Origin of the sequence: Arthrobacter pigmenti (assembly GCF_011927905.1) — a bacterium.
In the GTDB taxonomy this organism is placed as follows: Bacteria; Actinomycetota; Actinomycetes; order Actinomycetales; family Micrococcaceae; genus Arthrobacter_D; species Arthrobacter_D pigmenti.
This window is the reverse complement of record NZ_JAATJL010000001.1, coordinates 55,038-111,653: the sequence shown is the minus strand read 5'-3', so window position 1 is coordinate 111,653 and position 56,616 is coordinate 55,038. Positions and strand designations below refer to the sequence as shown.

56 protein-coding genes (2 of these 56 running past the window's edge) are annotated in these 56,616 nt (G+C 64.1%); 21 read left to right on the top strand and 35 right to left on the bottom strand.

Annotated elements, in window-relative coordinates:
- Window positions 1–220: the start of a class I mannose-6-phosphate isomerase gene (locus BJ994_RS00565; protein WP_167990327.1), read on the bottom strand. 1,538 nt of this gene lie to the left of the window's left edge; only the first 220 of its 1,758 coding nucleotides appear in the window; the start codon lies at window positions 218–220; the stop codon falls past the left edge of the window.
- 49 nt (window positions 221–269) lie between these two features.
- Between BJ994_RS00565 and BJ994_RS00560 the strand changes: the two genes are divergently transcribed.
- The 3 genes from BJ994_RS00560 to BJ994_RS00550 all read left to right on the top strand — a co-directional run bounded on the left by BJ994_RS00560 (window position 270) and on the right by BJ994_RS00550 (window position 3,218).
- Window positions 270–872 carry a GDSL-type esterase/lipase family protein gene (locus BJ994_RS00560; RefSeq protein WP_167990325.1) on the top strand — a complete coding sequence of 201 codons (603 nt, stop codon included), beginning with the start codon at window positions 270–272 and terminating at the stop codon, window positions 870–872.
- A gap of 30 nt (window positions 873–902) precedes the next feature.
- Entirely contained in the window at window positions 903–1,175 is a 273-nt protein-coding gene (locus BJ994_RS18055; protein WP_245192216.1) for a P-loop NTPase family protein, read from the top strand.
- A gap of 357 nt (window positions 1,176–1,532) precedes the next feature.
- Entirely contained in the window at window positions 1,533–3,218 is a 1,686-nt protein-coding gene (locus BJ994_RS00550; RefSeq protein WP_167990323.1) for a thiamine pyrophosphate-binding protein, read from the top strand.
- 27 nt (window positions 3,219–3,245) lie between these two features.
- On the opposite strand, the gene BJ994_RS00545 is transcribed toward BJ994_RS00550, so the two are convergent.
- From BJ994_RS00545 to BJ994_RS00535, 3 genes are all read right to left on the bottom strand, one after another.
- Window positions 3,246–3,620 carry a cytotoxic translational repressor of toxin-antitoxin stability system gene (locus BJ994_RS00545; RefSeq protein ID WP_209066418.1) on the bottom strand — a complete coding sequence of 125 codons (375 nt, stop codon included), beginning with the start codon at window positions 3,618–3,620 and terminating at the stop codon, window positions 3,246–3,248.
- Window positions 3,621–3,691: 71 nt separating this feature from the next.
- Window positions 3,692–4,120 carry a prevent-host-death protein gene (locus BJ994_RS00540; protein WP_167990320.1) on the bottom strand — a complete coding sequence of 143 codons (429 nt, stop codon included), beginning with the start codon at window positions 4,118–4,120 and terminating at the stop codon, window positions 3,692–3,694.
- Window positions 4,121–4,176: 56 nt separating this feature from the next.
- Window positions 4,177–5,349, bottom strand: coding sequence for an ROK family transcriptional regulator (locus BJ994_RS00535; RefSeq protein WP_167990319.1), 1,173 nt, complete (start codon window positions 5,347–5,349; stop codon window positions 4,177–4,179).
- A gap of 302 nt (window positions 5,350–5,651) precedes the next feature.
- Between BJ994_RS00535 and BJ994_RS00530 the strand changes: the two genes are divergently transcribed.
- The 12 genes from BJ994_RS00530 to BJ994_RS00475 all read left to right on the top strand — a co-directional run bounded on the left by BJ994_RS00530 (window position 5,652) and on the right by BJ994_RS00475 (window position 17,276).
- Window positions 5,652–7,070 carry an ABC transporter substrate-binding protein gene (locus tag BJ994_RS00530; RefSeq protein ID WP_167990318.1) on the top strand — a complete coding sequence of 473 codons (1,419 nt, stop codon included), beginning with the start codon at window positions 5,652–5,654 and terminating at the stop codon, window positions 7,068–7,070.
- Window positions 7,067–8,071: a carbohydrate ABC transporter permease gene (locus BJ994_RS00525; protein ID WP_342450202.1), complete on the top strand. Its 1,005-nt coding sequence runs from the start codon at window positions 7,067–7,069 to the stop codon at window positions 8,069–8,071. Before BJ994_RS00530 ends, BJ994_RS00525 begins: the two co-directional genes overlap by 4 nt.
- On the top strand, window positions 8,071–8,994 hold the full coding sequence (locus BJ994_RS00520; RefSeq protein ID WP_167990317.1) for a carbohydrate ABC transporter permease: 924 nt from the start codon (window positions 8,071–8,073) through the stop codon (window positions 8,992–8,994). Before BJ994_RS00525 ends, BJ994_RS00520 begins: the two co-directional genes overlap by 1 nt.
- 14 nt (window positions 8,995–9,008) lie before the next feature.
- The gene (locus BJ994_RS00515; protein WP_167990316.1) at window positions 9,009–10,064 is read left to right on the top strand and encodes a zinc-dependent alcohol dehydrogenase; all 1,056 of its coding nucleotides are present in this window, start codon (window positions 9,009–9,011) and stop codon (window positions 10,062–10,064) included.
- Window positions 10,061–11,227 (top strand): MGH1-like glycoside hydrolase domain-containing protein, encoded by a 1,167-nt coding sequence (locus tag BJ994_RS00510; RefSeq protein ID WP_167990315.1) that lies wholly within the window; start codon window positions 10,061–10,063, stop codon window positions 11,225–11,227. Before BJ994_RS00515 ends, BJ994_RS00510 begins: the two co-directional genes overlap by 4 nt.
- A complete protein-coding gene (locus tag BJ994_RS00505) occupies window positions 11,224–12,273 on the top strand; it encodes a Gfo/Idh/MocA family protein (protein ID WP_167990312.1) in 1,050 nt (349 codons plus the stop codon). The genes BJ994_RS00510 and BJ994_RS00505 overlap by 4 nt, the downstream gene beginning before the upstream one ends.
- Before the next feature lie 15 nt (window positions 12,274–12,288).
- Window positions 12,289–13,617: a glycoside hydrolase family 36 protein gene (locus BJ994_RS00500; protein WP_167990310.1), complete on the top strand. Its 1,329-nt coding sequence runs from the start codon at window positions 12,289–12,291 to the stop codon at window positions 13,615–13,617.
- Complete coding sequence (locus BJ994_RS00495; protein WP_167990307.1) at window positions 13,614–14,918, top strand: amylo-alpha-1,6-glucosidase; 1,305 nt, start codon at window positions 13,614–13,616, stop codon at window positions 14,916–14,918. Before BJ994_RS00500 ends, BJ994_RS00495 begins: the two co-directional genes overlap by 4 nt.
- A gap of 245 nt (window positions 14,919–15,163) precedes the next feature.
- On the top strand, window positions 15,164–15,394 hold the full coding sequence (locus BJ994_RS00490; protein ID WP_167990304.1) for a hypothetical protein: 231 nt from the start codon (window positions 15,164–15,166) through the stop codon (window positions 15,392–15,394).
- A gap of 336 nt (window positions 15,395–15,730) precedes the next feature.
- Complete coding sequence (locus BJ994_RS00485; protein WP_167990302.1) at window positions 15,731–15,934, top strand: hypothetical protein; 204 nt, start codon at window positions 15,731–15,733, stop codon at window positions 15,932–15,934.
- 120 nt (window positions 15,935–16,054) lie between these two features.
- Entirely contained in the window at window positions 16,055–16,795 is a 741-nt protein-coding gene (locus tag BJ994_RS00480) for an ATP-binding cassette domain-containing protein (protein ID WP_167990299.1), read from the top strand.
- Window positions 16,796–16,883: 88 nt separating this feature from the next.
- Window positions 16,884–17,276: a hypothetical protein gene (locus BJ994_RS00475; RefSeq protein ID WP_167990296.1), complete on the top strand. Its 393-nt coding sequence runs from the start codon at window positions 16,884–16,886 to the stop codon at window positions 17,274–17,276.
- Here BJ994_RS00475 and BJ994_RS00470 read toward each other — a convergent pair.
- The 12 genes from BJ994_RS00470 to BJ994_RS00415 all read right to left on the bottom strand — a co-directional run bounded on the left by BJ994_RS00470 (window position 17,271) and on the right by BJ994_RS00415 (window position 29,735).
- Window positions 17,271–18,530: an FAD-binding protein gene (locus BJ994_RS00470; RefSeq protein ID WP_167990294.1), complete on the bottom strand. Its 1,260-nt coding sequence runs from the start codon at window positions 18,528–18,530 to the stop codon at window positions 17,271–17,273. The two genes, BJ994_RS00475 and BJ994_RS00470, sit on opposite strands and share 6 nt — an antisense overlap.
- 35 nt (window positions 18,531–18,565) lie before the next feature.
- The gene (gene mmsB / locus BJ994_RS00465) at window positions 18,566–19,801 is read right to left on the bottom strand and encodes a multiple monosaccharide ABC transporter permease (protein WP_167990291.1); all 1,236 of its coding nucleotides are present in this window, start codon (window positions 19,799–19,801) and stop codon (window positions 18,566–18,568) included.
- A gap of 4 nt (window positions 19,802–19,805) precedes the next feature.
- A complete protein-coding gene (gene mmsA, locus BJ994_RS00460) occupies window positions 19,806–21,335 on the bottom strand; it encodes a multiple monosaccharide ABC transporter ATP-binding protein (protein ID WP_167990289.1) in 1,530 nt (509 codons plus the stop codon).
- A gap of 92 nt (window positions 21,336–21,427) precedes the next feature.
- Window positions 21,428–22,546 carry a multiple monosaccharide ABC transporter substrate-binding protein gene (chvE, locus tag BJ994_RS00455; RefSeq protein ID WP_245192215.1) on the bottom strand — a complete coding sequence of 373 codons (1,119 nt, stop codon included), beginning with the start codon at window positions 22,544–22,546 and terminating at the stop codon, window positions 21,428–21,430.
- Window positions 22,547–22,731: 185 nt separating this feature from the next.
- Window positions 22,732–24,237: an L-arabinose isomerase gene (gene araA / locus BJ994_RS00450; RefSeq protein WP_167990287.1), complete on the bottom strand. Its 1,506-nt coding sequence runs from the start codon at window positions 24,235–24,237 to the stop codon at window positions 22,732–22,734.
- Window positions 24,234–24,953, bottom strand: a complete 720-nt coding sequence (locus tag BJ994_RS00445; protein WP_167990284.1) for an L-ribulose-5-phosphate 4-epimerase — start codon at window positions 24,951–24,953, stop codon at window positions 24,234–24,236. The genes araA and BJ994_RS00445 overlap by 4 nt, the downstream gene beginning before the upstream one ends.
- On the bottom strand, window positions 24,950–26,641 hold the full coding sequence (gene araB / locus BJ994_RS00440) for a ribulokinase (RefSeq protein ID WP_167990281.1): 1,692 nt from the start codon (window positions 26,639–26,641) through the stop codon (window positions 24,950–24,952). The genes BJ994_RS00445 and araB overlap by 4 nt, the downstream gene beginning before the upstream one ends.
- A 160-nt stretch (window positions 26,642–26,801) precedes the next feature.
- On the bottom strand, window positions 26,802–27,263 hold the full coding sequence (locus tag BJ994_RS00435) for a GNAT family N-acetyltransferase (protein ID WP_167990279.1): 462 nt from the start codon (window positions 27,261–27,263) through the stop codon (window positions 26,802–26,804).
- 72 nt (window positions 27,264–27,335) lie between these two features.
- Window positions 27,336–28,385: a LacI family DNA-binding transcriptional regulator gene (locus tag BJ994_RS00430; RefSeq protein WP_342450201.1), complete on the bottom strand. Its 1,050-nt coding sequence runs from the start codon at window positions 28,383–28,385 to the stop codon at window positions 27,336–27,338.
- Between the two features lie 24 nt (window positions 28,386–28,409).
- Window positions 28,410–29,027 carry a GyrI-like domain-containing protein gene (locus tag BJ994_RS00425; RefSeq protein ID WP_167990277.1) on the bottom strand — a complete coding sequence of 206 codons (618 nt, stop codon included), beginning with the start codon at window positions 29,025–29,027 and terminating at the stop codon, window positions 28,410–28,412.
- A gap of 13 nt (window positions 29,028–29,040) precedes the next feature.
- Entirely contained in the window at window positions 29,041–29,454 is a 414-nt protein-coding gene (locus BJ994_RS00420) for a VOC family protein (protein ID WP_167990274.1), read from the bottom strand.
- Window positions 29,451–29,735: an ArsR/SmtB family transcription factor gene (locus tag BJ994_RS00415; protein ID WP_209066404.1), complete on the bottom strand. Its 285-nt coding sequence runs from the start codon at window positions 29,733–29,735 to the stop codon at window positions 29,451–29,453. The genes BJ994_RS00420 and BJ994_RS00415 overlap by 4 nt, the downstream gene beginning before the upstream one ends.
- A 79-nt stretch (window positions 29,736–29,814) precedes the next feature.
- Between BJ994_RS00415 and BJ994_RS00410 the strand changes: the two genes are divergently transcribed.
- The gene (locus tag BJ994_RS00410; protein ID WP_167990271.1) at window positions 29,815–30,894 is read left to right on the top strand and encodes a GNAT family N-acetyltransferase; all 1,080 of its coding nucleotides are present in this window, start codon (window positions 29,815–29,817) and stop codon (window positions 30,892–30,894) included.
- Here BJ994_RS00410 and BJ994_RS00405 read toward each other — a convergent pair.
- The 6 genes from BJ994_RS00405 to BJ994_RS00380 form a co-directional block, all read right to left on the bottom strand.
- A complete protein-coding gene (locus BJ994_RS00405; protein WP_167990269.1) occupies window positions 30,891–31,148 on the bottom strand; it encodes a glutaredoxin domain-containing protein in 258 nt (85 codons plus the stop codon). The genes BJ994_RS00410 and BJ994_RS00405 overlap by 4 nt on opposite strands.
- A 198-nt stretch (window positions 31,149–31,346) precedes the next feature.
- Window positions 31,347–32,306, bottom strand: a complete 960-nt coding sequence (locus tag BJ994_RS00400; protein WP_167990267.1) for an AEC family transporter — start codon at window positions 32,304–32,306, stop codon at window positions 31,347–31,349.
- Between the two features lie 43 nt (window positions 32,307–32,349).
- On the bottom strand, window positions 32,350–33,678 hold the full coding sequence (locus BJ994_RS00395) for an enolase C-terminal domain-like protein (RefSeq protein WP_167990265.1): 1,329 nt from the start codon (window positions 33,676–33,678) through the stop codon (window positions 32,350–32,352).
- Window positions 33,675–35,318 carry an aldehyde dehydrogenase (NADP(+)) gene (locus BJ994_RS00390; RefSeq protein WP_167990262.1) on the bottom strand — a complete coding sequence of 548 codons (1,644 nt, stop codon included), beginning with the start codon at window positions 35,316–35,318 and terminating at the stop codon, window positions 33,675–33,677. Before BJ994_RS00390 ends, BJ994_RS00395 begins: the two co-directional genes overlap by 4 nt.
- A gap of 34 nt (window positions 35,319–35,352) precedes the next feature.
- Window positions 35,353–36,300 carry a 5-dehydro-4-deoxyglucarate dehydratase gene (gene kdgD, locus BJ994_RS00385; protein WP_167990260.1) on the bottom strand — a complete coding sequence of 316 codons (948 nt, stop codon included), beginning with the start codon at window positions 36,298–36,300 and terminating at the stop codon, window positions 35,353–35,355.
- Window positions 36,301–36,416: 116 nt separating this feature from the next.
- The gene (locus BJ994_RS00380) at window positions 36,417–37,301 is read right to left on the bottom strand and encodes a LysR family transcriptional regulator (RefSeq protein ID WP_167990257.1); all 885 of its coding nucleotides are present in this window, start codon (window positions 37,299–37,301) and stop codon (window positions 36,417–36,419) included.
- 167 nt (window positions 37,302–37,468) lie between these two features.
- Between BJ994_RS00380 and BJ994_RS00375 the strand changes: the two genes are divergently transcribed.
- From BJ994_RS00375 to BJ994_RS00360, 4 genes are read left to right on the top strand one after another with little or no spacing between them, the layout of a single operon-like run.
- Window positions 37,469–38,470, top strand: a complete 1,002-nt coding sequence (locus BJ994_RS00375; protein ID WP_167990254.1) for a tripartite tricarboxylate transporter substrate-binding protein — start codon at window positions 37,469–37,471, stop codon at window positions 38,468–38,470.
- A 39-nt stretch (window positions 38,471–38,509) separates the two neighbouring features.
- Window positions 38,510–39,079, top strand: coding sequence for a tripartite tricarboxylate transporter TctB family protein (locus BJ994_RS00370; RefSeq protein WP_245192214.1), 570 nt, complete (start codon window positions 38,510–38,512; stop codon window positions 39,077–39,079).
- Window positions 39,080–39,104: 25 nt separating this feature from the next.
- Window positions 39,105–40,622: a tripartite tricarboxylate transporter permease gene (locus BJ994_RS00365; RefSeq protein WP_167990251.1), complete on the top strand. Its 1,518-nt coding sequence runs from the start codon at window positions 39,105–39,107 to the stop codon at window positions 40,620–40,622.
- A 9-nt stretch (window positions 40,623–40,631) separates the two neighbouring features.
- A complete protein-coding gene (locus BJ994_RS00360) occupies window positions 40,632–41,033 on the top strand; it encodes a universal stress protein (RefSeq protein WP_167990249.1) in 402 nt (133 codons plus the stop codon).
- Between the two features lie 200 nt (window positions 41,034–41,233).
- Here the strand turns inward: BJ994_RS00360 and BJ994_RS00355 are convergent, their stop codons facing one another.
- The 7 genes from BJ994_RS00355 to BJ994_RS00325 all read right to left on the bottom strand — a co-directional run bounded on the left by BJ994_RS00355 (window position 41,234) and on the right by BJ994_RS00325 (window position 47,137).
- The gene (locus BJ994_RS00355) at window positions 41,234–41,938 is read right to left on the bottom strand and encodes a response regulator (RefSeq protein ID WP_167990246.1); all 705 of its coding nucleotides are present in this window, start codon (window positions 41,936–41,938) and stop codon (window positions 41,234–41,236) included.
- A complete protein-coding gene (locus BJ994_RS00350; RefSeq protein ID WP_167990244.1) occupies window positions 41,935–43,188 on the bottom strand; it encodes a sensor histidine kinase in 1,254 nt (417 codons plus the stop codon). The genes BJ994_RS00355 and BJ994_RS00350 overlap by 4 nt, the downstream gene beginning before the upstream one ends.
- Window positions 43,189–43,348: 160 nt before the next feature.
- Window positions 43,349–43,798, bottom strand: coding sequence for an AAA family ATPase (locus BJ994_RS00345; protein WP_167990242.1), 450 nt, complete (start codon window positions 43,796–43,798; stop codon window positions 43,349–43,351).
- 35 nt (window positions 43,799–43,833) lie between these two features.
- Complete coding sequence (locus BJ994_RS00340; RefSeq protein ID WP_167990239.1) at window positions 43,834–44,346, bottom strand: putative immunity protein; 513 nt, start codon at window positions 44,344–44,346, stop codon at window positions 43,834–43,836.
- Window positions 44,347–44,405: 59 nt separating this feature from the next.
- The gene (locus BJ994_RS00335; RefSeq protein ID WP_342450197.1) at window positions 44,406–45,230 is read right to left on the bottom strand and encodes a class I SAM-dependent methyltransferase; all 825 of its coding nucleotides are present in this window, start codon (window positions 45,228–45,230) and stop codon (window positions 44,406–44,408) included.
- A 50-nt stretch (window positions 45,231–45,280) separates the two neighbouring features.
- Window positions 45,281–45,982 carry a FadR/GntR family transcriptional regulator gene (locus BJ994_RS00330; protein WP_167990237.1) on the bottom strand — a complete coding sequence of 234 codons (702 nt, stop codon included), beginning with the start codon at window positions 45,980–45,982 and terminating at the stop codon, window positions 45,281–45,283.
- A gap of 21 nt (window positions 45,983–46,003) precedes the next feature.
- Window positions 46,004–47,137 carry an L-talarate/galactarate dehydratase gene (locus tag BJ994_RS00325; RefSeq protein ID WP_167990235.1) on the bottom strand — a complete coding sequence of 378 codons (1,134 nt, stop codon included), beginning with the start codon at window positions 47,135–47,137 and terminating at the stop codon, window positions 46,004–46,006.
- Between the two features lie 282 nt (window positions 47,138–47,419).
- On the opposite strand from BJ994_RS00325, the gene BJ994_RS00320 reads away from it, so the two are divergent.
- Entirely contained in the window at window positions 47,420–48,244 is an 825-nt protein-coding gene (locus tag BJ994_RS00320) for a DUF559 domain-containing protein (protein ID WP_167990232.1), read from the top strand.
- A gap of 195 nt (window positions 48,245–48,439) precedes the next feature.
- Here the strand turns inward: BJ994_RS00320 and BJ994_RS00315 are convergent, their stop codons facing one another.
- From BJ994_RS00315 to BJ994_RS00290, 6 genes are all read right to left on the bottom strand, one after another.
- Window positions 48,440–52,240 (bottom strand): NPCBM/NEW2 domain-containing protein, encoded by a 3,801-nt coding sequence (locus BJ994_RS00315; RefSeq protein WP_245192213.1) that lies wholly within the window; start codon window positions 52,238–52,240, stop codon window positions 48,440–48,442.
- Between the two features lie 155 nt (window positions 52,241–52,395).
- Window positions 52,396–53,196 (bottom strand): DeoR/GlpR family DNA-binding transcription regulator, encoded by an 801-nt coding sequence (locus tag BJ994_RS00310; protein ID WP_167990227.1) that lies wholly within the window; start codon window positions 53,194–53,196, stop codon window positions 52,396–52,398.
- Window positions 53,197–53,219: 23 nt separating this feature from the next.
- Window positions 53,220–54,062, bottom strand: a complete 843-nt coding sequence (locus BJ994_RS00305; protein ID WP_167990224.1) for a ketose-bisphosphate aldolase — start codon at window positions 54,060–54,062, stop codon at window positions 53,220–53,222.
- Window positions 54,059–55,054: a 1-phosphofructokinase family hexose kinase gene (locus tag BJ994_RS00300; protein ID WP_167990221.1), complete on the bottom strand. Its 996-nt coding sequence runs from the start codon at window positions 55,052–55,054 to the stop codon at window positions 54,059–54,061. Before BJ994_RS00300 ends, BJ994_RS00305 begins: the two co-directional genes overlap by 4 nt.
- A complete protein-coding gene (locus BJ994_RS00295) occupies window positions 55,051–56,016 on the bottom strand; it encodes an ROK family protein (RefSeq protein WP_342450196.1) in 966 nt (321 codons plus the stop codon). Before BJ994_RS00295 ends, BJ994_RS00300 begins: the two co-directional genes overlap by 4 nt.
- Before the next feature lie 10 nt (window positions 56,017–56,026).
- Window positions 56,027–56,616, bottom strand: the 3' portion of a protein-coding gene (locus BJ994_RS00290) for an SIS domain-containing protein (protein ID WP_167990216.1). Its footprint extends 334 nt past the window's final position; the window shows 590 of its 924 coding nt (coding positions 335–924); the start codon falls outside the window, past its right edge; it ends in the stop codon at window positions 56,027–56,029.

The following is a 56,616-nucleotide window of genomic DNA, read 5'->3' as shown; positions in this document are numbered from 1 at the left end:
TGGGCCTCGCGGCGAGCTCCTCGACGTTCAGCACGGTGTGGCCGGGAAGCACTTCGCCGAGGAAAGCTTCCAGTTCATCCAGCCGCGTGCCGGGGTAGGTGTCGACGACGATAGTCCCCGCCCCGCCGCGCGCCACTTCCCGCCAGGCTTTCGCTCCCGACCACACTGTGTGCTCTCCGGGCACGGGAATTCGGGGGAACTTCTCGTAGGTGCTGGTCACGCGGGATCGCCTTCCTTGCTTGGGAACGTTGTTTGATAACGTTACCAGTGTGAGTTCCAAAAGGAAGATGATGGCCTACGGTCACTCGTGGGTGGATGGTGACGGCGCGTCCTCGCCGTCGTCGTGCTTTACCTCCCGGGCCGCAGTCGAGTTGAGGCTGGAACTGGACAACCGCGGCGTCGGAGGCAGCAACAGCACCGGAACCGCCGCGCTCATCGCCGCCACCCCGCCGCCACCGGCATCGCTCTACGTGCTGATGACCGGGCTGAACGATCTGCGCCTTGGCGGGGAGTCGCCGTCGTCAGCGCGGGGCTATGCCGCCGCGCTCCAGCGCATCTTCACGGCCATCCGGCGGGCCTCACCGAGCGCACTGGTTGTCGCCGTGATGCAGCCGTATCTTCTGGACTTCAGCCTCTACGCGCCGCACAACCTGGGCTCGAACAGCCTCATCGACCAGTACAACAGCGTGCTGCGCCGTGCGGCGGCGGAGTACTCGCGCGTGGCGTTGGCGGAAGCGGACGATTGGGATCCGGAGACCATGCTCAGTGCCGATACAGTCCACCCGAACGACGCCGGCCACGCGAGCCTGGCGCGGGCGGTTTCGAATAGGGCCAAGGTCAATCAAACTCACAAAACTCACATAAACTCATAGGCGTCGGTCTGAAACTCACAAAACTCACACATGCTCATAAGGGAAGTCGTCACCATGGAGAACCCGTTTCGACCATCTGCAGGCGCTACGCCGCCGGAAATCCTCGGGCGGGCAGGGGTGCTGGACGAATTCGAGTATGGACTGCGTTTGGGATCCGGTGCCCCCGGGCTATTAACCATTTTTACCGGCGCCAGGGGAATTGGGAAAACCGTCATGCTTGGCGCTGCCCAGGACCTGGCCCGGGAGGACGGCTGGGCCGTGGTTTCCGAGACGGCGACCGCACCTCACTGCCCCGCGAGTTGAACGCGCTATCGAAGCCGCCAATCGGCGCAACGCACGGACCGTGATCGAAGCGGCGCTTGCGAGGGTTTCCCAAAGAGACCTGGACTTCCTGCATGCAATGGCCGAAGACACCGGGCCGTCTGTTGCAGGAGACATTGGCCGACGAATCGGAGCAGGAACAAGTTTCGTAGCAAACTACCGCTCAAGGCTTCTTTCAGCCGGTCTTATAGAGCCTGCCGGGCATGGCAGAGTTGACTTCGCCATTCCGGGCTTGCGCCGATACCTGCGGGCGCAGCTCAGCCCCTGAGCACGCGAGACCTGTCAGGATGCCCAATGCCACACAATTACAGTCGAACGACACGAAGGAGTGCCACGACCATGACGAGCGCCAGCAGAGATTCCGCCACTGAAATCCCCAGGCTCCCGGACGAGGGTCACGTTTCGGCGGCCGTAGCTGATGCAGTCGCAGACCGGGCCGGTCACCTGTTTGGGCTCATGGGCAACGGCAACGCGCACTTCATCAGCCGGCTAACGCGGCTCGGCTTCGGGTTCACCTCCGCCCGGCATGAATCCGCGACCGTTGCCATGGCGGACGCCTACCACCGGGCAACAGGCGGAGTCGCCGCGGCAACCACCACGTACGGCGCCGGGTTCACTAACGCCTACACAACACTCGCCGAAGCGCGCATCGCCCGTATCCCGCTGGTCTTCATCGTCGGCGATGCACCGGCAGGCGGGCGGCGGAACTTCGACATCGATCAGACGAAGGCGGCCGAGGCCGTTGGTGTGCGAACCCTCGTTGCCGGGCCCGGCAACGCTGCCGAGATCACCCACCGCGCATTCGACCTCGCGCTGCAGACGGTGCAGCCCGTCATCGTCGCCATCCCCTACGACCTCGCCACCGCACCGCTCACCGAATCCGAGCCGCTCGAACCACTGCCCGCCAAAGCCGTATGGCCGCCGGAAGCAGAAGACCTGGACCGCGTGGCCGGCCTGCTCGCTTCAGCGGAGCGGCCGATGGTGATCGCAGGGCGCGGCGTCGTTCTTGCCGACAGCGCCGCTCCGCTGCGCGAGATTGGCGACCGCCTGGGTGCGCTTTTCATGACCTCCGTGATGGCGATCAACGCATTCGACAGCGAGTGGGACCTGGGGGTGGCCGGCGGCTTTACCCGCCGCCACCGGCTCGAAGTGGCGCGGAAGGCAGACGTCGTACTGGTGGTCGGGGCCAGCATGAACATCTTCCAGACGCGCTACGGGACGCTGTTCCCGCCGGAAACGCGCATCATCCGGGTCGACAACGAGCCGGACGAGAAGCACCCGATCGTTGTCGACTACATCCGCTCCGACATCCGCCCGTTCCTCGACGGACTGCTGGAGCGCGTTAAGCCGGCAACAACCACCTGGCGCAGCAGCGTCCCCGAGGTTGCCGGAGAGGAATTCCGTTCCTCCCACCCGATTGAGGATCCCGTCGAGTTCGCCCCGGACGGGCGCCTGAATCCCCGGGCCGTGGTCGCAGCCCTTGAGGACATCCTTCCGGCCGAACGATCGGTGGTCATGGACGGCGGACACTTCATCGGCTGGGCGCCGATGTACCTTTCCGTGCCTGATCCCCACGCCATGATCCTGGTCGGAACGGCCTTCCAGTCCATCGGTCTCGGCTTCGGCTCCGCGGCCGGTGTGTCCGTGGCGCGGCCGGAACGCACCACCGTGCTGTTCAGCGGCGACGGCGGCGGCCTTATGGGTCTGGCTGACTTCGAGACCTTTCTCCGCGCCACGCGCAGAGGCGTGTTGATCGTGCTGAATGACTCCGCCTATGGTGCAGAACTGCACCAGTATGCGGCCAAGGGCCTGCACGATCAGGCGATGCTCATCGATGAAGTGGACTTCGCCGCCGTCGGCCGGGCCCTTGGTGCAAAGGGCACCAAGGCGCGGGCGCTTGCCGATCTCGCGGCACTTAGCGAGTGGCTGGAAACCGACGACGACGGCGTGTACGTCCTCGACGTCGCCATCTCCCAGCAGGTGGTTGCGGAGTTCATGGCGGAGTCCGTGGCGATCAAGAAGTGAGCGCTGACAGATAGCGGGCGACTTTAGCTAAGGCTCATCTGGTTGTGGCGGAGCGGAAGCCCAGTGGTCATTCATGATCCTGACGGCCTCTTCCTTCGTCAGCGAGGCAACCTCGCTTTCGGAAAGACCGGCCGTCTTCGTCAGGAGATGGACGAGTTCCAGCGGCAACGCCTCGGCCGGCACGGCCGGTGCACCCCGGTCCGGCAGGACCCCTTCGTTTACACAGCTCCAGAATTCATCAGGAGTGACTCTCAGTTGATCCTTCAATATTGCCCCCCAGAGGGAGGATCCGTAGGTGGTTCTATCTACCGGGCGCGAGATGCGTGTCCGAAGAACCGTTCCATCGTGCAAGACAAGCTCGTAGGTGGCATGATGGCGCACCTTCTGGCCTTTTGCGTTCACTACGGGCTGCCACTGCTCAGTCTTACAGAACTTCTCGTGCTCATCTCGAGTGCCCGGGGGGTGCTTCTGACTCACTTCGCAGTTCCATTTAGCCAAGCAGCTAGTTCGCCATCTGTAGACGAATCAACAATCTGTACCAAGGCCCAATTGTCCTTATGATTGGGAGCTAGCCGGAGGTGGTCCTCCCAATCCTCGGCGTACTCGCGAAGCGCATCAATCAGATCATGCGTTGCTTCATCCACAGTGGAACCCTCGGCCGCTAGCGGTAGGCCAGGAATGAACATCGCCCACGCGCCATCTTCATTCACTACCTGGACATTCGCGGGAGTGTTCTTCATGAGGAAAGCTTTGAGAAGCGCGGTATTCACCACCGAGGCTGAGCTGTCCCCTCGCTGAACGATCGATAATCCACCCCGGTCGCTCGCATCAAGGATCGACTTGAAGGACTTGCGCGCATCTGCGAAACCATAGGTGCGGTGCTCATGGATCGGTGTACTCATGTACACCATCGTTCCATGTGTACGCGATGTACTTCAAGTACATGAACCTGAAGCTTCTAGCCCACCGGCTCCGGCTCATTCAGCCGAGCGTTGATCGCCTTGCTCGCGAACACCTCGTCGACCACCACTCGTGTCATCCCGATGATGCCCGCCTTGTCCCCCATCGTTGCCAGCCGCACATCGAGATTGCGGGTGGCGCGCGGAAGGGACATCGGGTAGAGCGTTTCACGCACTCCGCTCAGCAATGACGACGATGCCAGCGCCCCGCCGATGAGAAGCACCCCGGGATTGATGAGGCACACGACCGTCGCCATGACCTCTCCGATCCGCCGGCCCGCCTCATGCGTCAGCCGCATCGCCTCGACGTTTCCCTTCGCGAGCAGCTCGCCGACATCACGGCCCGATGACGCTTCGATACCGAGTTCGGTGAGCTTCTGCGCGATAGCGCGCCCACTCGCTACGGCTGCCAGGCAACCTCGGGCACCACACTGGCAGACGACGTCGGGATGGTCACCCAGGCGGACGTGGCCAATGTCCCCGGCGCCGCCGTCGATACCCTGGTAGACGCGGCCATTAATCACAATGCCCGTACCGATCCCGGTTGAGATCTTGACCAGCGCGAGTGATGAACAGTCCGTGAAGCCCACGCTGTGTTCGCCCAGCGCCATCGCGTTGGCATCGTTTTCCACCAGCACGGGAACGGAGACGGGAAGCGCATCGCGCAGATATTCGGCAATAGGGTATGCATCCCAGCCCGGCATGATAGGCGGCTGGCTCGGACGCGAGGTCCGCGGATCCACCGGCCCTGGAATGGAGATACCGATACCGGAAACCCGCGATGGCGGTGTGTCGGTCCGCTCCAGTAGGCTCTCGATCGATTCGGCGATACCGTGCAGCACCTTCTCGGGCCCGTCAATGACGGCAAGGTCGATGCTGTCGTCGTCGATGATCCGCCCCGCAAGGTCCGTCAACGCGATGTGCGAGTGCGTAGTGTCCACCGTGGCGGCCACAACGATCGAGTGCTCGATGTTGAACTCGAGCCGGGTGGGCCGGCGCCCGCCTGAGGGGCGGTCCGTGCCTGCTTCGCGGATCAGGGCCGCGGCGAGGAGCGCATCCACCCGCTGGGCGACGGTCATGCGCGACAACCCGGTGACCTCCTGAAGATCACCACGGGTGCGGGCACGACCGTAACGAATGAGGTCGAACACCTCTCCCGGTCCAGCCGTCATTATTGAGCTCCTCTGTGGCGATCTAAAGAGTATCCCGACTACATCGATGTGAACACATAAATGCTTAGTATCGGTTCGTCTTAAGGATAACGATTTGCACACTACTGCTCGACAGCTAACTAACATCCGGCTAATGTTTCAGCATAAGTTTGGTGGCCGGGAGCAGATCACGGACCCGAGCTGACTTCGACGCGAGAACGTCCGCACAGCGAAAGGCGCCTCAACCGGGACGGCGGCGTACACCGCCATCCCATGGAGCGCATGGACAGCGTTGTTCCATGTACAGCGAATAGGAGCTTCGAATGGAAATCTTGAGGAAAAAGAGAATCCCCCAACGGAACAGGGTTGCCGCGCTAGCGCTGGCAGCGCTGACGGCGACCACCCTCGTGTCATGCGGCGGGAACGAAGGGGAGGCCGACAGCGAGGGCCAGTCCATCGTCGTCCAGACCACCGACACCATCCCCGACCGCGTCGCCGCGACCGAGGAGATCATCGCCGGATTCGAGGAAGAGACCGGGATTCAGGTTGAACTCGTTGGTGTCGCCGAGGACCAGTTCAACCAGGTTCTGACCTCCGGCGCCGCGGCAGGAGACCTGCCCGACGTCATCGGCTCCATCGGCCTCACCCAGGTCCGGACGCTCGGCGCCAACGACCTCGTCAACACCCAGGCAGTCCAGGAAGTCCTCGAAACCCTCGGCGAGGAGACCTTCTCCGAAAGGGCACTTGAGCTCAACCGCGACGGCGAAGAGCTGCTGGCCATCCCGAGTGAATCCTGGCTGCAACTGCTCTACTACCGCACAGACCTGTTCGAAGAGGCCGGACTGGCGGCGCCGGAAACGTACGAGGACATCCTTGCCGCTGCCGAAGCCCTGGATTCGCCCGAGATGGCCGGCTTTGTCGGCGCAACAGCCCCGGGTGATGCCTTCACGCAGCAGACCATCGAGCACGTCGCCCTGGGCAACGGCTGTGAAATGGTCAACGAAGCCGGTGAGGTCATCTTCAACAGCCCCGAGTGCATCGGCGCGCTTGACTTCTACGGCAACCTGATCCAGAACTACTCCGTCTCCGGCGCACAGGATGTGGACACAGTGCGTGCCAACTACTTCGCCGGTGAAGCAGCCATGTTCATCTGGTCCACCTTCGTCCTCGATGAGATGGCCGGACTCCGCAACGACGCCCTGCCCACCTGCCCCGAATGCGCTGACAACCCAGCCTTCCTGGCCGAGAACACGGGCGTAGTTCCCGCCATCGTCGGACCCGACGGCAGCGATCCCGCCCAGTTCGGCCAGATCACCAACTGGACCATCACCGCGAGCGCGAACACCGAACCCGCAAAGCAGTTCGTGGAGTACATGATGAGCGACGGCTACGTTGACTGGCTGGCTATCGCACCCGAAGGCAAGGTCCCGGTACGCGCCGGAACTGCCGAGAGCCCCACCGAGTTCGCTGACGCCTGGCAGACCCTGCCGGTTGGTGTGGACACCAAGGCCCCGCTACAGGATTTCTACTCTGACGACGTACTTCAGGCCCTGCAGACCGGCGTAGATAACCTGCTGCTGTGGGGCATCCCGCAGGGCCAGGGAGACCTCGCCGGAGCCGCACTCGGTGAGCTGCCGATAGCCCAGGCGGTAGCCGACGTGGCCAACGGAGGAGCCGATCCGGCTGCCGCAGCAGAACAGGCGGCCGCCACCCTGCAATCCATCCAGGATTCGCTGGAGTGAGCACCACCCGCAAGAACGACGAGGCACCGGCGCGGAGCAGCGCGCCGGTGCCTCGCACCCGGGGAAAACGTTCGTCGATGGCAAAGGCGGAGCAGCGCGCCGGGTTCGCGCTGATTTCGCCCACGCTGATCATCGTGATCGTCATGATCGTGCTGCCGATCCTGTGGACGATCATGCTCGCCTTCCAGCAGATCCGCCTGCTCAACCTCCGCACTGCGGGGGTGCTGGGAAACTACACCATCTCGAACTTCACGGAGGTGTTCTCCTCACCCGGGTTCATCGAGGCGCTGATCACCACGCTGGTCTACTCAGTCGCAGGCACCGGCCTGGCGATCCTCTTCGGCCTCATCGCCGCCCTCGCGCTGCGCAAACCCTTCAAGGGCAGGACCTTCGTACGGGCAGCAACCCTCATTCCGTATGTTGCCCCGATTGTCGCCGTGACGTTCGTGTGGACCACCATGCTCAACCCGCAGTTCGGCATCGTCAACCACTGGGGCACCCAGTACCTGGGGTGGGACCAGGCGATCCCGTTCCTGAGCGAACGGCAGCGTGAAGTGTCCTTCCTCGGACTCAGCTTCACGGTCCCGACGGCGCTGCTGACGGTCATTGCCTTCGAAGCCTGGCGCTCGTTCCCCTTCGCGTTCCTCTTCCTCACCGCCCGCCTCCAGGCGGTTCCGGGAAGCCTGGATGAGGCGGCGAGGGTCGACGGCGCAACCCCCACCCAGCGCTTCAGGCACATCCTGCTCCCGCAGTTGCTGCCGACCATCGCCGTGCTCTCGGTGCTGCGATTCATCTGGACCTTCAACAGCTTCGATGACATTTACCTGCTGACCGGCGGCGGCGCCGGCACCGAGGTCGTGGCGGTGCGCGTCTACAACTTCCTGACCGCACGCGGTGACATCGGCGCAGCCTCAGCACAGGCCCTGGTTCTCGCGGTGATCCTCGCGGTCCTTGTCGGTATCTACCTGAAGTTCTTCGCCAAGAAAGAGGAGGTGAGCTGATGTCGACCGACGTTCAATCACGCAGGGAACGCAAGGCCGTAGCGGCCAGCCGCCCATGGTCGCGGGACCGAGTGGAGATACTCATCCTGGGTTGGCTGCGGTGGATTGTCATTGCGCTGATCCTGATCGCGACGCTGTTCCCCTTCTATTACATGATCATCCTCTCCGTCCGGCCGATCTCGAGCCTGCTGCAGGACCCGGGAGCCCTCTGGGTATCCTTCAGCGAGTTCAGCTTCGATACGTACGCCTCAGTGCTGCAATCGCCGTCGGACGGCGGGCAGGGCTTCCTGATCTTCATGCGCAACAGTGCGCTCGTGGCACTGGGGACGGTCCTCGTCACGCTGCTGCTGGCCGTCCCCGGTGCGTATGCGATCAGCCGCCTGGAGTTCTTCGGGCGGCGGAAGATCAGCGGCCTGTTCCTCGCCGTCTACCTGTTCCCGAGCATCCTGCTGGCCATCCCGCTCTTCGTGTTCTTTACGCGGATCGGGTTGCGCGGCGAGCTTTTCGGACTGTTGCTGGTTTATGTGGCGCAGGTGGTGCCGGTCAGTATCTACATGCTGCGGAACTACTTCGAGACCATCCCCACCAGCCTCGAAGAAGCCGCAGCGATCGACGGCGCAAGCCGCCTGACGATCATGCGCCGCATCAGCCTGCCGCTGGCCATGCCCGCGATCATCTCCAACGCGCTGTACATCTTCATGATCGCGTGGAACGAGTTCCTGTTCGCCCTGCTGTTCCTCGTCGAATCGCGGGAGAACTGGACCGTTTCGCTGGGACTCTCGCAGCTTGCCGGAAGCATCGAAATACCCACCACCATCCTGATGGCCGGTTCAGTGATCCTCACACTGCCCATCATCATCATCTTCTTCGCGGCTGAACGGCTCCTCACCGAGGGGCTCACGGCGGGCGCGGAGAAGGGTTAAACCAGAAAGAAGACATGCCCCACATCGTGCAGTTCTCCGCGCCCAGATCGGTTGAGTTGGTCCAGTGCGACCAGCAGCCGCTCACTGGCGGGTCGGTGCGCATCCGCACCTGGTACTCCGGCATTTCCGCCGGGACCGAGCTAACCGCCTACCGCGGCTCCAACCCCTACCTATCCAAGAGCTGGGACGTTGCCCAGCGCCTGTTCACCGAGGGCGCGCCCGCGTTCAGCTATCCGGTGGTCGGTTGGGGGTATTCGGAAGTCGGCGAGGTGATCGAGGTGGCGGACGACGTCGTCGGGCTGGCTGTCGGCGACGTCGTCTACGGGATCTGGGGTCACCGCAGTGAGGCCGTCCTCCCCGCGGAGGCGGTTGCCGGCAAGCAGGTGCCGGACGGCACCGACCCGCTGCACGGAATTTTCGCCCGGGTTGGTGCTATCGCGCTGAACGCAGTGCTGGGCGCCAACCTCCACCTGGGTGAGGACGTCGCCGTGTACGGGCAGGGTGTGATCGGTCTGCTGGCCACCCGCCTGGCAGATCTCAGCGGTGCGCGCGTTATCGCCGTCGACGGCTTTGAAGCGCGGCGCAACCTTGCATTGAAGATGGGAGCGCACGACGTCGTTGCCGCCACCGTGCCGGGTGGCGCCGGCCAACGGATCCGCGAGCTGACGGAGCACCTGGGCGTCGACGTCGCGATCGAACTCAGTGGGAACTACCGCGCCCTGCACGAGGCAGTGCGGTCCGTGGGTGCGGACGGCCGCGTGATCGCCGCCGGTTTCTACCAGGGCGGCGGGGAACACCTTTCCCTGGGCGAGGAATTCCACCACAACCGGGTCCAGATCATTGCAAGCCAGATCGGCGGCACCCCGGCGGGCCTCGGCACGCGTTGGACACCGGCCCGGCTGGCCACGGTGTTCATGGGGCAACTGGCGGCAGGCGCCGTCGACGTCGCGCCGTTGATTTCCGACATCGTGGATGCGCACGAGGTGGGCAAGGCGTTCCGCCGGCTGGACGAGGGCGCACCGGAGACGCTGCAGACCGTGCTGCGCTTCGAGGGAGCGCCGGCACTGTGAGCGGGGAGCTGACAAGCCAGGTCCGGAACCTGCTGGAAGCGCACTGGGATGAGGGCCGCGGATGGTCCGTTCCCAACCCCAACATCTACCCGCATCTCTGGCTCTGGGATTCGTGCTTCCACGCGATCATCTGGGGCACGCTCGGAGACAAACGCGCCGTCGTTGAATTGAATGCAGTGCTGGACGCCCAACTTCCCGAGGGCATGATTCCCCATATGCGGTACGGCGGCGAACCCGCCGATACCTGGCTGGGGCCGTTGCCGGCGTCGTCGTCGCTCACCCAACCGCCGATGTTCGGCCATGCGGTGAAGGTGCTGCTGGAACGTGGGCTGGCGCCGTCGTCGGACACGCTCGCCCGGGCGCGGAAGGGCCTTGACTGGCTGTGGGAGCACCGCCGCACCGAGGACGGCCTGATCTACATCGTCCACCCGTGGGAGGGCGGCAACGACCACTCGCCGCGCTGGGATGATTGGGGTGCGCCCGGACGGACGCCCGAAAACTACAGCCGGCCCGCGCGCACCGCGTGGAACAAGGACCGGATGCAGGATCTCTCTTTCGCCGACGACGGCGCCGCGCGCTGGTCCTCGACGTTCGTCACCTGCCCGGCGAGCTTCAACGCCTACGTCGCGTTCAACCTGGCCGAGCTCGGAACGGCCCTCGGCGACGAGCAGCTGACGGAGCGCGCACGGCTTCTGGGCGCCACCATGGACGAGCTCCTGTGGGACGAGGAGGAGCGACTGTGGTCGGATCGCGCCGTCGTCGGGGGTGGACCGTCCACGCGGATTCCGACCAGCGACGGCGTCATGGGCGCCCTCGTCACGGCGGACCGCGCCAAGGCCGAAGCCGCGCTGAACCAGCTGGAGGATCCGGCCCGGTTCGGCAGCGACTATGGGCCAACCAACGTGGCGCGCACCCATCCGTCCTACGATCCCGGGACGTACTGGCGCGGCACCGCCTGGCCACCGCTGAGCTACCTCTTCTGGCTCGCGGAGCTCCGGTGGGAACGTTTTGAAAACGCCGACCGCCTCGCCGAACGCACCCTGCGCGCTGCGCGGACCAGCGGCTGGGCCGAGTACTGGAACCCGGAAACCGGCGAAGGGCTTGGCGCAATCCCGCAGTCCTGGACCGGCCTCGTCCTCGCCATGGACAGGTCAGCACCTTGATCCCCGACTACCGCCCACAGTTCCCGGATGGACCAAAACCCGCCATCGGAATCCTCGGCTGCGGTGCCATCGCCCAGACCGCGCACCTGCCTTCGTACGAGAAGTACGGCCTGGACATCGCCGGAGTCTGGAGCAGGACGCCGACGACGGCGGGCATCACGGAGCGCTTTCCTTCGGTCCAACGCGTCTACAGTTCGCCCGAGGAGCTGCTGTCCGACCCCGACGTAGGCATTGTGGACCTGGCGATGCCGCCGGAGGACCGTCTCAAGTGGCTCTCCGCCGCCGTATCGGCCGGCAAGCACGTCCTCGCGCAGAAGCCGCTCACCACCGACCTTGACGGACTGGCGCCCATCCTTGCTGAGGCTGAGCGGCGCGGGGTCCGGATCGCAGTGAACCAGAACGCGCGCTGGGCCCCGGCCTGGCGTCTTGCGACGCTGCTGGTGGAGGACGGCGCCATTGGCGACGTTGTCGGCGTGACCCACCTGCATGACAAGCCGCTGCCGCCGATCGCCGGGACGCACTTCGACGACGTGCCGCACATGCTCATCTCGGACTACCTGGTGCACTGGATCGACATCACCCGGTGCTGGCTTGAGGGCAAGAAGGTGCGCTCCGTGCAGGCGGTTGATTCGCGTGTTCCGGGGCAGCCTTCCACGGCGAAGAATCCGTGGTCCGCCTCCATCCAGGTTGGCTGCACGGACGGTGCGCATGCCTTGTTGCGCGTCGTCGGGAACGTGTTGACGAAGAAGCCGTCCTGTCCCTTCTGGATCCACGGAACGGAAGGCACCATCCGCGGCAGCGTGCTCGGCGGCCCGGACCAGTTGGAGCTGGAACGGGACTCCGTCGCAACGCAGTACGCGCTCGAGGGGCAGTGGTTTGTCGACGGCTTCGCGGGCGCCATGGGAGAGCTGATGTGCGCCATTGCCGAGGATCGACAGCCCTACAACAGCGCCGCGCACAACGTCGGCTCGCTTGAACTGATGCTGGCCGCGTTCGACTCCGCCGGCAACGGCGGCGAGCCGCAGCCTGCATCCCTGAAACTCTGACCGGAAGAAGCATCAATGAGGTATCAAACCGTTGAGGAGCTAACCGTCTCGCCGGAACGCGGACGTGTTTATGAGGAGGGCTGGCAGAGTTGGAGCCCCACCACTACCTATGGGGTCACCGAAACCTCGCGGCGTCCCGAGTCGATGCTGCGGCACCGGATGCGGTTCCGCCCCGGGGTGGAGCAGCCGGCGTCGGGCTTCCATGCCGAGGGGCTGCTGGCCGTTTTGCCGGGCGACGGCGGCCCGGTCCGGGTCTACGGGGCGCCGGCTGTCGGAGAGGTGCCCTCGATCCGGGCCGAGCTCGACGGCGAAACCCTGCGGATCAGCGCCGACGGCCCGGTTGTGTCATTCGAGGCACCCGATTTGGCCTCCGGCCTCGCCCGGTTCGGCGATCAGTACGCGGCCACGGCGGAGGTTACGCCGCTGAAGACCCCACCTTCTGTGTGGTGCAGCTGGTACCGCTACTTCGAGGCCGTTACCGAACAGGACATCCTCGAGAACCTTGCGGCTGTCGATGAGCTTGAGCTACCCGTCGATGTCATCCAGCTCGACGACGGGTGGGAGGCCGGCGTGGGCGACTGGACTCCGCTGGGCTCCAAGTTCCCTTCGCTGCCGAAGCTGACGGAGCGCATCCAGGAGTCGGGCCGGCGTGCCGGTATCTGGCTCGCTCCCTTTATGGCCGGCTCCGGCACAGAGCTGGCCGCGCAGCATCCGGACTGGCTCATGGGACCCGCCGGCGAGAACTGGGGCCAGGACCTCCTCGGCCTGGACCTGACGCACCCGGACCTGCGGGACTATCTGTGGCACACCTTCCGCACCCTGCACGAGGCCGGGTTCGACTACTTCAAGTTGGATTTCCTCTACAGCGGCGCGCTTCCCGGTACCAGGTACGACGACGACGTCAGCGCCGTCGAAGCCTACCGTTCCGGCCTCGAACTGATCCGCGACGCCGTCGGAGCGGAGACCTACCTGGTGGGCTGCGGTGCGCCGATCCTCCCCAGCGTTGGCCTGCTCGACGGGATGCGCGTCTCACCGGACACCTTCCACGAGCACGCACAGGACGCCAACGGCGAACTGCGCGGCGCCATGGGCACCACGGCAAGGGCCTGGCAGCACGGACGGTTCTGGGCGAATGACCCGGACTGCCTCGTTGCGCGCCCGGGCTTCGCACTCCGCGAGCCGTGGGCCGCCGTCGTCGAGCAGTTTGGCGGGCTCCGCTCGGCATCGGACCGGATTTCGGAACTGGATGACTGGGGGCTGGAAACCACCCGCCGCGTCCTCGCCAACGTTCCCCCGGCCATCCCGTTTCCCGCGTTCTCCCAACCCCTGAATGGAGTGTCATGACCGCCTTGCCTGATCCGGCCGCGCTCACCAGTGCCGCGGTTTCGGTGCTCAAACGGAACTGGGCGGGTTCGCATACGCTGCCCGCCAGCGGTCTCTATCCGCATCAGTGGAGCTGGGACTCCGGGTTCATCGCCCTCGGGCTGCGCCACGTCGACGCTGATCGGGCGCAACAGGAACTGGAATCGATCCTCAACGGGCAGTGGGAGGACGGGCGCCTGCCGCAGATCATCTACGACGTCACCCGTGACGATGACTACTCTCCCGGTGCCTCCTTCTGGCGGTCGAACGATCTCCCGGCAGCACCCCTGGTTCCGACCACCGGGCTCATCCAGCCGCCCAACCATGCCTGGGCTGCGTGGGAGGTGCACCGGACCAACCCCGACGCTTCGGAGCGAAACGGGTTCCTGGCACGGGTTTACCCCCGGCTGGTCGCCTGGCACGAATACCTGCTGGTGCGCCGGAACCGCGGCGGCAACGGGCTGGCGAGCGTGGTGCATCCGTGGGAATCGGGCATGGACAACTCGCCGCTCTGGGATGAGGCACTGGCCAGGATTCCGGACACCCCGCAGCATGTGATCCGCAGGCCGGACCTGGCTCATGCAGGGGCCGGCGAGCGCCCGAGCACCAAGGAGTACGGACGCTACTTCTGGCTCGCCGAGCAGTACCGCGACCACGGCTGCAACGACCTCGAGGGCGAGGACAGCTTTGTCCTCGAGGATCCCACGTTCAATGCGCTGTGGGCGCGGTCCGAGCTGGCGCTGGCGGACATTGCGCGTTCCCTTGGGCTTTCTCCGATCTCCCATGAACAGCGGGCGCAGGAGCTAACGTCCGCCCTTGAAAGTCTGTACGACGCCGATCTCGGGCTCTACGTGGCCCGGGACGTGACCACGGGGTCCCTGGTGCGGAAGGCCACCATTTCCGGAATCATTCCGTTGATCCTGCCCGGCCTGGGGCAGGCGCCTGCGGTGCTTGAGGCGCTCATGGGGCCGGGCTTTCTCGGCAGCAGTCCGCACATGGTGCCGAGCTATGACATGCGGGCGGGCGACTTCGAACCGGCTCAGTACTGGCGTGGGCCGGCCTGGTTCAACATGACCTGGCTGGTGATCCTTGGCCTGCGCGTCCACGGAGCTCACGACGACGAAGCGCACCGGCTGGCGATGAACCTCCAGTCCCTGGCGCTCGCGCACGACTTCCCCGAGTACGTGGACCCAGTGACAGGAGCCCCGCACGGCACGCGCAACTTCAGCTGGACGGCAGCGCTCGCGCTGGATCTGATGCACACGGAGGTTGCGCCGCTGTAGGTGCGGGTTTCCGGCGGGCTTGATTGGCGACTCCGTGCAGGGTCGGGGCTTCCTCTCGGACTATTCTGTGCAGGCTCCGGCCTTCCTGCCGGACGATTCCGTGCGGGTTTGAGCTCCGTGTACCAGGGTTTGTACCAGCCTAACCCCGGTTCCACAGACCTTTCGCGTCAACCGGCCCGTCAAACCCGCACGGAATCGTCCGCGCGGTCTATCTTCGCGCATCACCGCGACGTAATCTCAAGGCCATGAAGCGGAATCTGGTCGCCATCGCGGCGGGCCTGTTGGCGGGCCTGCTCCTCGCGCCGGCCGGCTCACGTGGGGGCTGCGCGTCCGGCGGTGAGTGCTACTCGACGCCGTTCTCCGTTGTCGGCCTGCCCACGAATTGGATCATCGCCGTCGCCGCGGTTCTCATTGTCGGGATACTGGCATGGGCACTGTATCCCGCCTGGCGTGACCGCCACATGGGCATGAAGTAGCCAATCGACTCTCCCCAAATGGTCCTTATGAGAGCGCATTTCGGGCTGAAAAGGACCATTTGAGGAGAGTCGATGCAACCGCAAGGGCGCGTGGCAGTAATTTATCGGTAGTGGTCTTTTCTGCCACTGTTTCCATATCCCAGGTGAGAGCACTATCGAGGTATGGAAATCGTCGTCGTACTGGTTCTTGTAGCCGCCCTCGCAGCGGTTGTTCTCCGCTCAATAAACAGAGACGGGGTGGGACATACCGCCCCGATTGAATCGCACTCGGGCTGGGGCAGCAGTGCCCTGCCGAGCCGCTCGTATTCGGATCCGACGGCAGAGGGGGCGTAGGCCATGGCTCTGCTGATTATTCTTGGTGTGACGGTTGCTCTCTTTGCGTTCATCGGCCGAAGTGCGGTTCCGCCGCGGGAGCGGATGCCGCTGCGGTCCTGGGGCGTGCGTGGGCTGGCCCGGAACGTGTGGCTTGGGCTCGTGGTCTGCGCCGTCGACACCCCGCTGGACCGGACGATGGAGGACATGTTCCGCTGCTACCGCTAAGTCACTTTGTTACGCGAAGGATCCCCGTCCATGGCGGGGATCCTGTGTTGTGTCGGTAAATTGGTGCTGATCACTTCGGGCCGCTGGGGATGCCCGAACCCAGACGCTACGGAGTAACCGATGAGTTCCAGCCCGGTTCCACCCCATCATCTCCACCTGCGCCGCGCCTCCTCGCCGCTGGACGTGTCCTTCGTGAACCTCCACGCCGGCCGCGTGCGGGACCTCAGCCTCGATGTGAAAGCCGGCGAAGTCCTCGCCTTCGTGGGGAACGACGACGACGGCGCCGCCACCCTCCTGCGCGCGGCCGCCGGGCTGGACCATCCGGAGTCGGGTTCGGTTCTCCTTGGTGGAGAACCTGTCCGCCGCGTGGATGACCGGTGCTCGTGGACTCCCCGCGATGCTGATCTCCAGCCGACGCATTCGCTGCAGGCCAACCTTGCGCTCGGGCTTCGGAAGAGCTCCAGCGCCAGTGAGGCGAAGGCGAAGATTGCCGAGCTTCTGGACCTGGCCGGTCTTCGCCGGTTCGCGAAGCTGTTGCCAACCGATGTCACCGCGGAGATCGTCCGCCGTGCCGCCCTGGCCCGTGCACTCGCGGGCGCTCCCGGGGTGATGCTGCTCGACAACCCGTTCGCCGCCGTCGAAGGCGCCGCCCGCACTGTCCTGCACAGCGTGTTGCAGACCCTTCATCGCGCACTGCCCACCACGGTGCTGCTGGCGACCAACAGCATGGATGAGGCACTCCGTCTGGCGGACCGGGTTGTGGTGTTGGGCCGCTCTACCGCCGAAGACGTGAGCACCATCCTCGGCATTCACGAGGTACCCCGGCAAGGCGCTGACAAGGCGGCGGTGCGCAGGCGCTGAAGCCCCGAGGGGTGCCTGTGGATAACTGAATCCGTCTCAGGCGTCTCTTCGATACTCTCTATTCTCCACCCCTGGAGAACGGATCATCATGAGCACTGACAGTACAACCATTGAACTTGGTGGTGTCCCACCGGTACGGACCACCTTCTGGATGATTCGGCGAATCGTGGGATACATCTTTCCCGTGTTAGTTGTGGTTCTGTGCAGCTTGCTGGTCTACGTATGGAAAACCACGTCGGATGAAATGGGCGCATTCGATGTCACGCTGGTCTACGCGATTTTGATCCTCAGTCCGGCTGCCATGATCGCATTCACTGGATTAGCCTGCGCCGCGAGCACGCAGGGAGAGCCGAGGCGGCGGCTTGGAACCGTATCGGTCACTGCGAACAGCGTGTGTGCCCTGGTTCTCCTCCTTCCCGGACTAGTGTGCATCCCGTTTTCATTAGGTCTCCTGGCGGGCGCAATGGAGGTGTTGTTATGAGCCTGCCACTTCAGTGCTGAACGGGTTAGCGAAGACACCGTCCGGGTCGAGCCGCTTCGTAAGCAGCCGGAAGTCCTCGAGTTTCGGGTACAGCCTATCCAGATCGTGCGCGCCAGCAGTGAACAGCTTTCCCCAGTGCGGCCTTGCTTGAAACGGCCGAAGCGCCGCCTCGATCTTCGGCAACAGCGCCTCCACTGCGGGCTGGTCCTGGACCCACGTGAAGTGCAGGCCCACGGCGTCGGTGCCGTAACTTGAACTGAGCCACAGGTCATCAGCAGCCACGGTACGAATCTCGTTCACCTGAAGAAGCGGTGCGATCTCCGCGCTCAACCCGCGCAGAGTCCGGATCGAGTCCACGGCATGCCTGCGCGGCACGAGGTACTCCGACTGCAGTTCCACGCCGTTGCTGGGCGTGAAATCGAGCTGAAAGTGCGGCAACCGGTTGTACCAGGGTCCGGGCACTCCCAGCTGAGGCGTACACCCCACAGGTGGAATGCCGGGCAGCGGGTGCCTTTCGTCCTCGGCTCGCACGGCACCGAACAGCGTTTCCGCCAGCGGATCATCGCGGTCCGGGCGGTGCTTCACCCAGACGGAGTCGATGACGTCGGCATCCCGCCAGGTCGTGAACACGCTGACGCTGTACGCGGCGCCGGTAACGCCGTCGAAATTACCAAGCAGGGCCTCCAGCGGGAGCCGCTCAAACACCGTCTGCTGCACCTCAAATGCCGGCTCGATCTCCAGCTCGATGCTCGTCACCACACCCAGCGAGCCGAGGTTAATCACGATGCCTGCGAAGTCGGGATCACCGGCGTCGTACTTCACCAGGTCGCCATCGGCGGTGACAAGTTCCAGCCCGACGACGGCGGCCGCCAGGCTGCGGTTCCTGTTCCCCGAGCCGTGGGTACCGGTGGCGACGGCGCCGCCCACTGAGATGTGCGGCAGCGAAGCCAGGTTGGCGAGAGCGAAACCGGCCCGGTCCAGCTCGGTTGCAAGCTCACCGTACCGGATTCCGGCACCCGCCGTCACGGTGGAGGTTTCCCGATTGATGCGTACCGGACCGGTGAGCGCCGCCGTCGAGAGCAGCTCGTCAGTTCCGTCGGCAATGGCGTTGAAGGAGTGCCTTGAGCCGAGCGCCCGGATGGACCCGGCCGCGGCGACGATTCGCCGGACTTCATCCACCGACGTCGGCTCATGGACCATGGACGCGCCATAGGCGAGATTCCCCGCCCAGTTGGTGCCGGCGTCGTACGCCATATGTTTCTCCTTCTGTATTCTCGTCGGTGGTGCGGCTATTTCAGCGCGTTGGAGGCCTTGCGTTTGTTGAAGACATCGAATGCGACTGCGAGGAGCAGAACCATGCCCTTGATGAACTGCTGGTAGTCGGTGCCGACGCCCATGAGCGACATGCCGTTGTTCAGCACACCCATGATGAGACCGCCGGTGATCGCACCGACCACTGTTCCGACGCCGCCGGTCACCGCCGCACCGCCGATGAAGGCGGCAGCGATCGCGTCCAGTTCGAACAGGTTACCGGCGCCCGGACCCGCAGAGTTCAGGCGGCCCGTGAAGACCAGCCCTGCGAGGGCGGCGAGCACACCCATGTTCACGAAAAGCCAGAAGTCGATCTGCTTGGTCTTCACACCGGACAGCTGCGCGGCCTGCAGGTTACCGCCGCGGGCGTAGATGTGGCGGCCGAAGATGGTGTTGTTCATGACCAGGCTGTAAACAACGATGAGGATACCCAGAACCACCAGCACAATGGGGGTGCCGCTGCGCGAGGACGCCAGCAGGTAGGTGAGCCCCAGGATAACGACGACGCCGAACGCCAGCTTGGTGTTGAACCATGCGGCGGGCTCGTCCTCGAGGTTCAGCTTCTTCCGTGCTGCACGGCCCCGCAGTTGACTGAAGACCAGCAGGGCGACCGAGATCAGGCCAAGGCCCACGGTGGTCCAGTCCAGGATGTTGGTTTCGGGTGGGAAGAGCCCGGGGAAGAGGAAGCCACCGCCGAGCTGGCGGTACTCGTCCGGGAACCCGGAGATGCGCTGGTTATCGAGCGTGATCTGGGCCAGGCCGCGGAACAGGAGCATTCCGGCCAGCGTCACGATGAACGCCGGAATTCCCACGTAGGCAACCCAGAAGCCTTGCCAGGCACCAACGAGTGCGCCGATCAGCAGCGACAGGATGAGGGTCAGCCACCAGGGAAGGCCCCAGTCCTGGATCATCACACCGGACATGGCACCCACGAACGCCGCAACCGATCCGACGGAGAGGTCGATGTGGCCGGCGATGATGATCATCACCATGCCGATGGCCAGCAGCAGGATGTAGCTGTTCTGGACAATGATGTTGGAGACGTTCTCCGACTGGAGGAGCTGCCCGCCGGTCAGCACCTGGAACAGTGTCACGATGACCAGGAGGGCCACGAAGATGCCGATCTGACGCAGCCGACTGGTCAGGAAGGCGAAGCCGTCCTTGACGGTGGGAGCCGCGGGTGTCCGTTCGGCTTCCTTGACGTTCGATGCCATGGAGTTAGTCCTTTTCCTTGGTCATGTGTTGCATGAGGTATTCGGGGGTGGCCTCAGCAATAGGGACCTCTGCCGTGATGACGCCCTCGGCGAGGGTGTAGATGCGGTCGCAGATGCCGAGCAGTTCCGGCAGCTCCGAGGAGATGACGATGATCGCCTTACCCTGGGCAGCGAGGCGGTTGATGATCGTGTAGATCTCGTACTTGGCGCCGACGTCGATACCGCGTGTCGGCTCATCGAGGATGAGGACGTCCGGGTCCGAGAACATCCACTTGGAGAGCACCACCTTCTGCTGGTTGCCGCCGGAGAGTTTCCCGGTGACGGCGGATACAGAGGGTGCCTTGATGTTCATGGAACGGCGGTAATCGTTCGCGACCACCGTTTCCTTCCGCCCGTCCACCCAGCCGAAGGACGAGAGCTTTCCGAGTGCGGCACCCGAGACGTTCCGTTTGATGTCCTCGATGAGATTCAGGCCGTACCGCTTCCGGTCTTCGGTGGCGTAGGCAATACCGTGATTGATCGCCTCGCTGACCGAACGCGCGGTGATCTCCTTGCCGTCCTTGTAGAGCCGCCCGGAGATGGCCGAACCGTAACTCCGGCCGAAGATGCTCATGGCCAGTTCGGTTCGCCCAGCGCCCATCAGGCCGGCGATTCCCACGATCTCCCCGGCCCGGACGCTCAGGTTCGCACTGTCCACGATCACGCGGGAATGCTCCTGGGGGTGGTGAACCGTCCAGTCTTCAACCCGCAGCACTTCCTCGCCAATGGAGGGTGTGCGCTCCGGGTAACGGTTGGTCAGATCGCGTCCCACCATTCCGCGGATGATCCGGTCCTCGGTCACCGAGCCGTCATGCAGGCTCAGCGTCTCGATCGTCCTGCCGTCGCGGATGATCGTGACGGAATCCGCGATCGCACGGATCTCATTGAGCTTATGGCTGATGATGATGCTGGTGATGCCCTCATCCTTCAACCCGCTGACCAGTGAGAGTAAGTGGGCGGAGTCTTCGTCGTTGAGCGCTGCCGTAGGCTCATCGAGGATGAGCAGCTTCACGTCCTTGGACAGGGCCTTGGCGATCTCCACCAGCTGCTGGGCGCCAACACCGATGTCCTGTGCGCGGGTAACGGGATTGATGCGCAGGCCAACCCTTTTGAGGAGCCTGGACGCTTTGAGGTTGGTTTCATTCCAGTCGATCACCCCGGCCTTCGCCCGCTCGTTGCCCAGGAAAATGTTCTCTGCCACCGAGAGGAACGGCGAAAGCGCAAGTTCCTGATGGATAATCACAATGCCGCTCTGCTCACTGTCCTTAATGTCACGGAAGGCGGCGGTTTCCCCCTCGAAGGCAATCTCGCCGTCGTAGGAACCCTGCGGGTAGACACCGGACAGGATCTTCATGAGCGTTGATTTACCGGCGCCGTTCTCACCGCAGATGGCATGCACCTCGCCGCGCTGCACTTCGAGGTTCACCCCGTCCAGGGCCCGGACGCCGGGGAATGTTTTGGTGATGCCGCGCATCTGAAGGATGTGCTCAGTCATAACTGCCTCACTTTTCGGACCGCTTCGAGTAGCCGCATTGGATGGAGGGTGGCCGCCCTCGCTTTCTGGTGGCCACCCTCTGTCCGGTTGCGCTACTGAACCTCTTCAGCGGTGTAGTAGCCGCTGTCGATGAGGACTTCCTCGTAGTTGTCCACGGTCACGATCTGCGACTCAAGCAGGTAGGAAGGAACAATCTTCTCGCCGTTGTCGTAGGTCTCGGTGTCGTTGACCTCGGGCTCCTCGCCCTTCATCAGCGCATCAACCATCAGGACCGCACGCTCGCCAAGCTCGCGAACATCCTTGAAGATCGTCGAGTACTGCTCCCCGGCGATGATCGACTGCACCGAGCCCACCTCAGCATCCTGCCCGGTGACAACCGGGAGGTCATCGGCAGAGTATCCGCCGGAGGTCAGAGCGGAGATGATGCCGATCGAGAGGCCGTCATAGGGGGAGAGTACGCCGTCGATCCGCTCGCCGCCGCCAACGGTCAGCAGGTCCTCCATGCGTGCCTGCGCCGTGGCGGGCAGCCAGCGGAGAATGGCCGCTTGGTCGAATTCGGTCTGGCCGCTGGGCACATTGAGGACGCCGCTGTCCAGGTACGGCTGAAGCGTTTCCATCGCGCCGTCCCAGAAGAACGTGGCGTTGTTGTCATCCGGGCTTCCGGCGAAGAGCTCGACGTTGAACGGGCCCTCCTCACCGGTCTCCTCGCCGTTCTCGTCAAGGACGCCGAGGCCGATCAGCAGTGAGGTTGCCTGCTGTACGCCAACCTGGAAGTTGTCGAACGTGGTGTAGTAGTCAACGGTTTCGGAGCCGTTGATCAGCCGGTCATACGCGATCACCGGAATGTCCTGTGCCTCGGCAGTCTCAAGCACGCTGGTCAACGTGGTGCCGTCGATGGACGCGATGACCAGAGCTTCGACGCCGCCATTGATCATGTTCTCGATCTGGGACACCTGTGTGGGGATGTCGTCATTCGCGAACTGGAGATCCACCTCGTAACCGAGCTCTTCCAGCTGCGCCTGAACGTTCTCGCCGTCGGCGATCCAGCGTTCGGACTGCTGCGTGGGCATCGCCACGCCAATCCGCGCACCCTCGTTCGAGCCGTCATCGGCTCCGCCGCCGGCATCGCCGCCGCGGCTGCCGCCACACGCCGAGAGCGACAGAACCAAGGCGCTGGCCGCGGCCACTGAAGCTAGCATGTTCTTCTTCATAATTTCCTTCCCATTCGGGCACCAGTGCCCGAGGCCTGCGACTCACCCACGGAAGCGGGTGTTACTGCTCAGTAATGTGATCGGTCACACGAAGTGACGTTAGTCCTTTCCTGTTCTACTGACCCTCGATTTTTACGATCGTTATGCGCCTGTAATGATGCGCGGCCTACCCGAATCGGCGAACGCTACAGTTTTTGCGCCAACCGGTAGTACGCCGCGTTCCAGCGCAGCTCACGCTGGAACTCGCGCACCGTCGTCGTACTGTCGATTCTCAGGAGTTCGGTGCCGGCGATGTCGGCGAAGTCCTCGAAAACATCGAGCCCGACGGCGGTGCTCATCACGGTGTGATGTGCTGCGCCGGCGCTGAGCCAGGCTGCAGCCGATGTCGCGAGGTCCGGCTCCGGTTTCCACACCGCCCGCGCGACAGGCAGGTTGGGCAGCGGCGCATCCGGCGGCACCACCTCGACGGCGTTGGCGGTCAGGCGGAAGCGGTCGCGCATGTCGGACATTGCGACGACGACGGCGTCCCCCGGGTCGGTGTCGAACACCAGCCGGACGGGGTCCTCCTTGCCGCCGATCCCCAGCGGATGCACCTCGAGCGTCGGCTTGGACGTGGTAAGCGTGGGGCAGATTTCCAGCATGTGCGCGCCGAGGATCTTCTCCTCCCCAGGCACCAGGTGATACGTATAGTCCTCCATCAGCGAGGCGCCGCCGGGCAGGCCGGCACCCATCACCTTTGCGGCACGGACCAGGACGGCGGTCTTCCAGTCGCCCTCGGCACCGAACCCGTAACCGGCGGCCATGAGGCGCTGCACCGCGAGTCCGGGAAGCTGGCGGAGCGCACCCAGGTCCTCGAACGTCGTCGTGAACGCACCGAAGGAGCCCCCCTCGAGGAAGGACTTCAGCGCCAGTTCCTGCCGTGCGCCATAGCGCAGAGACTCGTGTCGGTTCCCGCCGCGCCGAAGCTCGGGGACGACGTCGTACGTTTCCTCATACTCTGCAACGAGGGCGTCAATGTCGGAGTCGGACTGGTTCTCCACAACCTCGACCAGGTCGTTGACGCCCCACGTGTTGATGGAGACGCCGAAGCGGAGCTCGGCCTCGGTCTTGTCCCCTTCGGTGACCGCGACGTTGCGCATATTGTCGCCGAAACGAGCAACCTTCAGCTCATGGACCGCAGCCCAGCCGGCGGCGGCCCGCGACCAGGCGCCGATCTGCTCCCGCACAGCCGGGTTGGAGACGTGCCCGACAACGGTCTTCCGCGCAACGGACAGCCGCGTCTGGATGTAACCGAACTCGCGGTCGCCGTGGGCGGCCTGGTTCAGGTTCATGAAGTCGAAGTCGATGTCCGCCCACGGCAGCTCGACGTTGATCTGGGTGTGCAGGTGCAACAGCGGTTTGCGGAGCGTATCGAGGCCCGCGATCCACATCTTCGCGGGGCTGAACGTGTGCATCCAGGCGATAACGCCGATGGTGTTGTCGCTCGCGTTCGCCTCCAGCGCCATCCGGCGGATGGATGCGGAATCTTTCAAGGTGGGCTTCCAGACCACCTTCACAGGAAGCCCGTCGAGCTGCTTCACAATCTGCTGGGACTGGTCAGCGACCTGCCGGAGGGTTTCCTCGCCGTAGAGGTCCTGGCTACCGGTGAGGAACCAGATCTCGTAGTGGTCCAAGGTGGTCTGCAGGCTCATGAGGGTACTCCGGTTCTGGCGGGCGACGGTTGCCCGTACACATTTTGGTAGCGGTCAAAGAGGGATTCGATGTGGCGCTGCTCAATTGGCAGCGGGTCCCCGAGCTGGCGGGAGATGTGGATGGTACGGGCTACGTCCTCGAGCATGACGGCGGCCTTCACGGCGTCGCGCGCGTCCTTGCCGATGGTGAAGGGACCGTGGTTCTGCATCAGCACCGCCCGTGAACGGTGCCCGGTGAGGGTGCCGACGATCCCGCGGCCAATGGAATCATCACCTATGATCGCGAAAGGGCCAACCGGGATGGCGCCGCCGAACTCATCCGCCATTGCGGTGATGACGCACGGGATGGCTTCACCGCGGGCAGCCCACGCCGTCGCATAGGTCGAGTGCGTGTGCACCACTCCCCCGACGCGCGGCATGTTCCGGTAAACGTAGGCGTGCGCGGCTGTGTCACTGGACGGCGAGCGTTCCGAGCCAGGGGTACCTGCCATGACGTTGCCGTCCAGATCGCACAGGATCTGGTTCTCGGGGGTGAGATCCTCGTAAAGCACCCCGCTCGGCTTGATGACGAACAGGTCCATGCCGGGAACGCGGCCGGAGACGTTGCCGCCGGTCCACACCACGAGGTTGTACTTGACCAGTTCTGCGTGCAGTTTCGCTACGTCGCGGCGAACGGCGTTGATGGCGTCTGTTTCGCGTGGGCTGAAAGAACTCATGCGTTGACCGTCGCTTTTGAATAGGCGGCCCGGCGGAGCTCCTTGAGCCTGCGCATGACCTGATTGGAGCCGCGACCGAAGTAGTCGTGGAGCTGTTCGTACTCGGCGTAGAGCAGGTCGTAAGCATCAGCCCGGTCCGGATCCGGGGTGTACGCGGCGCGGTTCACGCTCCCCATCGCTTCGCTGGCAGCCCGGACATCCGGGTAGGCGCCTGCAGCGACGGCGGCGTGGATGGCCGACCCCAACGCGGGCCCCTGGTCGCTGCCGATCGTGGAAATGGGCATCCGCAGCACATCGCTGTAGGTCTGCATCAGGAACCTGTTCCTGAGCAGGCCGCCGGCCGCCACGAACTCGGTCACAGGCACGCCGGACGCGTTGAACGTCTCAACGATCTTGCGCGCACCGAACGCCGTAGCTTCGAGCAGAGCCCGATACACCTCATGGGCTTTGGTGGACAGCGTCAACCCGACAACGGTTCCCGACAGCTGGTGGTCCACCAGCACCGAGCGGTTGCCTGAATGCCAGTCCAGGGCGATGAGCCCGTGCCCACCCACGGGCTCTCTTTCGGCCTGCGCTGTGAGGTACTCGTGCACCGAAACGCCGGCATTCGAGGCGGCTTCAACGTCCGACGCCGGCACCTGGTTCTCCACGAACCATGCGAAAATATCGCCCACCCCGGACTGGCCGGCTTCGTAACCGTAGAGGCCGTCGACAATGCCGCCGTCGACCACCCCGCACATGCCCGGCACTTCAGCCAGCCTGTCCGAGTTCATGACGTGGCAGGTGGAGGTGCCCATGATCGCAACCATCTGTCCCGGCGTCGTCGCCTTCGCTGCGGGTGCGGCTACGTGCGCGTCCACGTTTCCGACGGCGACGGCGATGCCCTCCGGCAGTCCCGTCCACGCGGCGGCTTCTGCGCTCAGCGTTCCGGCGCTGGAGCCGAGAGCACCGATAGTGTGCTCGACCTTCTCTTCCGCGAACCCCGCGAAGTCCGGGTTGAGTGCGCCGAGGAACTCGCGGCTGGGATACTGTCCGTCCTGGTAGATGCCCTTGTAGCCGGCGGTGCAGGCGTTGCGTGTGTACTGGCCGGTGAGCTGCCAGATGATCCAGTCGGCGGCTTCAACCCAGTGGTCCATCCGCTCGTACAGCTCGGGATCCTCTTCGAGTAGCTGGAGTCCCTTGGCGAACTCCCACTCGCTGGAAATCAGTCCGCCATAGCGTGCCAGCCACTCTTCCTTGCGTTCCGCGGCCAGGGCGTTGATGCGGTCCGCCTGGCCCTGCGCTGCGTGATGCTTCCAGAGCTTCACATAGGCGTGCGGCCTGGATTCGAAGCCGGGCAGTTCGTTGAGCGGGGTGCCGTCCGCCGTGGTCGGGACCATGGTGCAGGCCGTGAAGTCCGTGCCGATGCCGATGACCTGCGCGGGGTCGATGCCCGCTTCCCTTACCGCTTCCGGAACGGCATTTCGCAGCACGTCAACATAGTCCGATGGCACCTGCAGCGCCCACTCCGGCGGTAGCTTCTCACCGGTGGCGGCGAGCGTGTTGTCCATGACGGCGTGGGGATAGTCGAAGACGGCGGAACCCAGTTCCGTGCCGTCAGAAACGCGGACGACGACGGCGCGGCCAGACAGGGTGCCAAAGTCGACGCCGATGGCATACTGCGCGTCGCCGGGTGGGAGTGTGCTCACGGGACCTCATTGTCTTGTTCTGTCATTGCGAATGTGACCGTTCACATCATAGGACCTAGTGCTGGGATGCTGTCAAGGGATAGGCAGGTTCAGCCCCATCGAGTCAGCAGAAATAACGACGTATCGCCGGAAACCAGCTATTCCTACTGAGTCGATGGAGTTACGAAAAGTCCAGTCTCATGAACGTGCTGTGCGGATCCTCGGAGTAGTCCGCGAAGGGAGGACACGAGACGAAGCCATACCGTGCATACAGACGTCTGGCCGGCGCGAAGAAGTCCTGCGTGCCGGTCTCGAGGAACAGCTGCTCGTAGCCCCGTTCGAGCGCTTCGGCAATGATCCGCTTGAGAATGAGGGTTGCCACGCCGCGGCCCCGCGCAGCTTCCGCCGTGCGCATGGACTTGATTTCTCCCGCGCAGCGCGGGAGGCGCTTCAACGCACCGCAACCAAGCAGCAGCGAGTCCTCCCTTGCGGACCAGAAGGTGATGTCCGGGTGCCTGAGCGCGGAATGGTCCAGCGCGTGGACGCTCTCGGCGGGAGAGGTGGCGAACATGTCCGTCAGGTGCTCATTGAGCAACTGCTGGACATCGGCTTGCACAGTGCTGTCAATTTCGATGGTAATCACGACGTCGGCTCCTGGCTCAGGTGGCTACGGGCAGCATCGTAGGCGCGGAGTATTTCGGCCTCGTAACGTCGGCTAGTGCGAGGCGGTGGACTGCCGGACGATCAGCTCCGGCACCACAGTGCGTGGTTCTTCCTGGGCCGGCGCGCCCAGTTGCGCCAGTAGATGCGCCACGCAGCGGCGGCCGAGCTCGGGGAAGTCCTGGCGAACGGTTGTCAGCGGCGGGGCGAAGTGGGCGGCGTCGGGCACGTCATCGAAACCGACGATGCTCACATCCTCCGGCACCCGCAATCCCGCCTCGCGAAAGGCATGGATCAGGCCGAGCGACATCTGGTCATTGGAGGAGAAGACGGCGCTCGGCGGGTTACCGGCAACCAGTTCCTGGCCAATCCGGTACCCGCTGTCCGAAGTCCAGTCACCGGTGAGAATCCGCGACGGCGTCAGCCCCCAGTCAGCCATTTCGGTCTTGAAGCCGCGGATCCTTTCCCTTGATTCAACCCACCCGTCCGGTCCGGCAATGTGCGCGATGTCCCGGTGCCCGAGCTCCAGCAAGTGTCGGGTGGCGAGCCGCGCACCCGCGACCTGGTCAACGGAGAGCCCATGATCATCAGCTGGGGAAGTGGAATGGACTGTCACCATCGGCAGGTTGATCGAGAAATGCTGCAGCTGCTGCAGCGTGGTTTCCTGCGGTGCCAGGATGATCAGGCCCTCGACCGCGTGATCCACCAGCCGGCTCAACGCCTCACTGAACGCGGCTTCGTCGAGCGACGTGAGCGTTGCCGTGTCCACAAGGTAGCCGGCGCTGGCTGCCGCTGATTCGATCGCCGCCTGGGTTGACGATGGCCCGAAGTACGCGCCGTTGGTCATCAGGACGCCGATGATGCGGGAGCGGCTAGTCACCAGCGATCGCGCCGCGCGGTTGGGCCGGAACTGCAGCGCTTCCATGGCGTCGAGCACACGCTGCCGTGTTTCGTCCCGCAGGCTGTGGTGGCCGTTGATCACACGCGAGACCGTCTGGTGGGAGACGCCTGCGGCCCGCGCGACGTCGCGGATGTTCGCCGCGCGTGCGCGCTGGCCCGTCTGCGCACCCGACGACGACGACGGCGGCTTACTGTTCACGGTCACACCAAATACCGTACTTGATCACCTCTACCGAGCTGGCCCGACGGGCTGGCGCAGGATGGTCTTCAGCTTCTCCGGCGCAACCTTGCGTGCGTCGGACAGGTAGATCTCGTGGTGACGCCCGGTCGGCACAAGACCCTGCGCAGGCAGGAACTCCTCGTGCAGGCACTGGAGCACCGGCCCTTCGTCGTCGTAAGCGCCCACATGCAGAGTCTGCACGCTGCGACCTTCCGCGAAGCGCTCGAAGCGAACCAGGTTCAGCGCCGGTAACTGCGTCTTCTGCGCGGCGGACAGTCCCTCGTCAACAATTTCGCGGGTGATCCAGTCAGGCTGGGCGATCATCATGGTCCAGTCCCACGCACTCTTCTCGCGGGTGCGGAATACCTCCAGATTCTCCGCGGACCACAGCCCCTCAAGCGGCGCGACGGTGTGCACCCTCTCCAGGCTCTTCTTTGCGACCGCGCGAACTGCGTAGGAAACGGTATACAACGCCTCGACGGCCTCCCGGTAGGTGCCGGCGGTGTTGGGATCACCATGCCCGTCGACCATGAGAAACGCCATCTCCGGCACGTCGACCGCCTCAAAGACCCCACGCTTGGGCGCGTAGAGGTCCTTCCGGTCTTTTTTGATGTCGTACGACTCCACGGCCGCGCCCAACTCAGCGGCCGTCGTCGTCGTGCTTGTTGGGCTTCGCTTCGAGAAGTTGGATCAGGTTGCCGCAGGTGTCATCGAAGACAGCGACGACGGCGGTGCCGACGTCCACCGGTGGCTGCGTGAACACGACCCCCGCGCTGGTGAGGCGGGCGTATTCGCTATGGATGTCCTCCACCTCGAACTGAGCCAGCGGGATACCATCCTCTGCCAGGGCGTCCCGGTAGGGCTTCACTGCGGGGTGCTTCGCAGGCTCGAGCAGCAATTCTGGACCGTCCGGCGACTCCGCCGGGACCACAGTGAGCCAATAATCCTCGCCGAGCGGGATGTCATGGTGCTTTTTGAAGCCCAATACGTCGGTGTAGAAGGCGAGGGCAGCCCGCTGATCGTCGACGAACAGGCTCGTCAATGCAATTTTCATGGTTCGGTCTTCTTTCTGACGGGCCACCTGCCGGTGATTTCAGCGAGGGGCTCGGGGTTGAAGTAGTGGTACTTGGAACGTCCGCGTTTTTCGGACGTGACCAGGTCCGCCGATTCGAGTACGGCGAGGTGCTGCGAAATAGCCTGGCGCGTCAGGCTCAGGCCATGTCGCATGGCAAGTACGGAGCAGATTTCGAACAGGGTCTGGCCATCCCGTGCGGACAACTCGTCGAGGATGACGCGCCTCGTTTCGTCGTCGAGCGCCCGGAAAATGTCGGCCATGGATACATGATAGGCAAGTCGCTACTTGCATATCAAGAGATACGATTGAGATTCCCCAATGGCTTGTTAGAGTTGCCGCATGAGCGCACGCAGTAGCTTCCCCATCGTCGAGCTGACGATCCCTTCCACCATGCAAGCGCCCGGAGCTCCAGCCTTCGAGGCGATGGTTGAAGTGCGCAACCGGGTAGAAACCGGGATACTCGGCAGCGGCGTCCTCTCCTACTCAGCCGCCGAACTCCTCCCGGGTTTCCAGAACCCGTACAAGCCACGCCGCCTGTTCGTGGCGCACGACGGCGGCAACGTCGTTGCCCGCGCAATCCTGTCGTGGGTGACCGCGGCCGGCAGTAGCACCAGCTCAGTGACTGTGGAAGTAGACGGCGCGTACCGCCGTCGGGGAATCGGATCCACGATGCTGGATCAACTCGAGGACATTGTCCGCGGGGCAGGTCGCCCAATTATCCAGAGCTCAGTGCTGCACACCGCCCACACAAGCGGACCGTCGGTAGCAGCCTCAAGTGGATTCGGCAGTGTGCCGGCGACCGATCCCGGAGTGCGTTTCCTGATCAGCCGGGGATACAGGCTGGAGCAAATCAAACGGGTCAGTTTCCTCGAGGTAGGGCAAGATTCGCGCGAACTCACTGAACACCGGAAGAACGCGGAGCGGATCGCGGGGCCGGACTATGAGCTGAAACTATGGAGTGGAGCGACGCCTCCCGAATACCTGACGGATCTCGCTCGCCTGAAAACCGCGATGAGCCTCGATGACCCGCCCGCCGGGCTGAAGCGGACGGTCGATGCCTGGGACGAGGCCCGCATTATCAAGCGGGATCAGGACCAAACCTCAAGCGGGCGCGAACTGCTCACCGCTGCGGTTTTGCATTTGCCATCCGGCAGCCTGGTCGGGTTCACAGAGATCTCGCTGCCGGCCGACGTCGGTGGCGCGGCTGCGCAGGAGGACACCCTGGTGATCTCGGAGCACCGGGGATTCTCGCTGGGCATGCTGCTCAAGACCACAAACCTGCAACGGTTGGGGCCGGAAACGAAGATCGTTTACACCTTCAACGCCGAGGAGAACCGGCCCATGCTCCGCGTCAACGAAGCGCTCGGCTTTCGGGCCGTGGGCTATGAGGGCGGCTGGGAAAAATCCATCGTGAGCTAGAGCAGCTGCAGTTCGCTCAGTTTCGCCTCGACCTCGGCGTTGGACGGCTCAACCTGGTGTGCGCCGTCGGGATACACCACTACCGGGATGTTAGTGCGGCCGGAGATTTTTTTCGCCTCTTCGGCGGCGTCCGGCGTTTCCACGAGATTGATGTATTCATAGCTGATCCCGAGGCCATCGAGCTGCTTCTTGGTGCGGATGCAGTCGCGGCACCAATCGGCTCCGTACATGCGGATAATTTTGTCTGCCGTCATGGCTCTATCGTACGGGCGGGTTCAGCACGCCGCTCGCGGGCGCAGCGGGACTGACGCTCCGTCGTCGTCACCCATTCCGTGCAGGTTCGACGACGCGAGAGCCAAATCAGCGGCGTGTCGCGGGAGACACGCCGCAGAACCGGCTCAAACCTAAGCGGAATCAACGACAGCGAGTCAGCCTCGGCTCCAGAGCGAGCCTCAGCCCAGCAACAGCGCGACCAGCAGCACCGCGGGCAACGCAAGCAGCGAACTGACCAGAATGATGTCGCGGACCAGCGTCACCTTCAACCCGAACTGGGACGAAAACAGGAACACGTTCTGCGCAGTCGGCAGCGCAGCCATCGCCACCACACCCAGCAGCGCCGTACCCTCAACCCCGAACAGGTAGTACGCCACCAACCACGCGATGACCGGCATCACGGCAAGCTTCACAACCGTTCCAAGTACGACGTCGGCGCGCAGGCTTCGCTGCGCCAGCGGCTTTTGCCCGCGCAGGCTCATACCGAAAACCACCAGGAGCAGCGGGATGGACGCCTGGCCCAGCATCTCGATTGGTGTCCAGAGCACCTCGGGAAGCGTCAGAGAGGTCACCGAAAACAGCGCGCCGACAGCCGCTCCAATGGTCACCGGATTCGCTACTGAGCGAAGGACGGTCCGCCCAAGCGTCGGCGCGGAGGCTCCGGAGCGGGCTGCCGCCGTCGTCGTCGTACTCCTGCCGCACCACGCGAAAACGCTGAGGAAAACCGGGGCGATGACCAGCAACTGGGCCAGCAGGACCGATACCACCGGGGTGGAGGTGCCCACGGCATAGAGCGCGATCGGGATGCCGATATTGCCGGCGTTGACGTAGCAGCTTGCCATCGCGCCGGATGCGGTCTGGGCTGCGCCGCGCTTCAGGAGGAACCGGCTCGCGAGCGCGTAAAGTCCGCTGGCAGCGGCGGCGACGATCAATGCGATGGGCGTGTAGACGCTGAGCACTTCGCCGAGTTCGGTTTCGGCGAGCAGGACGAACATCAGGGCCGGGTTGGTGATATAGAAGATCACCGGGGTGAGGCCACGTTCCATGGCGGAAGTGTGCGTTGGCAGGAGGATCGACGCGAGGACGCCCACGACCACAAGCGTCAGCACAATCCCGAAACCGAGGAGCACCCCCTCCACGAACACTCCTCACATGTACTTCTCAAGCCGGGATAAAGCCGGATCAGCGGACCAGGCAGGGCCTTTTCGGATCGAACGTCCACTCGGGAATCAGGTACTGCATCGAGGCGGCGTCGTCGCGCGCGCCGAGCCCGTGCTCCAGGTACAGCGCGTGCGCCTCATTGAGCCGGGCTCGGTCCAGCTCAATACCGAGACCAGGCGCGGAAGGAACCCGAATTTCGCCGCCCTGGATCTGCAGCGGATCCCTGGTGAGCCCCTGCCCGTCCTGCCAGATCCAGTGTGTGTCCAGCGCCGTAATCTCGCCCGGCGCCGCCGCACCGACATGCGTGAACATGGCCAGCGAGATATCGAAGTGGTTGTTCGAGTGCGAACCCCACGTCAGCCCGAACTCATTGCACAGCTGCGCCACGCGGACCGAGCCGGCCATGGTCCAGAAGTGCGGATCGGCCAGCGGAATGTCGACGGCGTTGACCCGCACGGTGTGCGCCATCTCGCGCCAGTCAGTGGCGATCATGTTCGTTGCGGTCTGCAGCCCGGTTGCCCGGCGGAACTCGGCCATGACCTCGCGCCCGGAGAACCGGCCCTCAGCACCGCACGGATCCTCGGCATACGCCACGACGCCCTGCATGCGCCTGCCCAGCCGGATCGCGTCCTCGAGCAGCCAGCCGCCGTTCGGGTCGAGCGTTATCCGCGCGTCCGGGAACCGCTGTTTGAGCGCGACGACGGCGTCAACCTCCTCATCTCCCGCCAGCACCCCGCCCTTGAGCTTGAAATCAGCGAACCCGTACCTGGCCTGGGCGGCTTCGGCGAGTCGCACGACGGCGTCCGGCGTCATCGCTTCCTCACGCCGCACGCGCTCCCACCCGTCCGCGGAATCCTGCTCGCGCAAATACGGCAGGTCAGTGGAGTCCGGATTGCCGATATAGAAGAGGTACCCGAGCATCGGCACGGCATCGCGCTGCTGCCCGTCACCCAGCAGCTCGGCAACCGGCACGCCGAGGAACTGCCCGTGGACGTCAAGAAGCGCCGATTCAAGCGCCGTGACCGCATGGACGGTAGTGCGGAGGTCGAAGGTCTGCAGGCCGCGTCCACCGGCGTCGCGGTCTGCGAAGGTAGAGGCAACCGACCGCAGCAGACTGCGGAACTGCGCCACCGGCTTGCCCGCGAGAAGCCGTCCGGCCTCCTCGATCGTGGAACGGATCGCCTCACCGCCAGGTACCTCGCCCAACCCGGTGCGGCCGTCGGAGTCCGTCACGATCACCACGTTGCGCGTGAAGTACGGGCCGTGCGCGCCGGAGAGGTTCAGCAGCATCGAATCGTACCCGGCGACGGGCACCACCTCGACGACGGCGATAGTCGGCTGGGCGCTCACGCGTCCTCCCCGGTGGCTTCCACGGAGGAGGTGGTGCCGCCGTCGTCGGCCAGCTTGAGCGTGCCGTCGATCCGGCGGTTGAGCTTCCAGGGATTGGTCTGCTTCACCGGCGATGGAAGCAGCGCCTCTGGGATGTTCTGGTAGGCGACCGGGCGCAGGAACCGCTCAATCGCTAGGGTGCCCACCGATGTGGTCCGGGTGTCAGACGTCGCGGGGAACGGACCGCCGTGAACCATCGCATGGCCGACTTCGACGCCGGTTGGCCAGCCGTTGGCGAGAATCCGCCCCACCTTCCGCTCCAGGACGGGAAGGACGCCTGCAATGGTTGCGTAGTCCGCTTCGGTCAGGTGCAGGGTGGCCGTCAGCTGCCCCTCGAGGCGCTTGGCTGCGGCCACCAGTTCCTCCGTCGAGGAGTAGCGGACCACCAGGGACGCCGCGCCGAAGATCTCCTCGTGCAGGACCGGGTTGTTCAGGAACGTCGGGGCACTTGTTCCGTAGACAACGGGCGCCGGCGCGTTCTCCGTACTGCCACGCGTCCCTTGGGCTACGAGTTCGACGCCGTCCTGCGCACCGAGTGCCTCCACGCCCGAGTTCCAGGAATCGGCGATGCCGCGGGTCAGCATGGTCTGTCCCGCCGCGGGCGCCATCGCACGGTTGACGGCGGCGAGGAAGTTGTCGCCGGCGTCGCCCGACGGTACGAACACCAACCCGGGTGCGGTGCAGAGTTGCCCGCTTGAGCCGGTGACGGAGGTGACATAAGCCGTGGCGAGGTCGTCGAGGTCATCCTGCAGTGCGCCTTCGAAGAACAGCACCGGGTTGATCGAGCTCATTTCCGCGTACACGGGGATGGGCTCAGGCCGGGCGGCAGCGGTGGCGACCAGCGCCGTCCCACCGGATCGCGAACCGGTGAAGCCGACCGCCTTGATCGCCGGGTCCGCGACGAGGGCCTGGCCAATACTGGCACCGGGACCGTAGATGAGGGAGAAGACGCCCGGGTGGAAGCCGGCGTCGTGCACTGCTTCTGTGATGGCACGGCCAACAATCTCGCTCGTGCCCGGGTGCGCGTTGTGAGCCTTGAAGACCACGGGGCAGCCTGCCGCGAGCGCAGACGCGGTGTCCCCGCCAGCCGTGGAGAAGGCGAGTGGGAAGTTGCTGGCGCCGAACACTGCCACCGGACCGATGGCTACCTTCCGCTGGCGGATGTCTGCGCGGGGTAACGGCGCGCGGTCGGGCTGCGCCGGGTCGATCCGGACGCCTCGGTGGTCACCCTGCCGGACAACGGAGGCGAAGAGCCGCAGCTGGCCGGTGGTGCGGGCGAGCTCTCCGCGGAGGCGTGGCTCGGGGAGGCCGGTCTCGGTCATCGCGCGGGCCACGAGTTCCTCGCCGGTGGCTTCGATCTTTTCTGCGATGCTGTCCAGGAAGGCAGCGTGTGTCTCCGGATCGAGACGGCTGAAGGACTCGAAAGCCTCGTCTGCTGCTGCGGTGGCGGCCCTCAGCTGCGCTTCGTCGATCAGGGAGTACGCGGGTTCGAGGGTTTCGTTGGTCGAGGGATCGAAGCCGTTGACGGTCTTACCATTGCCTGCCGTAGTCTGCCCGGCGATGATCGAGTGGCCCTGAAGGGTTGCGTGCTTGGTTGGCATGGGAGCTCCTTTATGAGGATGAATCAGGCGTTTTTCAGACGGCGGGCAAGGCGGCGTCGGCCGGGCGGACACCGGCGGCGTCGATGAGCGCGGACAGGTCGGCAAGGTCAACTTCGGTGAGGTCCTGCAGGGGTGGCCGCACTCCCCCGGCGTCGCGGTCGATCGCCTTGAGGCCGCCCTTGACGATGGAAACCCCATAACCTTTAACGCGGTCGCGGATCTCCAGGTACGGAAGGACGAAGCGGTCGAGCTTCTCGGTGACTGCGGCGCGGTCCTGCTTGCGGACGTCCCGGTAGAACTCAAGTGCAAACTCCGGTGCGAAGTTGTACAGCGCGGACGAGTAGGTACTCATGCCCAGCTGCAGCAGCGGGAGCGCGAACGTTTCCGCGGTGGGAAGTCCGCCCAGGTAGAAGAGCCGGTCACCGTTGCGTACGTAGACCTTGGTGAGGTGCTCGATGTCACCGATGGCGTCCTTGAAACCGATGAAGTTCGGGTGCCTCTCGGCCAGCCGCGCGACCGTCTCCGCTGAGTAGATGGCATTGGCGCGGTTATAGACGATCACGCCGGTTTTCGTCGCTGCGCACACCGCGCTGACGTGCGTGAAAAGCCCGTCCTGGTCGCACTCCGTGAGGTAAGGCGGAAGGAGGAGCAGGCCCTCAGCACCGGCATCTTCGGCGTCCTGGGCGTTCTGCACGGCTTGCGCCGTTGAACCTCCGGCGGACGCCAGAACCGGCACCTTGTCGCCGGCTTCCTCGACCGCGATCCGAATCACCCGGGATGCCTCAGCGGGGGTCAGACTGAAGCCCTCACCGGTTCCCCCGGCAGCGAACAGGCCTGCGACGTCGTAGCTCGCCTGCCATGCCAAGTGGCGCCGGTAGGCGTCCTCATCCACGGTCAAGTCCGGTGCGAACGCGGTGACCGGGAAGGACAGCAGCCCGTTCTTGAGCGTGTCGGCGAGTTCGGAGGGCGTGTATTTGGCCACTGTGCATCTTCCTTCGGGCAATCGCCGGGCGGCGTTTATGGGGCTGCTCTCAGCCTAGGAACCAAAGACGATGCCTGTCTAAGCCCATTTTTGAATGGATTGATGCACTCCGAGCATCACACATCTGTCCAGCTGATGACTTCGAGCAGCCTTCCCAGCGCAGGGTTCCGGATCTCGCGGTTCCAGATGGCATAAAGCTCGACGGCGTCGGGCTCGATATCGGCCAGTCTCAGGTAGGACACGCCCTCCACGCCGAGAAGGCTGGATGATTCGGGAACGAACGCCACCCCCCTGCCTGCTGCCACCAGCGCAACCATCGTGAGAATCTGGCTGACCGTGTGAACCACATTGGAGTGTTCCACCGGAACGTGCCGGACCACGAGGTCATAGAAGTACCGGGCGTGTGTGGGCGAATGCATGATCAGCGGCACGCCCTTCAGATCCGACACGGTCAGTGACCGGTTCAGCCGGTCGAGCTCATGACCGGTCGGCACAGCGAGCTGCAGGTCCTCGGTGAAGAGGAGGTGCGACTCGAAGGTGTCAGCGTCGAAAGCCGGCCGTGCGAGCCCAAGATCGAGGTCGCCGTCGTTAATCGCCGCCACTTGCTCGCCGGTGACGAGTTCCTGAAGTTCGACGTCGACATCGGGCAGTTCCGTTGCAATCTCGGTGAGCAGCGGGCCCAGGAGGCTGAACCCGGAGGCCGCCGTAAAGCCGATCCGAAGCTGCCCGGACTTGCCCGCGGCGATGCGACGCGCCGTCGTCGGCGCCCGTTCCGCTGCCACGACCAGCTTCCGCGCTTCGGCGAGGAAGGCGCGGCCGGCCGCGGTGAGGGAAACCTTTCGGTTGTCCCGCTCCAAGAGTTCGACGCCGATGCTGCGCTCCAGTTTCTGGATCTGCCGGCTGAGCGGCGGCTGGGTCATATTGAGCCGCTCAGCCGCGCGTCCGAAGTGAAGTTCTTCGGCGACTGCGACGAAACTGCGCGCTTGGTCGAGCGTAAACATAATGCCCTCCGGGTATCACTCCATGCATATATGGGCTTGGACATGCATCATAGCCCGTCCCTAAGCTCGAGCTTGGGTCGCAAGTGAGTGCCATCACAGAACGTCCGCATAACCGATCAAAGATTCATAGTAAGAACAACGCCGTTCCCGAACGAGGAGTACAAGCCGTGAAAGCATCACCTACCCGCCGCACCCTGATAGCCACAACCGCTTCCGCCGCCGTGCTGGCGCTTTCAGCCTGCGGCGGCAACGTAGGTGGCGGCTCAGCGAACACCGAGGAATACCCGAGCGGCCCGGTCACCATCACGGTTGGGCAGGATGCCGGTGGATCAACGGACCGCATCGCCCGCGCGATCGGTGAAGGAATGGCCGAAGACCTCGGCGTTGCAGTGCCCGTAGTCAACAAGGCCGGAGCGAACGGAGCCCTGGCCACCAAGGAAGTTGCCGGCATGGAGGCGGACGGGCACAACCTCATTCTCCTCAACGCCTCGCTCATCACCATCACTCCGCTGGCCGTCGGCGAGGACGAGGCAGTCAATCTCGACAACCTCGATGTCATCGCAGGTCTCTCCCAGGACGACTACGTACTGGTCGCCAGCCCGGAGTCCGGCTTCGAAACCCTCGCTGACATCCAGGCAAGCAGCGGCGAGCTGAACTTCGGCACCACCGGCGTAGGCACCGGCTCACAGCTGGCGCAGGCAGTGCTGTTCGCACAGGCTGAAATCGACGGGACGGCTGTCCCATTCGATTCCGGTTCCCCCGCGCTGACCGCCGTCATGGGCGACCAGGTCGACGTCGCGACCATCCAGCTCGGCGAAGCGCTCCCCCAGATCGAGGCCGGCACCGTCACCCCGATCGTCACGTTCGCCGAAGAGCGCAGCGAATTCCTTCCAGACGTCCCTACCGCCATCGAAGAAGGGTACGAGGTTCCCGTTTCGCAGTACCGCGCCCTCGCAGCGCCCAAGGGCCTGCCGGAAGACGTAAAGGCACGCCTGGTGGAGTCTGTCGAGACCGTCCAGGCCACCGAGGCCTACCAGACCTTCAACCAGGAAAACATTCTCACCCCCTGGGAGGTTTCCGGCGAAGAGGTTGTCGAGGAATGGGAAGCCCTCGCTGAGCAGTACAAGGCTCTTGTCGAGGAATACGACATCTCGCTCTCCGGCGAGTAATCCCTTGCCCACCTGTCCCGGCCGAGACAATCAGCTGAAATGAGCATCGCCATGAGACGGAAGCGCGACGAAGCCGAACCCGGTTCGGAAGCTGGCAAGGATGTCATCGCTGCACCGGACCTGACGCCTGAGGAACTCGCTGCCGAATGGGCGGCGGAGTCCCCGCCGCCGGCCGGGCCGATCGCGAACCTCGCCGCCTCACTGGTGGCGGCAGGCGTCGGCGTCGCAGGCATGGTCATCGCCGTCGGTCTCGGCCTGGGCACACCGGGCGACCCGAGCCCCGGAACGTGGCCGTTCGTCATCAGCCTCGTCATCACCGTCCTCGCCCTCGCGCAGCTGCTGGTCGGCCGGCGCGGGGGCGTGGACGGGGAGAAATTTTCGCCTCTGTCCCGGATGGCCGGTTTCGGCTTCGTCACGCTGCTGGCCATGGTCGCGTTGATGCCCGTCATCGGCTTCGAAATTCCGTCCCTGCTGCTGTGCTTCGTCTGGATGAAATTCCTCGGCGGTGAAACGTGGCGCTCGGCGACCATCTACTCGGTGGTGGTCGTCGCAGCCTTCTACGCAATCTTCATCCTCGCCCTGGGGACTTCGATCCCCCACCTGTTCTAAGACTTCTTAGACCAAAGGACCTGCAATGGACTTCCTGAACCCGGTCATTGACGGCTTCGGCGTCGTCGTCGACCCGATGAACCTGCTCTACTGCCTGCTCGGCGTAGTGATCGGGATGCTGATCGGCGTCCTGCCCGGGCTTGGCCCAGCAGCGACGATCGCCATCCTGCTCCCTCTGACCTACGGCGTCGAGCCCGTCACCGCGATCATCATGCTCGCCGGCATCTTCTACGGCGCCCAGTACGGCGGAACGATCACCTCCGTCCTGCTGCGGCTTCCCGGTGAGGCCAGTTCCGTGGTGACCGTGTTCGACGGCTACGTGCTCGCGAAGCAGGGCCGCGCTGGTACCGCACTGGGTATCGCGGCCATCGGTTCGTTCATCGGCGGCACTGTCTCGATCATCGGCCTCACGTTCCTGGCGCCGCTGGTTGCAAGCTTCGCCCTCGATTTCGGACCGCCCGAGTACACGGCGCTCGCGCTGGTGGGCATCCTGCTGGTCTCAACGATCAGCGGCGGTACCCGCATCAAGGCGCTGATCGCGGCCTCGATCGGGCTTCTGCTCGCGACGGTTGGCCGTGACGCGTTCACAGGCGCGGAGCGCTTCACGTTCGGCAGCCTCAGCCTGGCGGACGGCATTGACTTCGTTCCCGTTGCGATGGGCCTGTTCGGCGTTGGCGAGATCCTCTACAACCTGGAGGAGCGTCACCGCGCCGCGAGTGCGCCGGCGAAGGTCGCCAACGTGTGGCCGTCACGGGCGGACCTTCGGCAGTCCTCGGGTGCTATCGGCCGCGGCTCAGTCCTTGGCTTCTTCCTCGGCATCCTGCCCGGCGGCGGCGCAACAATCTCCTCGATGGCGGCGTACGCCGTCGAAAAGAAGCGGGCAAAGGACCCTTCCCGGTTCGGCAAAGGCGCCGTTGAGGGCGTCGCCGGTCCGGAAACAGCCAACAACGCCGCTGCCACCAGCTCGTTCATCCCCCTGCTCACCCTCGGCATCCCCGCGAACGCCACCATGGCCATCATCTTCGGGGCGCTGCTCATCCAGGGCGTCACGCCCGGCCCACAGCTGATCTCCGAGGACCCGGAGCTGTTCTGGGGCGTAGTGAACTCGATGTACATCGGCAACATCCTGCTGCTGATCCTGTCCATTCCGCTGGTGGGCCTGTTCGTGAAGATTCTTCGGGTCCGAGGCGCGATCCTCGCCCCAATCACCGCCCTCATCACGATCCTGGGCGCCTACACCATCCGCAACTCCATGTTCGATGTGCTGCTCGTGGTCCTCTTCGGTGCCCTCGGCTACCTCATGAAGAAGTTCGGCTTCGAACCGGGCCCGCTGGTACTGGCTTTTGTCCTCGGCGCCCTGCTCGAAGACAACCTCCGGCGCTCGCTGCTGGTTCTTGACGGCGACGTGTCCGGCTTCCTCAGCCGCCCCATCTCCGCAGTGCTGCTGGTGATCTTCGTCCTGGTTGCCGTGCTCCCCATCATCAAGTCGGCCACAGCGAAGCGCCGCGACCGTAAACCCACCCGCGTCAGCGCGGATTCCTAGGAGATATCGATGAGCATCATGGTTGGTTACGTGCCCACTCCTGTCGGCGAAGCTGCAGTCACCTCGGCCATCAGCGAGGCGAAGCTCCGAGACGAGGAGCTCCTGATCGTGAATTCCGTGCGTGAAGGTTCGCGGGTGGACAAGTCGGTTGCCAGCGAGGAGGACCTCGCGCGTTTACGGGCATCGGCCGACGACGCCGGCATCACCGCCCGCATTTTGCGCCCCTCCTACAGGGATGACCTTGCGGACGAAATCCTGGAACTCGCCGTCGAGCACGATGTGTCACTGATCGTCATCGGCCTGCGCCAGCGCACCCAGGTTGGCAAGTTCATCATGGGTTCGCACGCCCAGCGGATTCTGCTGCAGGCGGACCGGCCGGTCCTCGCCGTGAAGCCGGACGGGCGCGACTGAGGCGCGCTGCCGCCGTCGTCGTCGTTCTGGTTCTTCCTGTCCGTCTCCGTGTCTCTCACACCCCCGCCCCGCCCCTCCTTCACTCCACCCGCGTCGATTTCGTGCAGGTTTGACGGTCACCGCTGCTCAATCCTCGGCGTGTCTTCACCGACACGCCGATCTGCGGCTTCAAACCTGCACGAAATCGATCCTCTGCCAGCTCAGTTTCTAGAAGCTGCAGCTCTTGGGATCAAATAATGTTCGTAGGCATACGCCACGATCTGCATGCGGTTCAGGAGCGATAGCTTCTTCAGGATCGACCGGACATCCGACTTCACCGTGGCTTCTGAGACGTACACTCTTTTCGCGATATCCGCATTGCTCAAGCCCTTGGCAACGAGCAGGAAAATGTCCTTCTCTCGAGGAGTCAGCGCGGCTATTGCCTCGAGCTGCGGAGTTGGTTCCCGAGCGGGCCCAGTGTCAGGCGCATGGGTGAACAGATCGTGGGTTGCTTCCGGTGCTATGACTGCGAAACCTGAATTCACTGTGCGGATCGCTGCGAGCAGGAACTCCGGCTCGGCACTCTTGAGCACGTACCCGCTCGCACCCGACCGGATAGCGTCAATTGCTGCCCGATCCCGGTTGAACGTGGTCAGAGCAATGATCTTCGGGCCTTCATGGCCTGCTTCTTGCCCGGCCGTGATCGCCGATGTTGCCGCTATTCCATTCATTACCGGCATTCGCAGGTCCATCAGAATGATGTCCGGGCTGTGTGTAGCAGCAAGGGCAACAGCTGCCTCGCCGTCGCCCCCGGTTGCGCACACGACCATGTCCTGTTGTGAATCGATGAGCATCTGAAGACCGGCACGGAACACCGGCTGATCATCGACGACAGCTACCCGGATCGGCTCTGCTTCCCCCATCATGCGTGATCCATCGAAGATGCCATCGGCTCAAGGTAGGTATTGCTCACAAGCCTGTACGGGATGAACACGGTGACGCGGAAGCCAGTGGAGTCCGGTTCCGCAGTGAGCCAGCCACCTGCCGTGCGCGCCCGGTTCTTCATTCCCGCTATGCCGCGTCCTTCGCCAAGCGGCGCGATTGTGCCGGTTTCGCGATCGGATGTGCTCGCGGTGATGATTTGAACCGACAGGCCCGGCCCGCTCCAGTCCATGCCTACCGTGACGTCTGCTCCTGGAGCATGCCTGATTGTGTTGGTAAGGCTCTCCTGGATGATGCGGTAGATCGACAGTTCCTGCGCCTCCGTGAGCTTCCGGTGATTACCGTCGTCGGTGAAATCCAGCCTGAGCCCAGCAGTACGCATCCTTGTCACAAGTTCTGAGAGATCGGCGACTCCGGGTTGTTGTTGACGCTGAGGCAGATCATCGCCGACTCCATCGATCACAAGTTGAGCTTCGACCAACGCGTGTCTCGCTGCTTTGGCGATCTCCTCCAGAGACGTCCTCACCGGCGAAGTTAGTCCCTCGCTGGCATACCGCGCACCATCTGCCTGCATGGAAATGACAGCGAGCGAGTGCGCCAGCACGTCGTGCAGTTCCTGGGAGATACGGCCGCGTTCCCTTTCGAGATTCAGTTCTACCTCAGCTGCCCGAAGTTCCTGGTCAGCCTTGGCACGCTCGGCTAGAAAGCCCTTTCGGTCGCCCAACATCCGCAGCAGAAAGCCCGCGAGCCAGATACCCAGCATCACAATCGAGAACCGGATGAAACCTGCAAGCCACCCATCCAACAGCTCCAGAAATGTGGGACTCCACCAGAAGTTGGCGGAATAGCGCGAGGTATACAGCCCGGATGCCAAGGATGCAAAGAGGGTAGCTCCCGCAAGGCCGACCATCCGCACGCGGGAGCACGAGCTGTTTCCCATGAAGAAGAACACGAGACCGAACCCACCGTAGGTGTAGGTGTCATCCGCCGCCGTGAAGATGAACGGCCAATAGAATTGTGACAACAAGAGCAGCCCGGCGGCCGTTAGTGCGTGCAAAGGGAACCGTTCGGAAAGCGCAATCGCGACGGCGAGGAGCAGGGCTGACAGGACGCCCGGCACAGCTTGTTCGAACTCGGTGTAGGTGGGAATTGCCCGCGCGGACCACACGAAGAAGAACATCGCGCCAAGCAGAATCGCGCCCAGACGCCGCACGGCGCGCATCGAAAAGTTCATGTATTCACGCTATGCCTTGGCTTCCGATCCGTACGCCCAACCGCTCCGTTTCCCACCCGGACCGGTGGGCGTTCTAGCCGAAGGGGTGGAGTTTGCCGCAAGTGCATGTCGCGGTCACTGTGGTAGACCCCGCGACGATATAAGCCTTGAGATCGACGGGTCAGGAACCGCCGTCGATCAGTTCGGCGATCACGTCTGCGAGTTCACCAACCGGCCGCCTGCCGTCCAGTTCGGTGGTGGCCCCGCGTCGTAGCAGTGGTTCGACGGTTTCGAGGTAGGCAGCGATTTCCGCCCCCTCCTGCTCTGTCTTGCCATAGGGATTGTTGGTGCGGTTCTTCACCCGCTCGAGCAATACTTCCAGCGGTGCGCTCAGCAGGACGATGTGATCGAAACGGTCATAAAATTGCCCTTGATTGTCGACGGTGCCGCTGACGACGACGTTCGCGGCTTCGGCGAGCAACTGGTCCATCCGGGCTTCGTCCCACGTGCCGTCGGGCAGCTCCCAACCGTCGTAATCCGTGTCAACCGTGAAGTAACCTCGCTGACGAAGTTCCTTCAGGACTGTGCTTTTGCCGGTTCCTGACATCCCAGTAAGCAATACGCGCGCCACGATGCCGACTGTAGCCCAGCGCGGTGCATCTCGCCCTAATTGAACACCGACCAGCAGATATCGTTGCGCAACCTCTGATCATCCAGAACCAGCTCGTGTATCTCATCAGGAAGCTGGCGCCGCTGCCATTGGCACTCACGTTCGCCCGCTGCCGTGCTGAACTTTTCCGGCACATCAGCACGTACAGCCTTGATCGCGTAGGCAGCGGCGCCCAACTCATGCGCGGCAACGTGGGCAACCGCACCAGCCTGACCAGCAGTAAATGCGGCGTGACGTGCTGGGCCACGCAACTCCCTGGCTGCCCCCATCGCATGACCACCCGCCGCACGCGATTGCATCATGCCAACCTCACCACGCGTCCAAGCCCGAGCGTATTCAATGGCTTCGCGCGGCCGTGGGTCGCCGGGCTGGGCCGACTCAAAGAGATGGAGGACATGCTCCGCGCACGTCGCAGCCCACAGAGCAAGCAGTCGATGATCTTCATCCGTGAGGCTCCCGCCACGGCGAATCGTGACGAATCGCGGGTCCCGGACACTCGGAAGAATCATGAATCAAACACCCGATCGCTGGAAGAGCTGTGTGTGACGGCCAACCTACGAGACTTCACTTATTGCCGCCGGGCTTTGAAGATCATCACCGGGTCAGCCTCCTGAAATGGCTTCCTGATCCAACTCCCCCACACAATTTCGACGTCGAAACCGGCGGCGACCAGCGCACGCGTGATGCGTTCCCGGTCCCGGAACGCGAGAGTCAGGTTCTCGACCACATGATCGCCGGTGTCTTCAAAGACATTATGGAACGCAAGGGTGACTTCGCCGTTCCCATTGAGGTCGGAAACCTCCGCCCACTCAGTCAGCGGACCGTGAGGGGTGTCCCTGACCGTGCGATCGTCCAATTTCCAGGACTCCCACGCGCGCGCCTCCGGGTTGCGACTCTCGAAAGCGAGAACACCTCCGGGGCGCAGCGCCTGACGCAGGTCCGCCAAGGTGCGCGGCCAGGCGTCGCCGAGGATATGCTGCGCCACGTTCCCGGTCATGACGGCGTAGTCAGCGTCCCGTACGTCGATTCCGCCGGAATCACCATTAACCCAGTGAACAGAAGCAGCTCCTGGACGGGACCGGGCGTAATTGAGCATTGTCACCGAAGGATCCACCCCGAGTACGTGTCGCTCCCGTCCAGCCAGGCTCACAGTCAAGCTACCGGTCCCGCAGCCGAGGTCAACGATGGAGCGAGCATCGACTTCGTCAGCCAGGGCCCGATAGAGGTCATGATCCGCTCCATCCGGATTGTCGACGTCGTACAGGTCGATGAGCCGTGCGTCGTAATCAGCCATAATGCCGAGCCTACTGGTCGAGGAGGTGCCGCCGTCGTCGTCGATTCGGTGCAGGTCTGCCTGCCGGGAAAAGCGGAACCGCGGCGTGTCGGGGCGCACACGCCGGAGCGACCGCTCAAACCTGCACGGAATCGACAAGGGGAAGCGGACTACACGCCCTGGCCGGACTCCGCATCCAACCGCTGCCGCGACTGAGTGAGGTGCAGGCGCATGGCAGCGGCCGCAGCCAGCGCATCCCCTGCGGCAATCGCATTCCGGACGGCGCCGTGCTCTGCGGCGACCCGTTGCAGCCGTTCCGACTGTCCGCCGTCGGGGGCTGCCTCGAGCCGTTGCGGCGGCATGGCAATCATTGCCGGGCCGAGGGAGACGACGGCGTCAACGAAATACGCGTTCGAACTCGCCTCCGCCACAGCCCGGTGGAACGCGAAATCGCAGGACATCGCCGTAGCCGCATGGTTGCCCGCCGCATTGAAGGCCGCCAGGGCTTCATCCATGGCGGCAATGCGCTCGGGCGTGCAATGCACCGCGGCAAGTGCAGCCGCCTCAGACTCGAACCCGATCCGGAACGCCAGCAACGCCCGCCGTTCCTCAAGCGTGCGTGGACGCCGCATGCCGCCAGCTGACTCGTCGGACGCCGGCGGGGTCAGGGCAAAACTGCCGCTGCCCCGCCGCGTATAAACCAGTCCCTCAGCGTGTAGCCGGGAGATCGCCTCGCGAACCACCGTCCGGCTCACCCCGAACTCGGCGATCAGCAAACTTTCACTCGGCAGCTTCTCGCCCGAAGGAATGGTTCCGTCGACGATGCGGCGCCGGAGGCTTTCCACCAGGGAGGCGGCCAGGGTCAGTTTCATGGTCTCAATGCTGGCACGGGCTCAGCGCACGCCGAACTCAACGGTATCGGTGGTCCAGGCACGAGCCTGGTCGCTGAACGTAATGCCGAGCCCGGGACGATCCGGCACAACCATGCGGCCATCGCGGGTTTCCAGCCGCTCATTGAAGAGCGGATCCAGCCAGTCGAAGTGCTCCACCCACGGTTCGCGCGGGTAGGCCGCCGCGAGGTGCAGGTGTATCTCCATCGCGAAGTGCGGCGCCAGGTCCAGCCCGGCCTGATCAGCCAGTGTGGCGAGCCGCAGGAACTGAGTGATGCCGCCGACGCGAGGTGCGTCGGGCTGGATGATGTCACACGCGCGGGTTGCGATAAGTCGCTCATGCTCAGCGACGGACGCCAACATCTCACCCGTCGCAATAGGCGTATCAAGTGCGGCTGTGAGCGCGGCGTGACCCTCGGCGTCGTAAGCGTCCAGCGGCTCCTCAATCCAGACGAGGTCGAACTGCTCAAGCTTGCGCCCCATCCGCAGTGCCGTGGCGCGGTCCCACTGCTGGTTCGCGTCCACCATCAGCGGGACGTCCGGACCGATGTGCTCGCGGACCGCCGCGACGCGCCGCAGATCCTCGGCGGAATCGGGCAGCCCGACCTTGATCTTGATGCCGCCGATCCCCTCTTCGATCGACTGCGTGGCGCGCGCTTTGACCTCGTCAATAGAGGCATTGAGGAAGCCACCGGAGGTGTTGTAGGTACGCACCGAATCCCGGTAGGCGCCGAGAAACTTCGCGAGCGGCAGCCCGGCCCGCTTGGACTTGAGATCATAGAGCGCGACGTCGAGGGCCGCGAGCGCCTGCGTCGCAACCCCGGAGCGGCCCACCGAAGCACCGGCCCAGAGCAACTTGTTATACAGCTTCGCGATGTCGTTAGGGTCCTCGCCGATCATGCCGTCGGCCACTTCACGGGCATGCGCGTACTGCGCGGGTCCGCCGGCACGCTTCGAATAGGAGAAGCCGAGGCCGGAGTGCCCTTGCTCGGTAATGATCTCGGCGAAGAGGAAAACCACCTCGGTCATGGGCTTCTGCCGGCCGGTAAAGACCTTGGCGTCGGAGATCGGGGTCGCGAGCGGCAGCGTGGCCGTGGAGAGTTTGACGTGGCGGATCGCATCGGGCGAGTAAGTCATCACAGGCACCTTCAAGAGGACGGAACGGTCAACTTATCGTATATCTGTTCAACTTATATGACAAGTATGACAGCGGCAGCATTCCGTGCAGGTTTACCGCCTGGGGCGGCGCGTAACACGGCGTGTCCCGGCCGACACGCCGCTGAGCCGCCTCAGACCTGCACGGAATGGTTTTGCGAGTCGGCTGACCGAGACGCGCCACCACTCCTGCACATCATTGAAGTTCTCCACATAACGCCCAAGCGGGAACAACCGAACGCAGTCACTCGATGAAATTGCTGCATGCATGTACTCAACCAGCTACGCCATTCGGGCTCCGTTGCGCGCACCCGAGACCTCATCGGCTGGGGCATCACACCCTCGCAGCTTCGGACTGCAGTGGACTCCGGCGGCCTGCTTCGCATCCGGAAGGGACTCTATGCCTTACCGGACGCTCCATCTGAATTCATCGCAGCCCTGAAAATGAACGCGCTTCTTACGTGCGCGTCAGCGGCGAAACACCACGGTTTGTGGCTCCTCACACCACCTCCGAAATTGCACATCAGCGGAATCGGACGAAATTCGGGCGGCAACGTGAACCACCAGTTCCGCACAGTCAAAACGCATCCATCCCTTCCCTTGCTGGGTGTCGTCGATACTCTGGTCCACGCCCTGCAGTGCCTGCCCCCGATCGATGCCGCCGTCGTCGTCGAAAGTTCGCTCAGGCGCGGCGATACGGTCAAGTCCTTCATCGAACAACGCCTGCAAGGCAACCGGAACGGCAAAGCCCGGGCCTCCTTGAGCCTCGTGACGGGGTGCGCGGAGTCTGCGATCGAAGTCGTCGCTCGCATTCTGTTCCGTCAGGCGGGCTTTCATGTGGAGACGCAGGTCCGGATCGACGGCGTCGGCAGGGTGGACTTCCTGCTTGAAGGTTTCCTGGTCGTGGAGGTCGACGGCGATGAGTTCCACTCCGATCGGAAGGCTCGAAACCGGGACCGACGGCGGAACAACGAGCTGACCGCACGCGGATACTCGTACCTCCGCTTCAGCTACGAGGACATCATGTTCAACCGGGATTACGTCGTTTCGAGAGTCGGAACGGTGTTGTCGGGGCGTGTAATCCGGTAACGCAGAGACGATTCCGTGCAGGTCTGCCGGCCGGAGGGGCACATCCAGCGGCGTGTCGCGACAGACACGCCGCTGGACCAGTCCAGACCTGCACGTAATCGAACCAACCGCCTAACCAAGAAGCACCCGGGCGGTTAACTGCAGCGGCCGGCCACCCTGTTCGGGCAACCGGCCGCTGAGTCTCAAGGGAACGCGTTATCCGCAGTTGAACTTCGCGTCGCCCCACACGCCGTGGGCTCCGTTGATGCTGCCCGGCGCCTGGACGATCAGGTCCACGTACTGCACGCCGGTCAGGTCAACGTTCACGGATTCCGGCGCAAAGCCAGGGGTAAAGGTCCGTGACTGGTACTGGTTCGCGCCGTCCGTGTCCACCTTGAAGATCACGTTTCCGTTGAATCCTGCTTCGAGGCCAACCTCAGAGGTGAAGGAGGAGCACTTGCCGCCAACGTAGTAGGTGATCTTGGACAGTGCGTGCACGCCCAGGCCCTTCTCGTAGGTGGGCTGCGTACCCGTGGCCGGATCGGTGTAGTTGATCTTCAGCGGCTTGTCAGGGGACGACGCCGAATCCTTGTTCACCACATCCTTGCCGATGACTCCGTAGCCGTTCGTTGCACTGATCCAGTTGAGGTCCGAGATGAAGGCTGTGGACTCCGGTGCAGGCGGCAACGGCTGCTCAACAATCTGCCAGTCGAACAACTTCACCCTGCTTTCGGTGGGAAGGTCCACCGAGGCCAGCTCCTTGCCCGGGTTCAGCCTAACGAGGTTCGAGTAAACCTGATACCCGTAAGTGGGGTACTCGTACACATCGGGGTTGTTCGAGTTGTTCCTGCCCATTGACCTGATGGCAACCTGCGCTCCACCAAGGGATCCCTGCGGAAGCCAGTTCGGGAAGAAGACGTTAGCCTTCTGGACCGTGCCGTCGGTGTAGGTCAGGGTGAGTTCGGGATTCACACCCGAACCGCTCGCAGCGGTACCGAGGATCGCCAGGTGCGTGCCCTGACCCTGCAGCGCAATGGTCTGACCTGCAGGTTCAACCGAGTTCGGCTCGCCAACTGGTGTAGGCCACGTGTAGTTGATCGCCGAATCACCTTCGCCGACAGTGATGGTCGCCCCCGGCGTCGCACCGGCTGCAGCGAGCGCATCAGCGGAGAAGGTAGCCCCGCCGCCGTCGAAGTTGCCGTTCGCCGCGGTGTTCAGATCTGTGATGGACACCGCGTTGAATGCACCCTGCAGCGAACCGTACGCAACGTCCAACTGGTTCGCTCCGGATACGGACCGCTCTGTCTTGCTGACGTCCTTGTAATCGGCGCTTACCCGAAGGGTCTGCAGCCCGGCTGCGGCGTCTGACGATGGCGTCACCACGAACTCCGCCGTCACGGATTTACCGGGGTCGACCTTGCGCGCTTCGGTACCGGAGCTCTCCAGAACCTCCCAGCCCTCGGGCAGCTCTGGGGTGAGTACGACGTCGAACTTGGGTTTGGTGCCTGCGTTGACGAACGTCGCGGTCACGGTGGTGTTGTTGCCCTGGAAGACCTGCTCCTCGAGTCCGACGTTCACCTGGGCGGCGAAGGAGTCAGCATCCTGGCCGCCCACCGCACTGGTGTTCAACAGGTTGATGGTTTCGCTGGCTCCGGAGGCGATCGGTGCAGTCTTGACTACAACCACTCCGCCCGCGGTCTCGGCGTCGTAGAACCAGCCGGACTCGACAGCATCCAGCTCAGCCTGGGAAGCGACCTTCGCCAGCTTGTCCCTGCCTACCTGCACTCCGCGCGGCTCGGACCCGCTGTGGGCCTTGACCATGTACGGACGGGCTTCAGCCATGCCGTCGTAGGTGCCTTCGCGCTCACCGATCGTGATCCTCACGGTTCCGCGCTTGCCTGCATTCGGCGCTTTCACGTCGAACTGCTGATTGCTGAACTCGCCGTCCTTGTACTCGCGGGTGATCTTCTCATCCTCATACAGGGTGAAGCTGCTCTCGCCCTCCGGGTACACCTCAAGGGTGATCGGGGAATCCTCGGGGACCAGCGACGCGTTGCGGGCCGTGATTCCTTGCGGAACCAGGGCACCGGAACGGACGAAGATCGGCAGTTGCTCCAGTGGAGCGGCAACACCGTTCAGTACCTGGCCGCCCTCGTAGATCTTGCCGGTCCAGTAATCCACCCACTGTTCCCCTGCGGGCAGGTAGATGCCGTTGCGGATGTCCGAATCCTTGAACACGGGAGCCACCAGGTAATCCTCCCCAAGGAGGAACTGGTTGTTGGCTTCGGCGCTGTAGGAGTTCGGATCCTGCGGGTACTCAAGCGCCATGGAGCGCATCATCGGCATACCGGTGGCGTGGGACTCCTGGGCCAGAGTGTAGATGTACGGCATCAGGCGCTGACGCAGTTGCAGGTAGTTCCGGTTGATCTCGGTTGCTTCCTCGCCGTACAGGTAAGGCCGCTTGTCCGTCGAGGCCCAGCCGCTCATCGAGTAGAGCGCGGGAGCGAAGGCCTTCCACTGCAGGTCACGGACGTAGCTCTCAGTGGAGCCGCCGAAGATTCCGTCAACATCGCCGGTAGTGAAGGCGAGTCCGGAATTACCTGCGCCGGTCAGCGCGGAAATCTGCCAGCGGACGGCGTCGAGGTTTCCGGAGTGGTCTCCGGTCCACTGCATGCCGCAGCGCTGCGACCCTGCCCAGCCTTCGACCATCAGCGAGTAGCCGCGGGCATCGGAGTACTGCTCGATCCCGTTGTACGCAGACTCGCAGCCGGTGAGGGCCTGGCGGTAGCCCTGGCCAACCCAGGCGACGTCGAGCTTGCGCATGCGCACACCGGCTTCGCCGACCTCGAACTCCTGGTTGGTCAGCGAGCGCTGGGTCCACAGGCCGGTGACGAGGCCCGTTTCTTCCTTGATCGCATCCACGGTTTCTGGAAGTTCGACGTACTCACAGCCGTAGCCGTCGTTGACGAGCATCCAGCCGGCGGGCATGTCGTGCTCCACGAATTCCTTCGCGAAGTCCAGCGCCTGCGGGGTACGCAGCTTGGCCGGATCCTTGTAAGCGGTGTAGGTGCTGTTACCGCGGTTGTAGCAGTCGGCGTCGCCGTACTCCAGCCCGTAGATCGGGGGAAGCATGGGGCGGCCGGTCAGCTGGGTGTAGGACTCCAGTGACTCTTTGTAGTCACCGACGAAGTAATAGGCGTCGAAGCGCTTCTCTTCGTGGGTGGTGGTGTTGTTCTTGAAGTCGTAGCTGCCGCGGGCAAAGGTGTTGCGGAGAACGCCGTAACCGTTCGAGGACATGTAATACGGCACCGCATTGGGGTAGCCGTCGTCGTCCCAGTCGAAGTTGCGGGCGATGTTGATGGTGGCATCGGTGTGGACGGAACGCCCGTTCTGCATACCGCCGCCGATGAACTGCTCACCCTCGTTGTCAGCAAGGTGCTGCGTTGCGGAGTTGCCGCCGAAGGTAATCGGGACCGCCTCTGCCCAGACCACTGAACCGTCTGCCCGCTTCAGCGTGGTCTTGCCGGTTGCCTTTTCGATGCTCAGCGTGATGTCGGCGGTCTTGAGCGTAATGACGTCACCGTCGGCAACGCTGACCGCGGCGCCGTCGAACGTCTCGGCGCCGACCACGATGTTCGCCGTGCGGGCGGGGTCATTCTGCGGCGTGTTTGCCGGATCGGTGAACTCCCCACTGGGATCCGCTTCGAGGCGGAAGTTCCGGTTGTCCAGGAAGGTCACGCGCATGGCGCCGTTCGCGGCGGTCAGTGTGACAACCGAACCTTCGTGCACCACGTCGGTGATGGCGCCGATCGGGGTGCCGCCGTCGTCGACCGCTACTTCCGGCGTGACTGGCTTGACGGCAATCGGGGTGGTAACCGACGTCGTCGTCGGCTCCGTTTCGTTGGCAAGTGCGGGTGCCGTGGCGATTGCCGGGATGCTGCCAAAGGCAAGCAACGCTGACAGACCGACGACGCCGGCACTCCGGGTGCGCTTCCTCGCGCCCCATGTAGTGCTCATGGTCATAATCTCAACTCTCGGTGCGGACGGTTTGATCTTTACTGATTGTTTGTGGTGCCCTTGATGCATTAATAGTCACTCAAAATGTGATCTGGGTCAATAGTGGACGCGAAAAAAGCCCCAGCCGAGCGGCAGGGGCTTCTTTCGTGGAGGACTTAGTCGACTTCGACGGGCGGGGCGACAATCACGTTTGTCCCCCGCTCCTCGAAGGCGCTGATCTGCTCCTGGGTGATGCCGCTATCGGTGATGAGGTTGCTGAACACATACCCGTTCATGGTGGCGAAGGACCGCACGCCGATCTTCGAGGAGTCAGCGACCACGTACGCAGCGAATGCCCGGCGTGCCACGAGTGCGTTCACCGCAGCCTCACCCTCGTCGCTGACCGTCGGACCCACTTCCGGGTCCAGGCCGTTCACGCCCACGAAAGCGAAGTCAAGGGCCACATTCTGCAGGATGATGTCTGTGTAAGGGCCCACCAGTTCGTAGGATCTCGGGTTGACGATGCCACCCGTCACCATGATCTTAATGTTGGGACGCACGGCCAGCTGGGCGGCAATGTTGATGGCGTTCGTGACGACCGTGAGGGTGGGCTTGTTGGAGGGCTCCATGAGGTCACGCCGCGTGCTGAGTACCGACGCGATCGCCGTGCTGGTGGTTCCCCCGCACAGTCCGATGACGGCCCCGCGCGGGATCAGTTCGCTGGCTGCCTGGGCGATGGCCCGCTTGTGCTCGGTCTGGTTGTCCTTGTTGTAGCGGACCGGTAGATCGTAGGCCACCGTCTCGATGGTGGCGCCACCCCGGGTACGCGTCAGCAGGCGTTGGGATGCAAGGCTGTCGAGGTCGCGCCGCGCCGTGGCCGGGGAGACCGCGAGCTTCTCCACGATGTCCTCAACCTCAACCTGGTTCGACTCAGCGAGCAGGTCCAGAATGGCGCTGAGCCGTTCGGCTCTCTTCATCGACGGGGCCTTTCATCAAATGTTCACTGCGCGGGCTCGGCGAACAGGGTCAGTAAGCGGGATACTTCAGAGACCATGGCCGCACGGCCGGCTCCGAGGTACTTCCTAGAGTCAACCATGCCCGGGTCATTTGCGAGCGCTTCGCGAACCGCCCGCGTAAAGAAACCGTTGAGGTGGGTCGAGACGTTGATCTTGGTCATGCCCGCGCGGATGGCCGCAGCGATGTTGGCATCCGCCACCCCGGACGATCCGTGGAGTACCAGGGGCACCGACAGTGCGTCCCGGAGACGTCCGATCAGTTCAAGATCCAGTTCAGCGCTGCGCTCTGTCATGGCGTGCGAGGAACCGACTGCGACAGCGAGTGCATCCGCGCCCGTCGCGGCCACGAAGTCCGCGGCTTCCTGCGGGTCCGTCCGGACTCCGGGCGCGTGCGCACCGTCCTTGCCGCCCACCTTGCCGAGCTCGGCCTCAACGTAGACCGAATTCTGGCGCGCATACTCCGCCACCCGCGCCGTAGTGGCGACGTTCTCCGCGAACTCAAGGTGGGCGCCGTCGTACATGATTGAACCGAATCCAAGATCCACTGCTGCCATCGCCAGGTCAGGATCCTCGGCGTGGTCAAGGTGTACGGCCACGGGAACGACGGCGGCGCGCGCCACCGCCAGCGTGGCGAGTCCCACCGGTTCAAGACCGCCGTGGTACTTCACGCAGTTTTCCGAGACCTGCAGGATCACGGGCAGGCCGGCAACTTCGGCACCGGCAACAATTGCCTCAGCGGTTTCCAGATGAAGCACGTTGAACGCGCCGATGCCGGTCCCTGCTGCGCTTGCCGCCTTCATGAGGTCGAATGTAGGTGTCAGTGTCACGTAACGTGCTCCGTCTCTTCCTGCGAGCTGACGTCCGCGAGGGAGATTCTGCTGATCTCCACCTGGCCGGCAAGCTGTGGGTGGCTGGGGTGGATTTCTCCGGCCGCAGGCATGAGTACTGCCGCGGCTGACCAGGAGGTGGCGTACCTCAACATGGCCTCTGGGTCTGTGATGTTGGCTGCCAGGAGAACGGCGATGGCGGCGACCGCGGCATCGCCCGCTCCGGTGGGGTTGCCCGCCAGGCGCTCCGGCAACTTCGCGTGCCACATGGTGCGGCGGTCTTCCGCGGTGTAGAGCCGGAGTCCGTCGGCTCCGCAACTGACGAAGAGCAGCTTCACTCCGCGGTCCAGCAGCATGCCGGCGGCCGTGCTGATATCCGTGACTCCAGTGGCTTCCAGCAGCTCGTGGTTGTTGGGCTTCAGCACATCGGCCCCGGCGTCGGCCGCTGCCAGAACCGCGCTGCCGGAGGTGTCGATGATGCAGGGCACGGCGTACGACGCCGCACGGGCAGCCAGCCACGGATAGAAGTCCTCGGGCGCCCCTTCCGGCAGGCTCCCTGACCCTATAAGGCATCCGGCCGCGGGAAGCGCCTCCTCGACGGCGGCGCGTAGTTCGCTCCACTCAGGGTCGGTGAGCGGTGCGCCCTGCTCGTTGAAGATACTCGTTTCGCCGTCCGCGGAGTCCACGAAGGCCATCGAGCGCCGGGTTGGCCCGTCCACCGGCACCAGCCGGTGCGGGACGCCGCTGCCGTCCAGCTCGGCCGCGAACTCGGTGCCCGAACCGCCGCCCACCGTCGTAATGGCGAGGGTGGAGTGCCCGGCCTGATGGATGACCCTGGCGACATTGATTCCCTTCCCGCCGGCCCGGCTAAGCGGGCGGGAGACGCGGTGTGAGCCTCCTGCGCTGATGCCATTCACCGCGTAGGTGAGGTCAACCGCGGGATTGGGCGTCACAGTGACTACCGGTCCGCGGAGGTTGTCGGCACCGTTCATGGACGCGCTCCGAGCAGGTCCTGGGCCTGCAATCCTGCGCCGATCAACCCGGCGTCCTGACCCATGCTCGCCGCCAACAGGCGCGGCCGGCGATGGAACGAAAGCCGCTCATCCACCGCAGCCCTCAGCGGCGCGAAGAGTTGCTCACCGGCCTGCGCCAAACCGCCGCCGATCACCACGGCCTCGGTGCCCAGGGTGGCGGCAAGCTGGCAGATACTGAAGGCAAGGGCGTTCACGGCGTCGTCAACAACCGCCTGGGCCTGAGCATCTCCGGCAGCCTGCAGCTGCAGCACTTCGCGCGCACCATTAACTGCTCTCCCGGACCGTTCTGCGTACCTGCGGGCTATCGCGCCGGCTGCGCCAACTGTTTCAAGGCATCCGTGCGCACCGCACCGGCATGGTTCCCCGCCGGGCACCTCCGCGTGCCCGATTTCCCCGGCATATCCGCCTCCGAGGATCCGCTGACCACCGCAGAAGACGGCGCCTGCAACGCCTGTACCGATAATCATGACGACGACGTCGGCCAGCCCCCGTGCCGCACCAATTCGGACCTCGGCATCACCGGCGGCACCGACGTCGTGCCCGAAGGTCACGGGCAGGCCGGTGGCGGCTTCCAGGCGTTCCGTGAAGGGGTAGTCACGCCAGCCCAGATTCGCGGAGAAGATGCCGACGCCCTTGCGTTCATCGACGAGCCCCGGAGCAATGAGGCCAATAGCGCGGACCCGCTTGTGCGGCCAGGCCGCACGGTATTCTCCGAGGATCGCTACGACGTTCTCAACCACCGAGTCCCCGGCTTCCCCGGGCCGCAGCACTGTTGGCCGGCGCTGGACACCCTGGAGCTGATCAGCCGAATCAAGCAGGGCTGACTTCGTGTCAGTACCTCCGACGTCGATGGCCAAAATGGCTTCGTCAGGGGCCAGGACCGGCCCCTGATGAGGACTCGTCGGTTCAGAAGGGATCACCCAGGCAAGTTTAGCCATCCAGGATAACCGAGCGTGTGAGGTTGCGGGGTCGGTCAGGATCAAGGCCGCGGGCAAGCGCGCGGTCAAGGGTGACCTTGTGGACGCGGGCGAGCTCGGCCAGCGGGTGGCGTGCTGAGGAGATGAACTGGGCTCCGGTGGCCACCACATCTGCTGCCAGACCATCCACGGCGGCGCCGAACAACCAGACAACCCGCCCAGGCGAAGCAATGGAAATGGGCCCGTGGCGGTACTCCATTGCCGGATAGGATTCGGTCCAGCCCTGCACGGCTTCCCGCATCTTCAGCCCGGCCTCGTGCGCCAGCCCCACAGTCCAGCCGGTGCCGAGGAAGGAAAACTGCTCGGCGTTCAGGAGGTCGCTGGACGTCTCCTCCGCGAGCACGGCCTGGGCGTCAACGATCGCACGATCAATATCCTCACCGAGGGAGGCCAGCAGGTAGACCAGTGCCGAGGTTGCGAAGCGCGTCTGCACCACCGATTGCTCATCCGCGTACGGAAGGCCGATCACGCGGTCCGCGAGCCCATTGATAGGCGAGGTGACGTCCCCGATCATCGCCACGCTGGGGATGGCGCCGCGATACT

Bases quoted from the DNA above. Each gene is read 5' to 3' on its own strand.
- BJ994_RS00350 (WP_167990244.1), bottom strand. From the start codon at position 43,188: ATGAACTTTTCGATGCGCGCCGTGCGGCGTCTGGGCGCGATTCTGCTT.
- BJ994_RS00540 (WP_167990320.1), bottom strand. From the start codon at position 4,120: ATGAGTACACCGATCCATGAGCACCGCACCTATGGTTTCGCAGATGCG.
- BJ994_RS00315 (WP_245192213.1), bottom strand. From the start codon at position 52,240: ATGAGCACTACATGGGGCGCGAGGAAGCGCACCCGGAGTGCCGGCGTC.
- BJ994_RS00550 (WP_167990323.1), top strand. From the start codon at position 1,533: ATGACGAGCGCCAGCAGAGATTCCGCCACTGAAATCCCCAGGCTCCCG.
- BJ994_RS00490 (WP_167990304.1), top strand. From the start codon at position 15,164: ATGAAGCGGAATCTGGTCGCCATCGCGGCGGGCCTGTTGGCGGGCCTG.
- BJ994_RS00500 (WP_167990310.1), top strand. From the start codon at position 12,289: ATGAGGTATCAAACCGTTGAGGAGCTAACCGTCTCGCCGGAACGCGGA.
- araA (WP_167990287.1), bottom strand. From the start codon at position 24,237: ATGAGCCTGCAGACCACCTTGGACCACTACGAGATCTGGTTCCTCACC.
- BJ994_RS00370 (WP_245192214.1), top strand. From the start codon at position 38,510: ATGAGCATCGCCATGAGACGGAAGCGCGACGAAGCCGAACCCGGTTCG.
- BJ994_RS00355 (WP_167990246.1), bottom strand. From the start codon at position 41,938: ATGATGGGGGAAGCAGAGCCGATCCGGGTAGCTGTCGTCGATGATCAG.
- BJ994_RS00365 (WP_167990251.1), top strand. From the start codon at position 39,105: ATGGACTTCCTGAACCCGGTCATTGACGGCTTCGGCGTCGTCGTCGAC.
- BJ994_RS00485 (WP_167990302.1), top strand. From the start codon at position 15,731: ATGGCTCTGCTGATTATTCTTGGTGTGACGGTTGCTCTCTTTGCGTTC.
- BJ994_RS00470 (WP_167990294.1), bottom strand. From the start codon at position 18,530: ATGGCGTACGACGCCGGCACCAACTGGGCGGGGAATCTCGCCTATGGC.
- BJ994_RS00480 (WP_167990299.1), top strand. From the start codon at position 16,055: ATGAGTTCCAGCCCGGTTCCACCCCATCATCTCCACCTGCGCCGCGCC.
- BJ994_RS00475 (WP_167990296.1), top strand. From the start codon at position 16,884: ATGAGCACTGACAGTACAACCATTGAACTTGGTGGTGTCCCACCGGTA.
- BJ994_RS00535 (WP_167990319.1), bottom strand. From the start codon at position 5,349: ATGACGGCTGGACCGGGAGAGGTGTTCGACCTCATTCGTTACGGTCGT.
- BJ994_RS00410 (WP_167990271.1), top strand. From the start codon at position 29,815: ATGAGCGCACGCAGTAGCTTCCCCATCGTCGAGCTGACGATCCCTTCC.
- BJ994_RS00495 (WP_167990307.1), top strand. From the start codon at position 13,614: ATGACCGCCTTGCCTGATCCGGCCGCGCTCACCAGTGCCGCGGTTTCG.
- BJ994_RS00530 (WP_167990318.1), top strand. From the start codon at position 5,652: ATGGAAATCTTGAGGAAAAAGAGAATCCCCCAACGGAACAGGGTTGCC.
- BJ994_RS00320 (WP_167990232.1), top strand. From the start codon at position 47,420: ATGCATGTACTCAACCAGCTACGCCATTCGGGCTCCGTTGCGCGCACC.
- BJ994_RS00310 (WP_167990227.1), bottom strand. From the start codon at position 53,196: ATGAAGAGAGCCGAACGGCTCAGCGCCATTCTGGACCTGCTCGCTGAG.
- BJ994_RS18055 (WP_245192216.1), top strand. From the start codon at position 903: ATGCTCATAAGGGAAGTCGTCACCATGGAGAACCCGTTTCGACCATCT.
- mmsA (WP_167990289.1), bottom strand. From the start codon at position 21,335: ATGACTGAGCACATCCTTCAGATGCGCGGCATCACCAAAACATTCCCC.
- BJ994_RS00445 (WP_167990284.1), bottom strand. From the start codon at position 24,953: ATGAGTTCTTTCAGCCCACGCGAAACAGACGCCATCAACGCCGTTCGC.
- BJ994_RS00405 (WP_167990269.1), bottom strand. From the start codon at position 31,148: ATGACGGCAGACAAAATTATCCGCATGTACGGAGCCGATTGGTGCCGC.
- chvE (WP_245192215.1), bottom strand. From the start codon at position 22,546: ATGAAGAAGAACATGCTAGCTTCAGTGGCCGCGGCCAGCGCCTTGGTT.
- mmsB (WP_167990291.1), bottom strand. From the start codon at position 19,801: ATGGCATCGAACGTCAAGGAAGCCGAACGGACACCCGCGGCTCCCACC.
- BJ994_RS00520 (WP_167990317.1), top strand. From the start codon at position 8,071: ATGTCGACCGACGTTCAATCACGCAGGGAACGCAAGGCCGTAGCGGCC.
- BJ994_RS00360 (WP_167990249.1), top strand. From the start codon at position 40,632: ATGAGCATCATGGTTGGTTACGTGCCCACTCCTGTCGGCGAAGCTGCA.
- BJ994_RS00420 (WP_167990274.1), bottom strand. From the start codon at position 29,454: ATGAAAATTGCATTGACGAGCCTGTTCGTCGACGATCAGCGGGCTGCC.
- BJ994_RS00300 (WP_167990221.1), bottom strand. From the start codon at position 55,054: ATGAACGGTGCCGACAACCTCCGCGGACCGGTAGTCACTGTGACGCCC.
- BJ994_RS00515 (WP_167990316.1), top strand. From the start codon at position 9,009: ATGCCCCACATCGTGCAGTTCTCCGCGCCCAGATCGGTTGAGTTGGTC.
- BJ994_RS00415 (WP_209066404.1), bottom strand. From the start codon at position 29,735: ATGGCCGACATTTTCCGGGCGCTCGACGACGAAACGAGGCGCGTCATC.
- BJ994_RS00330 (WP_167990237.1), bottom strand. From the start codon at position 45,982: ATGAAACTGACCCTGGCCGCCTCCCTGGTGGAAAGCCTCCGGCGCCGC.
- BJ994_RS00390 (WP_167990262.1), bottom strand. From the start codon at position 35,318: ATGCCAACCAAGCACGCAACCCTTCAGGGCCACTCGATCATCGCCGGG.
- BJ994_RS00325 (WP_167990235.1), bottom strand. From the start codon at position 47,137: ATGACTTACTCGCCCGATGCGATCCGCCACGTCAAACTCTCCACGGCC.
- BJ994_RS00380 (WP_167990257.1), bottom strand. From the start codon at position 37,301: ATGTTTACGCTCGACCAAGCGCGCAGTTTCGTCGCAGTCGCCGAAGAA.
- BJ994_RS00340 (WP_167990239.1), bottom strand. From the start codon at position 44,346: ATGATTCTTCCGAGTGTCCGGGACCCGCGATTCGTCACGATTCGCCGT.